The organism is Paraburkholderia flava (assembly GCF_004359985.1).
GTDB lineage: Bacteria > Pseudomonadota > Gammaproteobacteria > Burkholderiales > Burkholderiaceae > Paraburkholderia > Paraburkholderia flava.
In genome coordinates this window covers 457795-514315 of sequence record NZ_SMRO01000004.1, presented here as the reverse complement: position 1 = coordinate 514315, position 56521 = coordinate 457795, and the positions used below count along the sequence as shown (strand labels likewise).

The 56521-nt window shown below is 63.1% G+C and carries 58 protein-coding genes and 1 riboswitch (1 of these 59 cut by a window edge); of the genes, 26 read left to right on the top strand and 32 right to left on the bottom strand.

Going from position 1 to position 56521, the window contains the following annotated elements:
* Together E1748_RS30320 and E1748_RS30315 are read left to right on the top strand one after the other, a co-directional pair.
* Positions 1 to 355 carry the final stretch of a cyclic peptide export ABC transporter gene (locus E1748_RS30320; RefSeq protein ID WP_133650994.1) on the top strand. The gene continues 1334 nt to the left of window position 1, outside the view, so the window shows 355 of its 1689 coding nt (coding positions 1335-1689); its start codon lies off the left edge, out of view; its stop codon occupies positions 353 to 355.
* A gap of 11 nt (positions 356 to 366) precedes the next feature.
* Entirely contained in the window at positions 367 to 1203 is an 837-nt protein-coding gene (locus E1748_RS30315) for an ATP-binding cassette domain-containing protein (protein WP_133650993.1), read from the top strand.
* A gap of 53 nt (positions 1204 to 1256) precedes the next feature.
* Here E1748_RS30315 and E1748_RS30310 read toward each other — a convergent pair whose 3' ends face one another.
* Positions 1257 to 1688, bottom strand: coding sequence for an ACT domain-containing protein (locus E1748_RS30310; RefSeq protein ID WP_133650992.1), 432 nt, complete (start codon positions 1686 to 1688; stop codon positions 1257 to 1259).
* A gap of 204 nt (positions 1689 to 1892) precedes the next feature.
* Here E1748_RS30310 and E1748_RS30305 point away from each other — a divergent pair, with 204 nt between their 5' ends.
* Both E1748_RS30305 and E1748_RS30300 read left to right on the top strand, forming a co-directional pair.
* Positions 1893 to 2093, top strand: a complete 201-nt coding sequence (locus tag E1748_RS30305) for a hypothetical protein (RefSeq protein WP_133650991.1) — start codon at positions 1893 to 1895, stop codon at positions 2091 to 2093.
* A gap of 159 nt (positions 2094 to 2252) precedes the next feature.
* Entirely contained in the window at positions 2253 to 2912 is a 660-nt protein-coding gene (locus E1748_RS30300) for a glutathione S-transferase family protein (protein ID WP_133650990.1), read from the top strand.
* Positions 2913 to 3242: 330 nt separating this feature from the next.
* On the opposite strand, the gene E1748_RS30295 is transcribed toward E1748_RS30300, so the two are convergent.
* Both E1748_RS30295 and E1748_RS30290 read right to left on the bottom strand, forming a co-directional pair.
* Complete coding sequence (locus E1748_RS30295) at positions 3243 to 3779, bottom strand: methylated-DNA--[protein]-cysteine S-methyltransferase (RefSeq protein ID WP_133650989.1); 537 nt, start codon at positions 3777 to 3779, stop codon at positions 3243 to 3245.
* 153 nt (positions 3780 to 3932) lie between these two features.
* Positions 3933 to 4769: an alpha/beta hydrolase gene (locus tag E1748_RS30290; RefSeq protein WP_240766860.1), complete on the bottom strand. Its 837-nt coding sequence runs from the start codon at positions 4767 to 4769 to the stop codon at positions 3933 to 3935.
* A gap of 361 nt (positions 4770 to 5130) precedes the next feature.
* Here E1748_RS30290 and E1748_RS30285 point away from each other — a divergent pair, with 361 nt between their 5' ends.
* Positions 5131 to 5589 carry a GNAT family N-acetyltransferase gene (locus tag E1748_RS30285; protein ID WP_133650988.1) on the top strand — a complete coding sequence of 153 codons (459 nt, stop codon included), beginning with the start codon at positions 5131 to 5133 and terminating at the stop codon, positions 5587 to 5589.
* Between the two features lie 35 nt (positions 5590 to 5624).
* Here the strand turns inward: E1748_RS30285 and E1748_RS30280 are convergent, their stop codons facing one another.
* Entirely contained in the window at positions 5625 to 6224 is a 600-nt protein-coding gene (locus tag E1748_RS30280; protein ID WP_133650987.1) for a uracil-DNA glycosylase family protein, read from the bottom strand.
* Positions 6225 to 6413: 189 nt separating this feature from the next.
* Here E1748_RS30280 and E1748_RS30275 point away from each other — a divergent pair, with 189 nt between their 5' ends.
* From E1748_RS30275 to E1748_RS30255, 5 genes are all read left to right on the top strand, one after another.
* Positions 6414 to 6896, top strand: a complete 483-nt coding sequence (locus E1748_RS30275; protein WP_133650986.1) for a hypothetical protein — start codon at positions 6414 to 6416, stop codon at positions 6894 to 6896.
* A gap of 126 nt (positions 6897 to 7022) precedes the next feature.
* Positions 7023 to 7286, top strand: a complete 264-nt coding sequence (locus E1748_RS30270) for a hypothetical protein (RefSeq protein ID WP_133650985.1) — start codon at positions 7023 to 7025, stop codon at positions 7284 to 7286.
* 99 nt (positions 7287 to 7385) lie between these two features.
* Positions 7386 to 8000: a LysE family translocator gene (locus E1748_RS30265; protein WP_133650984.1), complete on the top strand. Its 615-nt coding sequence runs from the start codon at positions 7386 to 7388 to the stop codon at positions 7998 to 8000.
* Between the two features lie 207 nt (positions 8001 to 8207).
* On the top strand, positions 8208 to 9812 hold the full coding sequence (ilvA, locus tag E1748_RS30260) for a threonine ammonia-lyase, biosynthetic (protein ID WP_133650983.1): 1605 nt from the start codon (positions 8208 to 8210) through the stop codon (positions 9810 to 9812).
* 39 nt (positions 9813 to 9851) lie between these two features.
* Complete coding sequence (locus E1748_RS30255) at positions 9852 to 10442, top strand: short chain dehydrogenase (protein ID WP_133650982.1); 591 nt, start codon at positions 9852 to 9854, stop codon at positions 10440 to 10442.
* A gap of 14 nt (positions 10443 to 10456) precedes the next feature.
* Here the strand turns inward: E1748_RS30255 and E1748_RS30250 are convergent, their stop codons facing one another.
* Positions 10457 to 10822 carry a hypothetical protein gene (locus E1748_RS30250; protein WP_133650981.1) on the bottom strand — a complete coding sequence of 122 codons (366 nt, stop codon included), beginning with the start codon at positions 10820 to 10822 and terminating at the stop codon, positions 10457 to 10459.
* A gap of 318 nt (positions 10823 to 11140) precedes the next feature.
* Between E1748_RS30250 and E1748_RS30245 the strand changes: the two genes are divergently transcribed.
* The 5 genes from E1748_RS30245 (at position 11141) to E1748_RS30225 (ending at position 17549) form a co-directional block, all read left to right on the top strand.
* Positions 11141 to 12025, top strand: a complete 885-nt coding sequence (locus tag E1748_RS30245) for an extracellular solute-binding protein (RefSeq protein WP_133650980.1) — start codon at positions 11141 to 11143, stop codon at positions 12023 to 12025.
* On the top strand, positions 12022 to 13884 hold the full coding sequence (locus E1748_RS30240; RefSeq protein WP_133650979.1) for an ABC transporter ATP-binding protein/permease: 1863 nt from the start codon (positions 12022 to 12024) through the stop codon (positions 13882 to 13884). The genes E1748_RS30245 and E1748_RS30240 overlap by 4 nt, the downstream gene beginning before the upstream one ends.
* 170 nt (positions 13885 to 14054) lie before the next feature.
* Complete coding sequence (locus tag E1748_RS30235; RefSeq protein ID WP_133650978.1) at positions 14055 to 15482, top strand: MFS transporter; 1428 nt, start codon at positions 14055 to 14057, stop codon at positions 15480 to 15482.
* Positions 15483 to 15526: 44 nt separating this feature from the next.
* Positions 15527 to 16723, top strand: a complete 1197-nt coding sequence (locus tag E1748_RS30230; protein ID WP_133651017.1) for a CaiB/BaiF CoA transferase family protein — start codon at positions 15527 to 15529, stop codon at positions 16721 to 16723.
* A gap of 1 nt (position 16724) precedes the next feature.
* Entirely contained in the window at positions 16725 to 17549 is an 825-nt protein-coding gene (locus E1748_RS30225) for a citryl-CoA lyase (RefSeq protein ID WP_133650977.1), read from the top strand.
* Between the two features lie 9 nt (positions 17550 to 17558).
* On the opposite strand, the gene E1748_RS30220 is transcribed toward E1748_RS30225, so the two are convergent.
* The 13 genes from E1748_RS30220 to E1748_RS30160 all read right to left on the bottom strand — a co-directional run bounded on the left by E1748_RS30220 (position 17559) and on the right by E1748_RS30160 (position 31000).
* Entirely contained in the window at positions 17559 to 18305 is a 747-nt protein-coding gene (locus E1748_RS30220; protein ID WP_133650976.1) for an IclR family transcriptional regulator, read from the bottom strand.
* A 77-nt stretch (positions 18306 to 18382) separates the two neighbouring features.
* Complete coding sequence (locus E1748_RS30215; protein ID WP_133650975.1) at positions 18383 to 19153, bottom strand: YkgJ family cysteine cluster protein; 771 nt, start codon at positions 19151 to 19153, stop codon at positions 18383 to 18385.
* 124 nt (positions 19154 to 19277) lie between these two features.
* The gene (locus tag E1748_RS30210) at positions 19278 to 19793 is read right to left on the bottom strand and encodes a GlcG/HbpS family heme-binding protein (RefSeq protein WP_133650974.1); all 516 of its coding nucleotides are present in this window, start codon (positions 19791 to 19793) and stop codon (positions 19278 to 19280) included.
* Between the two features lie 150 nt (positions 19794 to 19943).
* Positions 19944 to 20936, bottom strand: coding sequence for an MBL fold metallo-hydrolase (locus tag E1748_RS30205; protein ID WP_133650973.1), 993 nt, complete (start codon positions 20934 to 20936; stop codon positions 19944 to 19946).
* Positions 20937 to 20940: 4 nt separating this feature from the next.
* Positions 20941 to 21543 (bottom strand): hypothetical protein, encoded by a 603-nt coding sequence (locus tag E1748_RS30200; RefSeq protein WP_133650972.1) that lies wholly within the window; start codon positions 21541 to 21543, stop codon positions 20941 to 20943.
* Between the two features lie 187 nt (positions 21544 to 21730).
* Positions 21731 to 23128, bottom strand: coding sequence for an ATP-binding protein (locus tag E1748_RS30195; RefSeq protein ID WP_133650971.1), 1398 nt, complete (start codon positions 23126 to 23128; stop codon positions 21731 to 21733).
* Positions 23125 to 23856: a response regulator gene (locus tag E1748_RS30190; protein ID WP_133650970.1), complete on the bottom strand. Its 732-nt coding sequence runs from the start codon at positions 23854 to 23856 to the stop codon at positions 23125 to 23127. Before E1748_RS30190 ends, E1748_RS30195 begins: the two co-directional genes overlap by 4 nt.
* Positions 23857 to 24072: 216 nt before the next feature.
* Positions 24073 to 24981, bottom strand: coding sequence for a DUF1571 domain-containing protein (locus E1748_RS30185; RefSeq protein ID WP_133650969.1), 909 nt, complete (start codon positions 24979 to 24981; stop codon positions 24073 to 24075).
* A gap of 75 nt (positions 24982 to 25056) precedes the next feature.
* Positions 25057 to 25578 carry a hypothetical protein gene (locus E1748_RS30180; RefSeq protein ID WP_133650968.1) on the bottom strand — a complete coding sequence of 174 codons (522 nt, stop codon included), beginning with the start codon at positions 25576 to 25578 and terminating at the stop codon, positions 25057 to 25059.
* A 285-nt stretch (positions 25579 to 25863) separates the two neighbouring features.
* On the bottom strand, positions 25864 to 27516 hold the full coding sequence (pilV, locus tag E1748_RS30175; RefSeq protein WP_133650967.1) for a shufflon system plasmid conjugative transfer pilus tip adhesin PilV: 1653 nt from the start codon (positions 27514 to 27516) through the stop codon (positions 25864 to 25866).
* Entirely contained in the window at positions 27495 to 27965 is a 471-nt protein-coding gene (pilM, locus tag E1748_RS30170; protein WP_133650966.1) for a type IV pilus biogenesis protein PilM, read from the bottom strand. Before pilM ends, pilV begins: the two co-directional genes overlap by 22 nt.
* Positions 27966 to 28369: 404 nt before the next feature.
* Complete coding sequence (locus E1748_RS30165; protein ID WP_133650965.1) at positions 28370 to 29662, bottom strand: lipase family protein; 1293 nt, start codon at positions 29660 to 29662, stop codon at positions 28370 to 28372.
* A 186-nt stretch (positions 29663 to 29848) separates the two neighbouring features.
* Positions 29849 to 31000, bottom strand: a complete 1152-nt coding sequence (locus E1748_RS30160) for an alpha-hydroxy acid oxidase (protein ID WP_133650964.1) — start codon at positions 30998 to 31000, stop codon at positions 29849 to 29851.
* Between the two features lie 109 nt (positions 31001 to 31109).
* On the opposite strand from E1748_RS30160, the gene E1748_RS30155 reads away from it, so the two are divergent.
* Positions 31110 to 31967 (top strand): IclR family transcriptional regulator, encoded by an 858-nt coding sequence (locus E1748_RS30155; RefSeq protein ID WP_133650963.1) that lies wholly within the window; start codon positions 31110 to 31112, stop codon positions 31965 to 31967.
* Between the two features lie 13 nt (positions 31968 to 31980).
* On the opposite strand, the gene dapA is transcribed toward E1748_RS30155, so the two are convergent.
* The 7 genes from dapA to E1748_RS30120 all read right to left on the bottom strand — a co-directional run bounded on the left by dapA (position 31981) and on the right by E1748_RS30120 (position 40501).
* Positions 31981 to 32886, bottom strand: a complete 906-nt coding sequence (gene dapA / locus E1748_RS30150; RefSeq protein WP_133650962.1) for a 4-hydroxy-tetrahydrodipicolinate synthase — start codon at positions 32884 to 32886, stop codon at positions 31981 to 31983.
* A 21-nt stretch (positions 32887 to 32907) separates the two neighbouring features.
* Positions 32908 to 34722, bottom strand: a complete 1815-nt coding sequence (locus tag E1748_RS30145) for an ABC transporter permease subunit (protein ID WP_133650961.1) — start codon at positions 34720 to 34722, stop codon at positions 32908 to 32910.
* A gap of 3 nt (positions 34723 to 34725) precedes the next feature.
* Positions 34726 to 35811 carry an ABC transporter ATP-binding protein gene (locus tag E1748_RS30140; RefSeq protein ID WP_133650960.1) on the bottom strand — a complete coding sequence of 362 codons (1086 nt, stop codon included), beginning with the start codon at positions 35809 to 35811 and terminating at the stop codon, positions 34726 to 34728.
* A 50-nt stretch (positions 35812 to 35861) separates the two neighbouring features.
* Positions 35862 to 36959: an ABC transporter substrate-binding protein gene (locus E1748_RS30135; protein WP_133650959.1), complete on the bottom strand. Its 1098-nt coding sequence runs from the start codon at positions 36957 to 36959 to the stop codon at positions 35862 to 35864.
* 32 nt (positions 36960 to 36991) lie between these two features.
* Positions 36992 to 38419, bottom strand: a complete 1428-nt coding sequence (locus E1748_RS30130) for an FAD-binding oxidoreductase (protein WP_133650958.1) — start codon at positions 38417 to 38419, stop codon at positions 36992 to 36994.
* A 404-nt stretch (positions 38420 to 38823) separates the two neighbouring features.
* A complete protein-coding gene (locus E1748_RS30125) occupies positions 38824 to 39840 on the bottom strand; it encodes a DMT family transporter (RefSeq protein ID WP_133650957.1) in 1017 nt (338 codons plus the stop codon).
* 31 nt (positions 39841 to 39871) lie between these two features.
* Entirely contained in the window at positions 39872 to 40501 is a 630-nt protein-coding gene (locus tag E1748_RS30120; protein WP_133650956.1) for a TetR/AcrR family transcriptional regulator, read from the bottom strand.
* Positions 40502 to 40739: 238 nt separating this feature from the next.
* Here E1748_RS30120 and E1748_RS30115 point away from each other — a divergent pair, with 238 nt between their 5' ends.
* The 3 genes from E1748_RS30115 (at position 40740) to E1748_RS30105 (ending at position 43047) form a co-directional block, all read left to right on the top strand.
* Positions 40740 to 41561, top strand: a complete 822-nt coding sequence (locus E1748_RS30115; protein ID WP_133650955.1) for an alpha/beta fold hydrolase — start codon at positions 40740 to 40742, stop codon at positions 41559 to 41561.
* Positions 41562 to 41942: 381 nt separating this feature from the next.
* Positions 41943 to 42347 (top strand): VOC family protein, encoded by a 405-nt coding sequence (locus E1748_RS30110; RefSeq protein WP_205965319.1) that lies wholly within the window; start codon positions 41943 to 41945, stop codon positions 42345 to 42347.
* Positions 42348 to 42381: 34 nt separating this feature from the next.
* A complete protein-coding gene (locus E1748_RS30105; RefSeq protein WP_133650954.1) occupies positions 42382 to 43047 on the top strand; it encodes an O-methyltransferase in 666 nt (221 codons plus the stop codon).
* Between the two features lie 104 nt (positions 43048 to 43151).
* Here E1748_RS30105 and E1748_RS30100 read toward each other — a convergent pair whose 3' ends face one another.
* The 3 genes from E1748_RS30100 to E1748_RS30090 form a co-directional block, all read right to left on the bottom strand.
* Complete coding sequence (locus E1748_RS30100; RefSeq protein ID WP_205965318.1) at positions 43152 to 44513, bottom strand: MATE family efflux transporter; 1362 nt, start codon at positions 44511 to 44513, stop codon at positions 43152 to 43154.
* Between the two features lie 102 nt (positions 44514 to 44615).
* Positions 44616 to 45245 carry a DUF2239 family protein gene (locus E1748_RS30095; protein ID WP_133650953.1) on the bottom strand — a complete coding sequence of 210 codons (630 nt, stop codon included), beginning with the start codon at positions 45243 to 45245 and terminating at the stop codon, positions 44616 to 44618.
* Between the two features lie 110 nt (positions 45246 to 45355).
* Positions 45356 to 46213, bottom strand: a complete 858-nt coding sequence (locus tag E1748_RS30090; protein ID WP_133650952.1) for a LysR family transcriptional regulator — start codon at positions 46211 to 46213, stop codon at positions 45356 to 45358.
* A gap of 108 nt (positions 46214 to 46321) precedes the next feature.
* Between E1748_RS30090 and E1748_RS30085 the strand changes: the two genes are divergently transcribed.
* Together E1748_RS30085 and E1748_RS30080 are read left to right on the top strand one after the other, a co-directional pair.
* Positions 46322 to 47026, top strand: coding sequence for a haloacid dehalogenase type II (locus E1748_RS30085; RefSeq protein WP_133650951.1), 705 nt, complete (start codon positions 46322 to 46324; stop codon positions 47024 to 47026).
* A gap of 18 nt (positions 47027 to 47044) precedes the next feature.
* Positions 47045 to 47833, top strand: a complete 789-nt coding sequence (locus E1748_RS30080) for an aldolase (RefSeq protein ID WP_133650950.1) — start codon at positions 47045 to 47047, stop codon at positions 47831 to 47833.
* Between the two features lie 15 nt (positions 47834 to 47848).
* Here E1748_RS30080 and E1748_RS30075 read toward each other — a convergent pair whose 3' ends face one another.
* Positions 47849 to 48304, bottom strand: coding sequence for a RidA family protein (locus E1748_RS30075; RefSeq protein WP_133650949.1), 456 nt, complete (start codon positions 48302 to 48304; stop codon positions 47849 to 47851).
* A 122-nt stretch (positions 48305 to 48426) separates the two neighbouring features.
* A riboswitch (SAM-I-IV-variant riboswitch) is annotated at positions 48427 to 48536 on the top strand.
* Between the two features lie 44 nt (positions 48537 to 48580).
* On the opposite strand from E1748_RS30075, the gene E1748_RS30070 reads away from it, so the two are divergent.
* Positions 48581 to 48940 (top strand): hypothetical protein, encoded by a 360-nt coding sequence (locus E1748_RS30070; RefSeq protein ID WP_133650948.1) that lies wholly within the window; start codon positions 48581 to 48583, stop codon positions 48938 to 48940.
* A gap of 51 nt (positions 48941 to 48991) precedes the next feature.
* Here the strand turns inward: E1748_RS30070 and E1748_RS30065 are convergent, their stop codons facing one another.
* Positions 48992 to 49492 (bottom strand): hypothetical protein, encoded by a 501-nt coding sequence (locus E1748_RS30065; protein WP_205965317.1) that lies wholly within the window; start codon positions 49490 to 49492, stop codon positions 48992 to 48994.
* A gap of 251 nt (positions 49493 to 49743) precedes the next feature.
* Between E1748_RS30065 and E1748_RS30060 the strand changes: the two genes are divergently transcribed.
* Both E1748_RS30060 and E1748_RS30055 read left to right on the top strand, forming a co-directional pair.
* Positions 49744 to 50823, top strand: coding sequence for an alpha/beta fold hydrolase (locus E1748_RS30060; RefSeq protein WP_133650947.1), 1080 nt, complete (start codon positions 49744 to 49746; stop codon positions 50821 to 50823).
* A gap of 34 nt (positions 50824 to 50857) precedes the next feature.
* Positions 50858 to 52138 (top strand): tetratricopeptide repeat protein, encoded by a 1281-nt coding sequence (locus tag E1748_RS30055; RefSeq protein ID WP_133650946.1) that lies wholly within the window; start codon positions 50858 to 50860, stop codon positions 52136 to 52138.
* A gap of 67 nt (positions 52139 to 52205) precedes the next feature.
* Here the strand turns inward: E1748_RS30055 and E1748_RS30050 are convergent, their stop codons facing one another.
* On the bottom strand, positions 52206 to 53174 hold the full coding sequence (locus E1748_RS30050; RefSeq protein ID WP_133650945.1) for a LysR family transcriptional regulator: 969 nt from the start codon (positions 53172 to 53174) through the stop codon (positions 52206 to 52208).
* 151 nt (positions 53175 to 53325) lie between these two features.
* Between E1748_RS30050 and E1748_RS30045 the strand changes: the two genes are divergently transcribed.
* Entirely contained in the window at positions 53326 to 54072 is a 747-nt protein-coding gene (locus E1748_RS30045; protein WP_133650944.1) for an SDR family oxidoreductase, read from the top strand.
* Between the two features lie 325 nt (positions 54073 to 54397).
* Positions 54398 to 54958: a hypothetical protein gene (locus E1748_RS30040; protein WP_133650943.1), complete on the top strand. Its 561-nt coding sequence runs from the start codon at positions 54398 to 54400 to the stop codon at positions 54956 to 54958.
* Between the two features lie 159 nt (positions 54959 to 55117).
* On the opposite strand, the gene E1748_RS30035 is transcribed toward E1748_RS30040, so the two are convergent.
* Positions 55118 to 56506: a phospholipase D-like domain-containing protein gene (locus E1748_RS30035; RefSeq protein WP_240766859.1), complete on the bottom strand. Its 1389-nt coding sequence runs from the start codon at positions 56504 to 56506 to the stop codon at positions 55118 to 55120.
* Between the last annotated feature and the right edge of the window lie 15 nt (positions 56507 to 56521).

Sequence of the window (56521 nt, the reverse complement as noted above, 5' to 3'; positions counted from 1 at the left end):
CGGCGCGTTCTCGACGATCGATCTGTCGCAAGGGCAGCGCAAGCGGCTCGCGCTGCTCGTCACGTATCTGGAGGACCGGCCGTTCTACGTGTTCGACGAATGGGCCGCCGACCAGGACCCGCTGTTCAAGGACGTGTTCTATAAACGCCTGCTGCCGGAGTTGCAGGCCAAGGGCAAGACCGTCCTCGTGATTACCCACGACGACCGCTATTTCCATCTCGCCGATCGCTACATCAAGCTCGATTTCGGCCAGGTGGCCGAACAGGGTCGCGGCGATGAACTGCAGGCTGGTTATCATGGCACGGCGCAGACGCGCGACGTGCAGCAGGGCCCGCTCGTCGCGTCCGCGACCTGAACGGATTCACCATGAACGCGAACCCTTCGCTGCTCGAAGCGGCCTCCACCGAAGTCAGCCACCACACGGCCGATGCGCCGATGTACGAACTCGACGAAGTATCGTTCGGCGTCGGTGGGCGCACGCTGCTGCATCCGCTGACCCTCACGCTGCCGACGCGGCGCGTGTGCGGTTTGATCGGCCACAACGGCTCGGGCAAATCCACGCTGCTCAAGCTGCTCGCGCGCCAGCAGGAACCGATGAGCGGCACCGTGCGCTTCGGCGGATGCTCGCTGCGCGACTGGGAGAGCCGTGCGTTCGCGCGCAAGGTTGCGTATCTGCCGCAGCAGCCGCCGGCTGCCGAAGGGATGACCGTGCGCGAGCTGGTCGCGCTCGGCCGCTATCCGTGGCACGGCGCGCTCGGTCGCTTCACGTCGCGTGATGGCGACAAGGTGCACGAAGCGATGCAGCTCACCGATCTGCTGCGCTTCGCGGACCGCACCGTCGACAGTCTTTCCGGCGGCGAACGGCAGCGTGCGTGGATCGCGATGCTGGTCGCGCAGGACAGCGAATGCCTGCTGCTCGACGAACCGATTTCGGCGCTCGATATCGCGCATCAGCTCGAAGTGCTCGACCTCGTGCGTAATTTGAGTCAGCAACGCGGGCTCGGCGTTGTCGTCGTGCTGCACGATATCAACATGGCGGGTCGCTTTTGCGACGACCTGATCGCGTTGAAGGGCGGCCGGCTGCTCGCGAACGGGCCGGCTGCGCAACTGATCGACGGTGAGACGCTCGGTGCGATCTACGGCGTGCCTATGGGTACGGTTCCGCATCCGCGTGGTGGGTTGCCGATCAGCTTTGCTTATTGAACGTGGTTTGATTCACAGGTGCTGCTGCGCCTTTCGCTTCATTTTCGTTTCAGTTAGCGCGATGTCTGGGCCGCCGAGTCGCGCTGCAACCGTTCAAGCGCGGCCATTGCCCGCTGCGCGTCGGCTAGCGGCACGAAGATGTGATCGTGATACGCAGCCGCGACCACATTACAGCTGATTCCCTCTGCACCGAGCGCATTCGCGAACGCCGCTGTTAGACCGACCGCTTCGAGATCCGAGTGGACGGTCAGCGTGATCCACGCGGCGCGAAACAGGATCGGCACGCCGCTTTTTAACGCCGCGTTCAGTTCGACGATCAACGTCAAACCTTCCCGCTCGCGAAACGTCGCCACGACGTCAGGGCCGAGCGGATCCCACGACACCTCCGCTTTTACATCGATCGATACGAATGCGACCTGACGGTCGTCGAGTACCGGTTGCATCGATGCGAGCAGTACGCGTAGATCGGAAATGGGTGAGGTCATCGGGGCGGCCCTGATTGGGGAAGTGTCCAGAGTATGACGTGCGGTGTGGCGAGGCAATGCGCGCTGCAGCGGGGGGACGCGACGCTCCGCACCATTTCAGATTGCCTGCGGTAGACTACTTCATACGAATGACCGGCAGAGTGAAGCACTGGCTCGCGCCGCTGCGGGTATCGCCCGGGCAATGCGGGGGCAACGATGGAACAGATGTTCATGCTTCGCGGTCGCGCAGTGGCGCGGCTTCTGGAAATACGCAACGACCTCACGTCGCGCGGCGCGGGTGCGGCCGCGCCGAATCCGACGCTCGCCGCCGTCGAGCACCTGCTGTTCGATCTGCGCGCGGGCCGGATCAACGACTTCGTGCTGCCCGTCGACAACCCCATCCATGTGTTCGTCACCGACGCCTAGCGTTTCGGTCGCGGTACAGCGGCACGCAGGCTGCCGCAAAAAATCTATCGGGCGGATGTCGATTTCCGTCTCGTTCCTTCGTCGTCAGGTGGAGTGCGGCCTGTTCGCTGCTGCAATGGCAATGGGGTCGCGTTTCTTTCACGACGCAAGGTGACGACGATGCCCCTGAAGCTCTATGCCCATCCTTTTTCCTCTTATTGCCAGAAGGCGCTGATCGCGCTGTACGAAAACGACACGCCGTTCGAATGGCGCGTGCTCGCGCACGACAATCCGCAACTGATGGCCGAATTCGCCGGTCTCTGGCCGATGAAGCGTTTTCCGCTGCTGGTCGATGGTGCGTGCGTGGTGACCGAGGCGTCGATCATCGTCGAGTATCTCGGGCTGCATTATCCGGGGCCTGTCGCGCTGTTGCCCGCTGATCCGCACGCCGCGCTCGAGGTCCGCGAGATGGACCGCTTCTTCGACAACTACGTGTCGACACCGCAGCAGGGGATCGTCTACGACGCGTTGCGTCCGGCGACGGAGCGCGACCCGCGCAGCGTCGCCGATGCGTGCGCGATGCTCGATACCGCATACGCATGGCTCGACCGGACGATGGCTGATCGCGAGTGGGCGGCAGGCGACCGTTTCAGTCTCGCCGATTGTGCGGCGGCGCCGTCGCTGTTTTACGCGGACTGGTCGCACCGGATCGATGCGTCGTTCGTGAACGTGATCGCGTACCGGAACCGGCTGCTCGCGCGGCCGTCGTTTGCGCGTGCGGTCGATGAGGCCCGGCCGTATAGGCCGCTGTTTCCGCTTGGGGCGCCTGATCGCGATTGAGTGTGAGCACGCGGTGGTTAGAAAAAAGCCTCGTCGACAAACGACGAGGCCGCTAAAGATCACACACGCGCTTTTGGGGAAGCGCATGACCTAAGCTACTGGGTTCGCGTGCTTCGAACAAGATGAAAGAACGTCGCTGTGGCCTCTCGGCAGCGCGCGGGTATTACCGTTTCAAACATAGGCCCGGGCGTGCGCGATGCGCGCGTACGGCGCCCGCTTCGGATTCGCGAACCGCGGAGCGGGGCGTTCGATGTGTACGCTACCGCACACGCGATGCGATGGCGTGACGTCTGAGCAACGCCGATCGGCATCGCGGCATGACGTCTTTGCTCAACGTGCAGCAAACAGATCGTTCACCGGAGCCAGCGCGCCTTCATGTTCGAGCAGCCAGCGCTTGCGATGCGGGCCGCCTGCATAACCCTTCAGTTCACCGTTGCTGCCGATCACGCGATGACACGGCACGATCACCTCGACCGGATTCGCGCCGACGGCCGCACCGATATCGATCGCTGCGCGCGGATCGGTGAAGCCGAGTGCGCGTGCGAGTTCGCCATAAGTTTTCGTGCGGCCTGGTGGGATCTCGAGCAGTGCAACCCATACGCGGCGTTCGAGATCGGAGCCTGCGGTATCGGTGACGAGCGAATCGAGCGCGTGCAGATCGCCGGCGAAGTAGCGGTCGATTGCCGTGACGTGTGTGGGCGACGGCGGCGCGTCGATCAGTTCGTAGGTGTCGTAGCGTGCGCGCAGCAGACGATGCAGCCGCGCGCGGTGATCGGCGAATTCGAATGCGTGAATATGCGCGGACTCGTCGGTGACGAGCAGCATGTCGTCGAGCGGCGTGGCGATCGTGGTCAGATGAAGCTTCATGACGGCTCCCGGAATCGAAATCAGTATCGGTGGTGGGGGGCGCGGCGACTGCGCTGCACCCATACCGCTACGTTAGTCCCGATACCACGTTCGTACACTCCGGGTCTTGCTCTTTAATTCGCTTCGATGCGTTTCAATGCGCGTCAGTTTGCTTCAGTTCGTCGATGCCTTTTCCGTCTCGCGCATCCAGCCCACGATGTCGTCGATGACCTTGTCCTCGATCCCATAGTAGCCGTGCGGCGACAGCGACCCGCAGGTGTTCGGCGTCGCGGCGTCGCCGCCCTGTTCGTGCAGCACGGTAACGTGCGTGTTGCGCATCGATTTCGCGATCTTGTCGGCCATCGTCGGCAGCGCGACCTTGCAGGCGTCGCTGGCATTCGCGACGACGAGCGCGGGCACGCGGACGTTTTCCGGCTGCGCATCGAATACCGTCTCACCCGAGCGGCCCAGGATCGACACGGATTCCGTCAGTACGACGCCCGCAAGCTGGCCCGGCTCCGCATGCGACGCGGCGCTCATCGCGGCGATCGATCCCTGGCTCGTGCCCATCGCCCAGACCGGCGCATCGGTGTGCCGGTGCGCGAACGCGACGATCTTCTTCAGCACCGGGACGTACGCGGACGTGCTGCGCTGACCGCGCATCGACTGACGATCGAGCGCATCGACGATGACCACCGCATAGCCCTTGCGTGCCCAGCGTTCGCGGGTCCGCACGAGAAAGTTGTTGCCTTCGCGGATCGTGCCGTTGCGTTCGATGCCGATGTCGTCGGCGCCGCCGGGAAACATCACGATCACGCCGCGCACCGTGGATTCGGGCCCGTAGTACAGCACGCGCTGGAAGTTGCCGTTATCGAGCGGGAGGTCTTCGACGGTCTGCGTGACGGCGATGCGTGGTGTGGACTCGTCCTGCGCGGCTTGCGCGGTGTGGGCCCAGCAGGCCGCGATGACGGCGACGGACGCGACGGTCGCAGCGATGCGATGAGAAAGCACTCGAATACTCCTTGCCGGATGGCGAACGAACGGTGGGGCGCCGTCATCGTAGTGCAACGCGATCCAGATGAAAAATACATTCGAAACGCAGTTGATATATGCGGCGGCTATACCATTCGAATGGTCGGTTATCGCTGTTTGAGGCGGGACGTCATTACAATGGAGCGCTTTCCTCGATGTGTGGCTGTGCAGGTTGCCCGATCGCCGATACGCTGAGCGACGCGCACGGACTTTCCGGTGAACGCGCGCCGCGACCGCTGCGACGAGCCTGCAAGTCCGCTGGCGGCGTTCAGGTTTTACCCACGGGGCTTCGGCTACCGTTTCCACGCAAGATAGTTGTTCAAGCTTCAGGAGTTCGCACTTGGAACAGATCGTTTTCCGCTCGGCCACGCTTGCCGATCTTCCCGCGATCGTCGCGCTGCTGGCAGACGATTCACTCGGCCACGAGCGCGAGAATCTCTCGACGCCGCTCGATGCCGTCTACGTCGCCGGCTTTCATGCGATCGAAGCGGATAAGAACCAGCGTCTGGTGGTGGCCGTCGATGGTGACGAAGTGATCGGGACGTTGCAGCTCTCGTTCGTTCCCGGCATCGCGCGGCACGGCATGTGGCGCGGCCAGATCGAAGCGGTGCGTGTTGCGGTGCCTCGCCGTGCTTCCGGTCTTGGGCAGCGGATGATCGAGTGGGCCGTCGATCAATGCCGTTCGCGCGGTTGTGGGCTTGTGCAGTTGACGACAGACAAACGCCGTATCGATGCGCAGCGGTTCTACGATCGGCTCGGGTTCGTCGCGAGTCATGAGGGCTACAAGCTTTCGCTGTAGATGCGGCGACACGCCCATCGCAACACCGCCGCCCCTCACTCCACCAAAACCTCCGCGACCCGCTCGCGCAACATCGGCACGATCTCGTCATCAAACCACGGATGACGCTTGAACCACGCGATATTGCGCGGCGACGGATGCGGCAGCGCGACCATCGACGGGCCATGCTCGCGCCACGCGGCGACCGTCTCGGTCAGTGACACATGGCGCTGAGCACCGAGCACATGCCGCTGCGCATACTGACCGATCAGCACCGTCAGTTCGATACGCGGCATCGCCGAGCGCAGCCGCTCGAACCACAGCGGCGCGCACTCGGGACGCGGTGGATTGTCGCCGCTGCGTCCTTTGCCCGGATAGCAGAAGCCCATCGGCACAAGTGCGATGCGGGTCTCGTCGTAGAAGGTTGCATCGTCGACGCCGAGCCATTGACGCAGCCGCTTGCCGCTCGCGTCGTCCCACGGAATGCCGCTCGCATGCACGCGCGCACCGGGCGCCTGGCCGACGATCAGCACGCGCGCATCCACCGATGCACGCACGATCGGCCGTGGCCCGAGCGGAAGATGCGCGGCGCAGACGGTGCACGCGCGGATGTCGCGTAGCAGGGTGGAGAGGGCGGTGCGAGGCGAGGTGCTCATCAGGACAAGGACTGAAACGATGGGGGTAAGGCTGACTCGCGCAGTGTAACGCGCGTCACCGGTTGTTGACGGCCATCGTCCAGCGGCATTACTTTCAGGCTTTCGTCGTGGTGGTCTTCGCGTTGCAGCGCCGCCGCGATGCCGCACCCCGTTCAACGCTGTCAAGTGAAAGGTAAAAGGTAAAACCCGATGACCGAAGCCGTCGATTCCACCGACGAAGACCACGTGGTCCTGCTCGATGACGTTCCCGTTCCCGCCGCCGATGCGTCGGACCCTTTCATGGTCGCCAACGAGCGGCGCGTGGCGATCGCATACCGGATCGGTGAGAGCGAGTACGACCGGCTCGGCCCGTTCGCCGAAGACGACGAGCCGTTCTGCGTCGTCGTGCTGAGCGACGCGGCGTTCCATCAGTTCGGGCCGCCGCACGATGGTGATCTCGCTGCGCATCCGCTCGCGTCGCGCGGGCTGCGTCCGTATGCGGCGCACGAAGTGCTGAACGCTTCGCTGGTGCGAGATTCGTGGGGGCCGCCGTCGGAGACGAACCGCCTGCGCCACTTCGTGTTCACGTTTCAGGACAGCACGTTCGAATGCGTCGCGACCGACTGCACTGCTGCGGGCGTGTACGGCAACGACGAGATTGCGCGTCGCGAGGCGTTTTCGCTTTGCGCATAGCGTGTGCCCATCCGCGCGCCGCGCGCACACAGTCGTTCAGGATCAAGCGGTTACGTGGGATTGCAGCCGCTTATCCACAGTGTTGCGAACAGAAGATGGGGATAAGTCGGTCGAGGGGAGAGAGACGTGGCTGAATCGCAGGTGCAAAAACTGATCGACCTGCTCGGCAGCGTCGCGATGTACAACGACAAGGGTTTCGAGTGGCGGCGCGATTCCGCCGAACAGATCGCGCAATTTCGGCGCGACGCGCAGGACGAGATCCTGCAACGGGTGGCCGATATCGGCGACGATCGATTTCCGGCGTCGTTGCTTGCCGCGCTGAAGGACGGCCGCGCCGCGCAGGATGGGTCGGGCTGTTTTCAGGATGAGATGAAGCGGCATTTCACGTGACCTCGCAGTGACGTGACTACGAAGCGCAGCAGTTGAAATGCCCGCCGCCCGATGAGACGATAGGCTCATCGTCACTGCCACCCTTCGCCGGAGCCTGTCATGTCCCTGTCCGTCTATCTCGCTTTTCTGCTGGCCTGCATCGTCATCGTGATCGTGCCGGGTCCGGCGGTGACGCTGGTCGTCGCGAACAGCATGCGTCATGGACGCCGTGCGGGGCTGCTGAACGTCGCGGGAATTCAGGTCGGGCTCGTCGTGATGGTGGGCGTCGTGCTGCTCGGGTTGTCGTCGCTGGTCGCGGCGATGGGCGAGTGGTTCACGTGGGTGCGTCTTGCCGGCGCGGCTTATCTGGTGTGGCTCGGCTGGAAACTGCTGACGGCTTCCGGCGATCTTGATGCAGGGTCCGCGCCCCGCAAACCGCGCGGCGGATTCTTTCTGCAGGGCTTCGTGGTGTCGCTCAGCAATCCGAAGACGCTGCTGTTCTTCGGCGCGTTCTTCCCGCAGTTCATCGATCCGGCTCGCGGCTTCACGGTGCAGGTGCTGATCATGGGCGCGACGTCGATGGTCGTCGCCGCGCTGTCCGACAGCTCGTACGCGCTGCTCGGTTCGCGCGCGGGGGCGTCGTTGTCGCGTCGGCGGGTGCGCTGGATGAGTCGCGCGAGCGGCGCGACGTTGATCGGCGGTGGGCTGTGGCTCGCGCTGTCGCGAACGAAATGATTGCAGCCCGGGATTGACAACCCATCCACCGATCGACGAAGATCGAACCCATGAACCGCCAGGCCCATCCGATCGCGCTGATTATTCGCTCCATTCTACGAATGGTGGGTTAGCGCGCGTCTTACGGTCTGCACAACAACCCGCCCCACGAGGCGGGTTTTTTGTTTCCGCCTCCTGGTGCTGAACCTTTCGAACCAGGAGTTTGCCTTGTCCTCACTTGCTGTCCTCGCGCCCGAGCGCACGGAAACCGTCGACACCGACACGGATACCGACGCCGTTCCCGCGCCCTACGACTACCTGAAAAAAATCCTCACCGCGAAGGTGTACGACGTTGCGCGCGAGACGGAGCTGGAACCGGCGCGTGCGCTGTCGGCACGACTGGGCAACACGGTCTATCTGAAGCGCGAGGACAACCAGCCGGTGTTCTCGTTCAAGCTGCGCGGCGCTTATAACCGAATGGCCCACATCGAGCCCGATGCGCTCGCACGTGGTGTGATTACCGCGTCGGCGGGCAATCATGCGCAGGGTGTCGCGCTATCGGCGGCACGCATGGGTGTGAAGGCGGTAATCGTGGTGCCCGTGACCACGCCGCAGTTGAAGGTCGACGCAGTACGCGCGCACGGCGGTCCGACCGTTGAGGTCGTGCAGATCGGCGAGTCGTACAGCGATGCGTATGCACACGCGCTGCAATTGCAGCAGGAGCGTGGCCTGACCTTCGTCCACCCGTTCGACGATCCGCACGTGATCGCCGGTCAGGGAACCGTCGCGATGGAAATCCTCAGCCAGCACCAGGGACCAATCCACGCGATCTTCGTACCGATCGGCGGGGGTGGGCTCGCCGCAGGGATCGCCGCGTACGTGAAAGCGGTGCGCCCCGAGATCAAGGTGATCGGCGTACAGACCGAAGACTCATGTGCGATGGCGCAGTCGCTGAAGGCAGGCGAGCGGGTCACGCTTGCTGAAGTCGGTCTGTTCTCCGATGGCACGGCTGTGAAGCTCGTCGGCGAGGAAACGTTCCGGCTGTGTCAGGCGTATCTGGACGACGTACTGGTGGTGGACACCGACGCGCTGTGCGCTGCGATCAAGGACGTGTTCCAGGACACGCGGAGTGTGCTTGAGCCGGCCGGTGCCTTATCGGTGGCGGGAGCCAAGCAGTACGCGGAGCGCGAAGGGATCGAAGGACAGACGCTGGTGGCCGTCACCTCCGGCGCGAACATGAACTTCGACCGGATGCGCTTCGTCGCGGAGCGTGCGGAAGTGGGTGAAGCGCGCGAGGCGGTGTTCGCGGTGACGATCCCCGAAGCACGCGGCAGCTTCCGGCGTTTCTGCGAACTGGTGGGCAGCACGCGCAGCGTCACGGAATTCAACTACCGGATCGCCGATGCGCAGGCCGCCCACATCTTCGTCGGCGTGCAGATCCGCAACCGCGAGGAGCCGGCGCAGATCGCGGCGAGCTTCGAGGCACACGGCTTCGCGACCGTCGACCTGACGGGCGATGAACTGTCGAAGCAGCACATCCGCTACATGGTGGGCGGACGCTCGCCGCTCGCACGCGACGAGCGGATGTTCCGCTTCGAGTTTCCGGAGCGTCCCGGCGCGCTGATGAAGTTCCTGTCGTCGATGGCGCCGGACTGGAACATCAGCCTGTTCCACTATCGGAACCAGGGCGCCGACTACAGTTCGATCCTGGTCGGCATCCAGGTACCCGACACCGATCACGCCGAATTCGTCCGCTTTCTCGCGACGCTCGGTTACCCGTACTGGGAAGAGAGCGACAATCCGGTGTACAAGCTGTTTCTCGGCTGCCGGTAGTCACGAAGGAAGCGCGGCATACGCCGCAAGGAGAGTCCGATGAAGATCCTGTTGATCGGCGCGGGTGGCACGATCGGAACGGCGGTCGCGGCGCGGCTGGAAGCGCGTCACGAGATCGTGCGTGCGTCGCGCAATGGCGCGTTGAAAATCGATCTCACCGACGCCCGTTCGATCGATGCGCTGTTCTCACAGATCGGCGCGATCGATGCGATCGTCTGCTGTGCGGCGAGCGCGCCGCTCTGTCCGCTCGACTATCTGACCGAAGACTTCATCCGCGAAGGGATGCAGGCCAAATTGCTCGGCCAGATCGCGCTGGTTCGTCACGGGCTGACGTCGTTGCGCGACGGCGGCTCGGTCACGCTGACGAGCGGCCGTTTCGACGGGCCGCTCAAAGGCAGCGCGCTCGGTCGTCTGGTCAATGAAGGGCTGGAGGGTTTCGTGAAGGGCGCGGCGCCGGATCTGCCGCGCGGTCTGCGCGTGAATGCGGTGAGCCCCGGCTGGGTCCGCGAGACGCTGCTGCAGTTGAAGCTCGACCCGACGCCGGGCTTACCCGCTCAGGTCGTCGCGCAGTCGTATGTCGATGCGGTGGAGTGCTCGATCAACGGGATGATTCTGTCGCCGGGGCGCTGACGATCGACTGGCGCTCAGTCATTCGGCCGCTTCTCCGCCAGCGCGCGTTCGCAGTCCGCCAGCACCTGGACAACCAGCCGCGCTTCAAAGTTCAGATCGTCGGTGTCGAGAATTTCCTCGACGGCGTCGCGTGCCCATGCCGCGTCGATGAACCACGCGTGCTGTCGCGCGATTTCGAGCGCAAGTGCAGACAGCCGCGCGACGCTCAGCCAGTCGGCTTCGCACCGGTGCCGGTCGAGCCACTTGTGCGCGGCCTGCACGTGAAACGACGCGTCCGGCCAGGACTCGTTCAGATAGAAGGCACCGAGGCTTCCGCAGGTCAGCCAGCACAGCAGCTCGGTGCGGTCGCGTGGGCTCAGATGGTGGCGCACATCACTCATGGCGACGCTCGCAGTGGTGAATCCCTTCGTGAATCCGGTTCGATTGCGTGAGACATTTAGCCGCATGCGAACCCCGTTCGACGCGCGGCCCTCTCCGCTCGATGTGCTTAAACGATAGCACGCGACGACGCACGCCGGGAAGGCGTGTAAGTCCCACTTTGCGGTGTTCCGCGCGGCGTTGCAAGGACCGCGAGCGTACCCGGCAACACGCGCCGAAGCGCCCTCCGATCCCTCTATACCGACACTATGTCCAACCCCATGCCGCGCGCGCTTCAGACGTCGTAATATATGGGCCTTTATAACGCTACGGGAAATCTCATGATGCGCAAATGGCTGATGTCCATCGCGATCGTCGCGGCTGCGGCGGCTGCTGCGTCGGCGGGCAACGTGTACGCGGCGGACGATACCGTCGACGTGCTGTACGCCGGCTCGCTGGTGAATCTGATGGAGCGCAGTGTCGGACCGGCGTTCGAGAAGGAAACGGGCCTGCATTTCCGTGGCTACGCGGCCGGTTCGAACAAGATCGCGAACGAGATCAAGGGCAAGCTGCGGCGCGGCGACGTGTTCATCAGTGCGAGCCCGAAGGTCAATACGAGCCTGATGGGCGCGGCGAACGGCGATCATGTGAGCTGGTACGTGAATTTCGCGGAGTCGCCGCTGATGATCGGCTACAACCCGAAGAGCCGCTTCGCGAAAGACTTCAAGACGACGCGCTGGGACAAGGTGCTGCAGGAGCCGGGCATCCGCATCGGCCGCACGGATCCGAAGCTCGATCCGAAGGGTGCGTTCACCGTCGAGATGATGACGAAGGCCGCGCAGCTGTATCAGCAGCCGGACCTCGTCGAGAAGACGCTCGGCGCGCCGGAAAATCCCGAGCAGGTGCTGCCTGAGGAAACGCTGGTCGGCCGTCTGCAATCGGGCCAGCTCGACGCGGGTTTCTTCTACTCGACCGAAACCTCCGACCTGAAAATCCCGTCGCTGCGTCCGGCGCCGGAACTGCAGGCGAAGGCAAGCTACACGCTGACGATCCTCGCCGACGCGCCGAATTCCGCCGGTGCAACGCGCTTCGTCAACTTCCTGCTGAGCGAGAAGGGCCGCGCGCTGTTGAAGGAACACGGCGTCGACGTGGTCAAGCCGACCGTGACGGGTAACGGCCAGGCGCTGCCGCCGTCGCTGCAAGCCGTCATCGACGCCGCGCAATGACGCAAGCCGCAGCAGTGCGGCCAGGCGCGGCGCGCCCGCTGCGCTGGCTCGCCGTACTGCTCGCGGTTTATCTGTGCGCGCCGTTCCTCGCGAGCATTCCGCAGATCGGTCACGCGGACTGGGCCGGCGTCGACTGGCGCGCGACGTGGTCGGCGGTCGGTGTGTCGGCGGCGAGTGCGAGCGTGTCGGCGCTGATCATTCTGGTTGGCGGCGTGCCGCTCGGGTACTGGCTCGCGCGTTCGTCGTCGCGTGCGATGGCCGCGCTCGGTTTTGTCGTGCAGTTGCCGCTCGCGTTGCCGCCTTTGACGAGCGGCGTGCTGCTGCTGTTTTTGCTTGGGCCGTATAGCTGGATCGGCCAGGCGTTCGGCGGCGTGCTCACCGATTCATTCGCCGGCATCGTGCTCGCGGAGACCTTCGTCGCCGCGCCGTTTCTGATCATCGCCGCGCGCTCTGCTTTTGCGTCGGTCGATCCCGTGTTCGAAGACGTCGCCGCGACGCTCGGTCATCACGCGGGCAGTCGCTTCTTTCGTGTCGCGCTGCCGGTCGCGTGGCCGGCGATTCGCGCGGGCCTCGCGCTCGCGTGGCTGCGCGCATTCGGCGAATTCGGCGCGACCGTGATGGTCGCGTATCACCCGTATTCGTTGCCGGTCTATACGTACGTCGTGTTCGGCGGCCAGGGGCTGCCGGCGATGATGCCGTTGCTGCTGCCGACGCTCGCGATCGCGATCGTCTGCGCGGCGCTGTCAATCTGGCAACGTCGCGTGCGTATCGATGACGTCACCGCGCGTCTCGTGAACGGCGACGAACCGCTGGTCGTGCCGGCAGACGAAGACCGCAGCGAAGATACCGCCGAGCCGCCACGCCTTGCGTTCGAACTGCGCCGCACGCTCGGCACGTTCGATCTCGACGTCGCGTGGTCGCCGTCTACTCGACGGCTCGCGATCATCGGCCCGTCGGGCTCGGGCAAGTCGCTGACGCTGCGGTTGATCGCCGGTCTCGAGCGCAACGACGCGGGCCGCGTCGCGCTCGGCACGCTGGACCTCGGCGCGTTGCCGACCGAGCGTCGGCAGATCGGCTACATGCCGCAGGACTACGGACTCTTTCCGCACATGACGGTCGCGCAGCAACTCGCGTTTCCAGTCGATGCGGATGCGGCGAGCGCGCGTTACTGGGTCGATCATCTGGGCCTCGCGACGCTGACGCAGCGGTTGCCGCATCAGCTGTCGTTCGGTCAGCGGCAGCGTGTCGCGCTGGCGCGTGCGCTGACGCGGCACAGTCAGTTGCTGCTGTTCGACGAGCCGTTCGCCGCGCTCGATACGCCGCGTCGTCGGCGGTTGCAGCAGTCGCTGCGCGCGTTGCAGCGCGAGATTTCGGCGGTGACGGTGATCGTCACGCACGATCCCGACGAAGCCGCGTTGCTCGCGGACGAAGTGCTCGTCGTCGATCAGGGTCGTGTGATCCAGGCCGGCGCGGTGACCGACGTGTTCGAACAACCGGCGACGATGCGTGTCGCCGAACTGCTCGGGTTGCACAACGTCGGCACGGGTGTCGCGAGCGCGCCGGGACGGGTTACCGCGAGCGAAGGCTTCGAACTCGACACGGTGGCGAACCACGCACTCGAACCCGGGCAACCGGTGATGTGGCGCATCGCGTCGCGCGCGATCGTCGCCGCGCAGGATGGTCCGCATACGGGCATCGTCGAGACGATCGGTTTGCGTCGCGGCGAACGCTACGTCGGCGTGCGGATCCACGGCACGTTGCTCGAATTCGCGAGCGACGATGCACGCATCCGCGAGCACGAACCGCAGCGTTTCACGATCGATCCGGCTGGTGTGTCGGTGTGGTCACAACGCGTGTAGCGGTCGCCGCAGGTCTCTTTTTCCAGTCACTTCCCAAGTAAAAACCCTGGTCCTCAACCGGACCAGCGGCGCGCTATCATGCGTTACATTAAATAGAACGTCGTTCTATCAGATAGAACGACGTGTCGATACCGCGTCAGGCTCGCCCGACGCGCAAAGGAGATCCTGTCATGGCCAGCTTCCCGCTCGACGCTGCGCACGCGTCGCCCAGTTCAAGACCCGGTGCTGTCGGCGCGGGTTCGCGCATCAACGCGCGGATCGATCGGTTGCCCGCTACGCGCACGGTGTGGATGCTGGTGTTCCTGCTGTCGATCGGCGGTTGGTTCGAGTTCTACGATCTGTTCTTCACCGCGTACGTCGGCCCCGGCCTCGTGAAGAGCGGGCTGTACTCGACGACGACCGCGTCGTTCTTCGGCTTCTCCGGACTCGGCGCGTTCGTCGCGGCATCGTTCGCGGGTCTCTTCATCGGCACGTTTTTTCTGACGCGCCTCGCGGACCGCTACGGACGCCGCGCCGTCTTCACGATGTCGCTGCTGCTGTACTCGTTCGCGACGCTGGTGATGGCGTTCCAGACCAGCTCGTCCGCGATCAATCTGTGGCGGTTGATCGCCGGCATCGGCGTCGGCGTCGAACTCGTGACGATCGACACCTACGTCAGCGAGCTGGTGCCGAAGCATCTGCGCGGGCGGGCGTTCGCGTTCGTGCATCTGGTGCAGTACACGGCGGTGCCGTCGGTGGCGCTGTGCGCGTGGTGGCTTGTGCCGCAGACGCCGTTCGGCATCGACGGCTGGCGCTGGGTGGTGATCATTGGTGCGCTGGGTGCGCTCGTCGTGTGGGCGATTCGTCGACGTGTGCCGGAGAGTCCGCGCTGGCTCGCGCAGCAGGGTCGTCATGACGAAGCCGAAGCGGTGATGCGCAAGCTCGAAGCGAAGGTCGAAGCCGAGTACGGCCGCGCGCTGCCGCCCGCCGATGCGCTCGATGAACCGACCCAACCGCGTGCCCGCTTCAGCGAAATCTGGCAGCCGCCGTATCGCCGCCGCGCGATCACGATGCTTGTCTTCAACCTGTTTCAGGCGATCGGCTTCTACGGTTTTGCGTCATGGGTGCCGACGCTGCTCGTATCGAAGGGCGTGACGATCACGCACAGCCTGATGTACTCGTTCGTGATCGCGATCTCGAATCCGTTCGGCCCGCTGCTCGGTCTCGCATTCGCCGATCGGATCGAGCGCAAGACGCTGATCGTGCTGTCTTCGCTGGGCATCGCGGTGTTCGGCAGCTTGTTCGCGATGCAGACGTCGCCTGCCGCGTTGATGGTGCTCGGCGTGTTGATCACGCTATGCGGCACGCTGCTTTCCGTCGGTTATCACGCGTACCAGACCGAACTGTTCCCGACGCGGATGCGTGCGACGGCCGTCGGTTTCGTCTATTCGATGTCGCGTCTGTCCGCGATGTTCTCCGGCTTCATGATCGCGTTCGCGTTGCGGCATGCAGGTGTGCCCGGCGTGTTCGGGCTGATCAGCGTGGCGATGGTTGCGGTGATGGCGGCGATCGGGATTTTCGGGCCGCGCACGAACGGCCGCACGCTCGACGAGATCTAGTGGTGAACAACACAGTGAACACGATTGAACAGACTGGAGCGACGATGTTGCCGTTGGCGGGTGTGAAGGTGCTGGATCTGTCGAACGTGCTGGCCGGGCCGTTCTGCGCGTATCAACTGGCGCTGCTCGGCGCCGACGTGACGAAGATCGAGCATCCCGACGGCGGCGATCTCGCGCGACGTCTCGGTGCCGACAAGGACGCGGCGGCGCGCAACATGGGCGCGTCGTTCGTCGCGGTGAATGCGGGCAAGCAGTCGGTCACGCTGAATCTGAAGGACCCGCGCGGCAAGGCGATCCTGCTCGATCTCGTGAAAACCGCCGACGTGCTCGTCGAGAATTTTCGTCCCGGCGTGATGGCGCGACTCGGCCTCGATTACGACACGCTCGCGGCCGTCCGTCCGCAACTGATCTATTGCGCGATCTCCGGTTTCGGCGCGGACGGCGAACTGTCGCGCCGGCCGGCGTACGATCAGATCATCCAGGGGATGTCCGGTGCGATGAGCGTGACCGGCGACGCGGACAGCGCGCCGTTACGCGTCGGCTATCCGGTGTCGGACACGGTCGGCGGCATCACGGCGGCGTTCGGTATCTGCGCGGCGCTCGTCGATGCGCGCACGACCGGCAAGGGCAGGATGCTCGACGTGTCGATGCTCGAAGCGACGCTCGCGACGATGGGCTGGGTCGTGTCGAACTATCTGAACGCGGGCGTCGAGCCGACGCCGATGGGCAACGAGAATTTCACGGCCGCGCCGTCCGGCACGTTTCGCACCGGCGACGGCCTGCTGAACATCGCGGCGAACGAGACGCGGCAGTTCGTGAGCCTGTGCGAACTGATCGGCCGTCCCGATCTGCCGACCGACGAACGCTTCGCCGCACGCGATGTGCGCAAGCAGAATCGCGCGGCATTGAAGGTCGAAATCGAAGCGGCGCTCGCACACGACAGCGCGACGAACTGGGACGCGAAGCTGCTCGAACGCGGCGTGCCGGGTGGTCGCGTGCTGTCGGTGCCGGAGATTCTTGCGCATCCGCATCTCGCGACGCGTGGTTTTATCCGCGAGCTGCCCGCACAACCTGGCGAAGCGCCGCAGCGCGTGACGCGTGCGGGCTTCCGCGTGAGCGGCGCGGATGCCGCGCCTGCGACGCCGGCGCCTGAACTTAGCGCTCATACGCGCGAGGCTCTCGGTCAGCTCGGCTATGACGACGCGCACATCGACCGGCTGCATGTTGAAGGAGTGATTTGATATGACCGAGAAACTCGACGCCGCTGCGCTGTGCGCGGACTACTGGAGCACGTCGATCATCGACATCCATCCGGGCTCGATCCGCATGCGCGGCTATCCGGTGCAGGAGCTGATCGGCAACGTGAGTTTTCCGCAGATGATCTGGCTGATGCTGCGCGGCGAACTGCCCGGCGACGCGCAGGCGAAGCTGTTCGAAGCGGCGCTCGTCGCATCGGTGGATCATGGGCCGCAGGCACCGTCGATCGCGATCTCCCGGATGGCGACGAGTTGCGGGCTGCCGCTGAACGGCGCGATGGCCTCGGCGATCAACGCACTCGACGACGTGCACGGCGGCGCCGGACAGCAGGCCGTCGAACTGTACGACGAGATCGCGCAACGCATCGATGCGGGCACGCCGTTCGATGCAGCGATCGAGCAGGGCGTCGATGCGTTCATCGAGACGCGCGGCAAATATCTGCCGGGCTTTGGGCATCGCTTTCATCCGGTCGATCCGCGTGCGCCGCGCTTGCTGGCGCTCGTCGATGAACAGGTGGAGGCGGGTGTCGTCGTCGGGCGTTATGCAGCGATTGCGCGTGGCATCGAAGCGTTGTTAAACGCGCGCAAGGGCAAGCCGGTGCCGATGAACATCGACGGCGTGAGCGCGGTGATTTACGCAGAGTTGGGGTTTGCGGCAGAGCTGGCGCGCGGCGTGTTCTGTCTGTCGCGTGCGGTCGGGATTCTCGCGCATGCGTGGGAGCAGCGCGGACGTCATGAGCGGAACAAGGGGCCTATGCCAAGGCAGGTTGCGTATCGTTATACCGGTGAGGCGGAACGGCACCTGGGGTGATGCGCGCGATTACTTCGATCGCTGTGCCCGCTGCGCATCACGCAACGCACGCGCGTCGCCACCGAGTGCTTCGGTCGCGCGCGCCGCGCAATCGAACAGCGCATTGAGATTGTTCGCGACGAACGCATCGTCGATGCGCGAACTCGGACCCGCGAGCGTGACGACGCCGCGCAGCGTCTGCTGGATGCCGAACACCGGCGTCGAGATGCCGGCGGTGTCGCGATCGCGCTCGCCGATCGACACGCAATAGAAATCCTGACGAATCCGCTCGAATGCCGCACCCGGTTCGCCGCCGAACGCGAGCAGCGTCTGACCACCCGACCCGCTTTCGAGCGGCAGCACATCGCCTTCATGCACATGAAACCGCACCGCGTGTTTCGAATCGACGCGATGCAGGCACACGCGCACGGCACCGTCGCGCACATAGAACGACACGCTCTCGCCGCTCGCTTCGGCGAGTTCGCGCATCAATGGCAACATGACGTCGCCGAGATTCAGGCTGCGCTGATACAGCGCACCGAGCAGAAAAGTGGCGGGTCCTAACTGATAGCGGCCGTCGTCGAGACGCACCAGCAGACGATGCTGGATCAGCGCGCCCGCGAGACGCAACAGCGTGCTCTTGTAGAGGCCGGTGCGCGCGGCGAGTTCGGCGAGCGTGAGCGCATTGTCGGTCGGCTTGAACGCGAACAGGATCGCGCATGCGCGGTCGATGACGGCGACGCCTTCCTGGTTGCGTGGTGAGGGATCCGCGGACATGCGTGCGAGGGTTGGCGAATGATGTGCCGATTTTACGTGATGTATCGCGGGCGCAGTGAGCGAATGCGTTGCTTCGATTACGTCGCTGCGAAGAATCCGAGGTAGCCGTATGCGTTTGTCGCGTCCGGTACGTTCGCCTGTGCGCCGACCGATTCGAGCGTGCCGATGGTTTCGCGGCGGTTCGATACGAACGTCCATTGATGTGACGTGTGCGTTTGGGCGTGCGCTTTCGCTGCATCGATTGCATCGGATAACGCATCGAGCAACGCGCGCGGTTCCGGTGTGTACGTAACGAAGCCCTCGTTCGCGAGCGCCGCGCGATCGATGCCGAGCGTCGCGCACAGATGCGCCTTCGCCGGCACGTCGCGCTCGCCGGCTGCGCGCGCGCTATCGATCACCGCCTGCACTTCGCTATCGACGAGCCTGCCTTCGCGCAGCATCGGTTCGCCGTGCCACGCATCGGTCGGGCAGCCCTTGTTCGCGGGATCGAGCGTGACGAACGGATTGATCTCCGCCGGATAGATGCGGCACACGTGCGGCCGCGTTTCGTAGATGCCGCAGCGCATGTCCGCGCCGAGATTCGGACAAGGACCGTCGAACGTACCGGTGAGCAGCACCGCGATGCGCACTGGCAACGTGCCGCTCGTGGCGGGGAATGAGCGCGCGCGACGGTAGTTCGCCTCGCGGTTGTCCGCGTCCGGTTCGACCGGCCACGGAATCGCCTCGCACATCAGCTCCACGCGATCGCCGCGCGCGAGCCACGCGCGCGCTTCGTCGACGGTCAATGCGAGACGCAGGCCGTGGCAGCATTTGCCGCACATCGTGCAGTTGAAGTCGAGATCGTTCATTGTGGTGTGGGCTGCGGGGATCAGGCATTCTACCGGCGCGCCGGGTTTTGCGCGGGGTGTGGCGCGCGGTGCCTAAGTGAATCTCGACACCGATCGCAAGCGCCTCCGAGGTGGCGGAAGAAGATCACGGGACCAGGCGATCCTTGATCTTGTCTAAACCCGCGTGAGCACAGGCGTCGTCGATCTTGTCTCCCGGCGCTCCAGCGGCGCCGATTGCGCCAATGGTCTCAGATCCAAGCTTGATGACGACGCCACCGCCGAACAGCAGAAGATGAGGCAATTTCGAGAAGGGTCCCCCGGGGGCGACCGTGTTCTGCACCTGCCCCTTGAGCGTCAAGGTGTCGATCTTCAAGCTGACGCTCGTGTACGCCTTGTCGCTCGCGCTTTCCTGCGTATGTACTCCCGCTCCGTCGCCGCGCAACGTAGCTTCGGGGACGCCATCGATGTCCACGAGGGTTGCGGATTCCGTGTAGCCCCTGACTGCACAGGTGGACACGACAGCGGCCACCGCTTCATTGGCCAGCGCGGCGGAAATGCGGTGATTCAGGACAAGGTCAACGGCGAATGCGGGCTTTGGAGTCGCCACTAACAGGAGCGAACTGCTCAACACGATTTGCTTCCAGCTGCGGCGGTAACCCATGCCGTGATCTCCCAGGCCGACGTTGAAATGGACCACTCCGTCATGCGAGCGTTTGCGGGAGCGAGCGCTCTCGAGTCAGCTGCGAAGCGGGCGATTCGCAACATCACTGCGCGCATGTCGGCACCCCCATCGAAACTTCCTGTGTGCGCTTTAAAGCGGGCCGTTCTTCTTGATCTCGGCATATATGGCGCCAATGAAGCGGTCAGCGCTGTTGCCAAGGCCTGCTGGCAGGGGATCGAGTCCCCCGCGGACGCGAGCATCGTAGGGAGCCGTCAACTTTGCGGCCAGGACCTGATCGAGCGAACGATCCGCGGCGATCATCGCCTGCACACGCGCGGCAACGGCCACGATCATTTCCCGGTACGGAACCAGGTCGTCCCGCGTAATGATGCCGCCGTGGCCAGGCACCAGCTTCGTTCCTGAGTCAGCAATCTTCTGCGTGAGATCGATCGCCGCGAGCATGCCCTTGAACGTGCCGCCATGAGCAGGATCGACAAACGGATAGCCATAATTCCGATAGATATCACCGATCATCATGACGTCCGCGTTCTCAAACCGCACGAGGGTGTCCCCGTTCGTGTGGCCGGGCGGCGCGGCGATGATATCGATCGTCTCGCCATCCATCCGGATCTTCAGCATCGAGTTCGGCCCATAGGTGATGGTCGGCAGCCGGGCCGGATCGGTATAAGACGCCGCGCGGCCGATCGCCGCGAGCAAAGCGGGTGGTGGCGGCTGGTTCAGGTCTTGCCATGCTTCTTCCCGCGCAATGATCAACGCGCCCTGTCTGGCAAAAAAGGGGTTGCCGCCGGTGTGGTCCGGGTGCGAATGGGTGTCGACCAGATAGCGGATCGGCCCCGGAGTGATCTTGCGGATCGCTGCGAGTGCCTTCGGTGCGAGCGGCGCATAGGACGCGTCAACCATCAACACACCATCGGGACCGGCGATAAAACCGATGCGTCCTCCAGCGGCCTCGGGATGTCCGGGGTCGGTACCTGGCGAGCCTGTCAGGGTATAGACATTCGGCGCGAGTTGTTGAGCCGTAAAAGCCGTCTTGTCGAAATCGATTCCCTGCGCGTGTGCGAAGGAGGCGACGGTTGATATGACAGTGATGCAGAAGGGCAGCAGCAGGGTCTTGCGAAGCATATTTTTACTTCCCGAGGTTGACTTGTTTGACAGAAGGGATTGAGTTCGAAGCCGTGCCGCCTGCCTGTTCGACGATCGCTTGGGCTTCGCTTTTTTTGCTGCCTGAAAATGGCGGCTTGACCGACAGGAACGGCTTCCAGATCGCGACGGGAAGATTGATGAGAAACAGCGTGAAGACTATTGCCCCGTAAAAGGACGCGTGGGACGCGCTCTGCACAAACTGTTGCGCCAGTTGATTGTGATCAACGCTCCAGTGAGCCCACTGCCTCGAAGCCTGCAACGCAGGTGCGACAAGCGCGGAGGCTACGACCAGGCCCACGACCGTCAGCCCTATTTTTATCCACACCCAGATCGGTGGTCGGCGCCCGTATCGCAGGAGGGTCATCGCTACGCCTGTCACGATAACCAGCCAGAACCCAGGGGCAGTGAGCGTTCGCGCGGTGACGCCGGTGAGATCGCGACCGAACGTGAGCATTTGCAGACTGGAATCTTCGGTCTGCTTCTCGATCACGAAGTCGACGAAGCGCGATCCGACTGACAGAGCAATACCGAGGAAATGAAATAAGAGAAGGGTACGAAAGGCGTTTCGCCTGATAGCTTTTTGCATGGCATGAGTCCTTGAGCGTCAACGTGACATTCCGGACCCCGGCGCAGCCGGCCGACATCACGGAAGCAAGCGCTCCTAATGTAGAGCGAGCACATGCTGCCGGATGTTTAGTGATATTTAGAGATGTTGCAGCGTGCTGCGGGACGTGCGCACGGGGAATCCGGCCGATGCCTCAAGCCGACGGCTGCTATGCCGAAACGTGTGTTGTCGACGGCGGCATCTTCAGTCTGCTAGCTGGCAAATCATCGCTGCCGCTCTGATGAAAATCTGCTCTGAGGGATAGGCGCACGCACAATCCACATGGCGACCTGTCGGACAAGGTGATCGTGCCGCCCTGGCGATCAACAATATCTTTCGCAATGGAAAGGCCCAGCCCGAACCCGCTCTTCGCCACCGAGCGTGCGCTGTCAACCTTGAAGAACGGTTCGAATACCTTCTCCCGCAGGTCTGCGGGAATGCCGGGGCCGTTGTCCCAGACTTCGATTCCGACTGCACCCGGACCTCGTTGTTCAAGGGAAACCCCGACCTGAGTTCCATGCTTTACGCCGTTATCGATGATGTTCATGACTGCGCGGGTCAGCCCCTCCGGGCGGCAGACAAAATTCAGGCGCGCCGGGCCGGAGTAAACGACATCCGATCCGATGTCGCTGTACGCATCGCATATCGTCTGTAACAGACTTGGAAGATCGACAAGTTGCAATGCCTCCGACGTTCCTCCATCACGCAAGTAAGTCAATGCGCCGCGGACCATGCCGTCTATGGCAGAGATATCGCTCAACATGGCGGCGCGTGTCCCGGCATCCGTCACGCGCTCGGAACGGAGCTTGAGACGCGTCAGCGGCGTGCGCAGGTCATGACTGATCGCGGCCAGCATGCCGGTTCGATCGTCGACGAGCTTGCGGATGCGTCGGCGCATGTCGTTGAGCGCTTCCGCAACCTGTGCAATTTCGGCGGGGCCGCTGGTGTCCAGCGGGTCGTCGTTGTGCGGGGATTGCCCAAATGCCCGGGTTGCCCGGGCGATCGTCGACAAGGGTCTTGTGACCCAACCGATCGCGTAGATCGAAAGTGCCAGAACGACGACGACAATCAAGCCGATACCGACGATCGCCTGGACGGTGATAAACGTCTGCAGCAATTGCCGTTCGGATTCCTGAAACAGGAGCGCTCGCCCGTCGCCAATATCGACGGCGATCGAATGCGTGGCCATCGCAATGGGATCGATATGCCAGCTCTGCCGCAAGCCGGCGGACACTCGCTTCACGTAGCTGCTCGCCTCGCCCGAGGCGTCAGGCAGTTCCCGTTTTGACACCAGCCGGACAGAGCCCGTGCTTGATTGCGCACCGGCGATCACATTCGCCAATTGCTCGGGCGAGCGGGCGTTCGCCGCCTCTTTGACGATGGTCGCGATGCGGGCCGCTTCCGACGCGGCCTTTGCTTCCGGATCCATTCGCATCCCCGAACGCGTGACGACGATGCTCAATGTGGCTGTCGTCAGCAACACCCCCAGCAGAACGGACACGAGAACGACAGTGGTCAGTTGGGCCGCGATGCTCTTCGGCAAATATCGTTTGAGGCTGTCGATCACGACGCGTCCACCGGTGGAGTGAACAGATAGCCTCCAAGCCGCACGGTCTTGATTAGCGTCGGCTCTCGGGGATCGGCCTCGATTTTCTGACGGATGCGGCTGACATGAACATCGACGGTTCGCTCGGTAGGGCCGGCCGCGCCACCATAAGTCAGGTCGAGCAGTTGCTCCCGTGAAATGACCTGGCCCGGGTTAAGGCAGAAGGCGACAAGAAGATCGAATTCGGCACTCGTTGCCGTTATGCGCGCGCCATCCGGGTTATAGAGCTGACGTTCGACGGTATGGACGCACCAGCCGGCGAATCGAAAGGTCCGAGGGCGCACAGCGTCGGCGCCTCGTCCGAGCTGGCTCCGCCGCATGACGGTCCGAAGGCGCGCGACCAGTTCGCGCGAGTTGAAGGGCTTGGTGATGTAGTCATCAGCGCCAAGCTCGAGCGCGTTGATGCGATCGCCGTCATCATCGGACGCTGTCAGCATGATGATCGGCAGGCTCGACACGGTTCGCAAGCGACGGCAAATTTCAAGTCCGTCTTCGCCGGGAAGCATGTTGTCGAGAAGAATCAGATCGATGTCGCCATCGCGCAATTGAAGATCCATCTCCGTTGCCGAGGCGGCGAACCGTGGCGAAAACCCGTTCTCGGCAATGGTCTGGCCGATGAGGCGCGCCATGTCGACATCGTCTTCGACGAGCAGAATGCGCAGGGGCCGCGCGGGCAGCGACGGCGTCATCGATGGGAGCCGACTGGAAGAAACACCCGCTGCCGTTCCAGGCTTTCGTTCACTGGTGGTCACTACTCGCTACCTCCGTCGGGGTCCGCGGCCAGGCGCTGGCGACTCCCCGTCCCTGTAGAAGTCGAGATTGTTCGTCGTGGTGTGGGCTGCGGGGATCAGGGCATTCTACCGGCGCGCCGGATTTTGCGCGGGAAGCGCGGTGTTGCGCGCGGCCTAGAAGCGGTATGCGGGGTTCTTCGGATCGAACGTCGAGTCGTCGAAGGTTTGCGGCGTGACTGTTTCGAACACGATCTTTTCGAAGAGGCGGCCTTCGTTGTCGTAGGACTCGGCGGTCTGAAACCACGGATGCCGCAGATCGAGTCCAAGCGTTTCCTTCTTCGCGTAGAACTCGGGCTGGCCCGTGGGCGTTTCGTACGTGAATGCGACGACGCGTACACCGTCGATCGTCTGCACGTCGATCCGCTCCGGACGCATGACGCCGGACTCCGAGAACTTTTTGCCTTCGGCGAGAAACTGGCTCGCGATGAACTCGGTGCCGAGGTCGCGCACCTGATGATTCGACTGCGCATGCGCGAGCGCGCCGTTCATCGAGGCCCACATTGGCATCACGTTCAGCAGGCCGCCCAGGTGGCCGTAGATTTCGTTGCTGCGCCGGGATTCGTCATAGATGATTTCCTGGCCCGCATGCGCGCCGTCGGGCAGCCATTTTGCGTAGATCCGCAGGGGCTCTCGTGTGAGTCGCACCAGCATGTGATCGGCGCGCTTCGGCCAGATGCCGCGAATGCGCTCGCGACGCATCATCGTGAACTCGTACGACGGATAGCCGTTTGGTCCCGCTTCGATATAGCGCGGTACGGTCAGCGGATCGAGCGACTGGAACAGCGCGAGCAGCTGGGTGTCGTCGAGTTTTTCAAGCGCGCCGGTTTGTGCGGCGTGACGTAGCCAGCGGACTTGCTGATCGACTGGCAGCTTGCCGACCTGCGTCGGTGGAACGCCGGGGCTTCGTTCCGCTGTGGCCGCTGATGCGCCCGCTTCCGTTTCCGTTTCTGCGGCGCGAGCGTCGCATGCGATCCACAGCGACAGGGCGCTCGCGATCGTCAGCCACACAACCGCCGACCACATCGCGTCTCTGACGGAGGTGTGGAGGTTCCATCGGCGGTTGCATCGACGGTTGCGTGAGGCTTCTCGCTGCATGAACTATCGACGTCCGCCGCCGCCGTGAAATCCACCGCCGCCAGGGAAGCTGTTGCCTCCGTGGAATCCAGCGCCATGAAAGCTGTGGCCTCCGTGAAAGCCGTTATGAAAGCCGCCGTGTCCGCCATAGTGACCATGATCCCCATGATGGAAATGGTGAAAATGATTCACGAAGATGATCGATCCGCCGAAGCCGAAGGCGAGCGGCCCGTAGAACCACGGGTCGTAATACGGGTAGTACGGATAGTCGTCCGCATAGTCCGCATCGTTCGCGTATGGCGGCAGCACGTCGACGCCTGCGTCCGGCTGCTGGATCCGCCAGGTGCCGTCGGGCTGTTTGCATGCGAGGCCGGTCAGGTTCTGCGGGCTGCCGTCGACATTCGCGGTGGCGTTGACCGGCCGGCACGTGGGCGACACGGCTGCTGCGGTCGGTGAATATGACTGCGTGGCGGGTTGCGGCACGACCGCCGTCGTGCATGCGACGCAGCTGCACACCACGATGCCGAGTCCAATGAAATTGCGCATGAATTCGTCCTGCTCGACGGTCCGGTATCGCGACGCGGGGCGCCGCGCCGACACCGTGTAGACCCCATCGGTTCGCCTGGCAGGACGCATAGCCGGAGCACATGAAGGCTCGACGAAATGCGCCTGCTGTAGTCAGAACGTGTCGCGGGGTGGTGCTATTCCGTCGATTTGACGCAAGAGTTTGTTACCTGGTGTTTCAGTGACGCGTCGCGGGAGAGAAAGTGATCGGCGCGACGGCGATACGTGCTGCGACGTACCGCCACGGTCGCGCCGCCTTTACCCTTCTCAATACACGGTACTCACGTTCCACCCCATCTCTAGCGGCGTATTGATGACGGTTCCACCCCCCGCCGGACAGTAGCTGGAAAACCACGTTGCTCCGTTCGTACCCGGCCCCGTGAATGCCCCCCAGTTCGTCTTGATACTGATCACGTAATTGCCAGGCGGTAACGGCTGATTCAGCGACATGCTCACGCCTCCGGAAGCATCGGAGATATTAGGTGTCTGCATTTCCGTGTGCGCGTACGACGTCGTTTTCGACGAGTCCATGATGTCCAGATACTGCGCCAGTTGCCCCAGCCATCCCGACTTGCCGCATTGCGCATAGTTCATATGTGCGTAGCTCGTTACGGTGATCAGCGCATTGCGTTTGAGCGACACGTTTCGGTAGACGTAATTGTTCATCGTGCCGGAGACTGAATCCCATGAATTCGCGTTGTTCGGCGCGAGGCAGTTGGGGTAGTCATACGGCGGCCCGCTGGCCGGGTAGATGATCTGGCAGTTGGCGTCCATCGTGCCGAGCACAATAGTTGCCGTGCTTGCCCATAGACCGCTTTGACAGGACAGCACCTCGCCGTTCGAATTCACACCGATCTGCAATGCGGCTGGGTCTGTTTGGGCTTTGCCGTCGAGTCCTAGTCCGCATTGGTTACCCGCAGCAACGACTTTCGGGAAATTCAGCGCGCCATTGTCGTCGATCGCAACCGGCACCCACGTAGTCCCGTTCCACGTATAAGGCAGCTTGCTGTCGAGTGTGACACGCGTCTCGGCCGGCACCTGGCCTGCCAGCGTCTGCAACGCGGCAACATTGGCGACCGGCTCGCGCCACGACGTCGGCGTCCAGAATCCCCCGATGCACGTCAGCAAGTGATTGCTCGTATCGGCCGCGAAGGGCGCGGACGTGGCGGTGAAATTGGCACAGCCGGTGCCGGCCGTGACCATGCTTAACCCGATCGGCACATTCATCGCATTCAGATCCGGCCGGTTCGGCACCGCATTGCGATACAGAAAATCGTCGGCCGGTGAATTGCCCGGACCGTTCGTGAATACCTGGCTGACGAGATGGCCCGGCGTGCCCGCGCACGTCTGCGAGTTCCAGGTCGAGACCGGCGTGCTCCAGCCGCCATAGGCGCCAATCGCGGTAACTGGATTGCCCGCCTTGATCAAGCCACCGCCAACACCCGAGTTCGCCGCGATATAACCGATATCGGCGTCGGGAATTGGGGTGCCGTTGGTGCTGACGAGCAGCGCGTCGATCTGTCCGACGACCGGCTGCTGCAACAGCAGACAATAAGATTGCCCGAACGCGTTTTGGGCATTCGCGTAGCTGGCTGGGATCAGCTTTTGCGTCACCATGTCGGCAGTGGACCAGGTGGTGATCTGCCCGGCCGGAACGTTGTCGAGAACCGTCGCGTAATTCAGATTAATCGCCTGATTCACCGCATTCGCAAGCTGCTTTTGATACTCGGCAACCTGCTGATCGCGACTGTCCTTCAACGAACTGTTGATCATCGTCGCGATGCCTGCGATCACCATTGCGCCGATCAGCAGCGCGGCGAGCGTTTCGAGCAACGTGATGCCGCGTTGTCGTCGAGCGGGTCGAGCGTATCGAGCCGGTCGCGCAGCAGCGCGGCGCATCAGGAAACTTGTGCGATCCATACGGGCGTTCCGTCGGTGAGTGGGGGCATGCCGGCCGGCAGTGTGACGTTGCCGCCGTTGTTCAGTGGATTGACGATCTCTCCGCTCTGCGACGAGCCGGCTTCGACCGAGTAGCCGGCCTGCCTGAGCATCGCGCCGAGGAATCCGGGCGGCAACGGTACGCCGCCCGTGGCGGGGTACACGACGAGGACTTTGTTGTTGACGTAGTTCTGCCAGCGCGACGACGTGTAGTTCCAGTTGGCCGGCTGCACGAACTGCGTCTGCGGCACCGCACCCACCGTCGTCGGATTCTGCAGTACGTAGTTCTCGAGCTGGCTGCGGTAGGTCGCCATGTCGCCTGCCAGCGCGGCGGGCATGTCGGGTGGCGGGCCGGCCAGATTGGCATCCGGCAACAACGCATAAAAAGAAGCGAGCGCCGCGCCGGCAATCATGATCCAGATTGCCCACATATTGGACGTTCCTCGTCTGTGATCTCGCGACAGCTAGCGTGGCCATCGCGATGAGTGGGGTGACAGCTAAGGGCTCCTGCTGAAACGCGCCCGGCGCATAGCCTGGCAGTGCATTGCGTTAATTTCAAGACGAAAATGCGCTGACCGGCAAATGATGTCGATCGGATAGGGTGTCGCGAAACGCGTGTGTCGAAAGGCCGTGGCTGAACAGACCGTTCGGTGCGGTTTTTTCGATGACGCTGCGTTCGGTCTTACCGATCGATGCGATTCGATGGGTAAGGTTGACGGGGTCGCGCGCACACTGGCTTTATAGCGCGGCCCGCGAAACGATTTGCTCGGGTATGCGAAGTTAAATGCGAAACCGCGAATCGTTTGCCGGCCGGCTTGATGAAGAGAGGGGGGCGCTAGTTTCCGCCGGCAGCGGACGCGCTGTCCTGCGACGCATTCACCGGCCACGCCGGCAGCGACGCGCAGTTGCCGCCGATGCGCTCGCCCGCGAATGCCCGCGCGACGAACTGCGTCGAGTCGGGCAGCGAACCGTTGACGGTCGCCGAGTGATCGAGCGCCGGATAGAGATGCCATTCGATCCGGTCACCCGCTTCGCACGCATGCTTGACGAGCGCGACCTGGCCCGGCACGAACACGTCGCGGTCTTTGCCACCGGTGCCGACGAAGATCGGGATGCCGGACTTCAGCGTCGGGTATGCGGCTTGTTCGCTGATCTTGTGCAACATCGGTTTCGGCGAGCGCTTGAAGCTGCTGTCGAACGTCAGCTTGTCCGCGACGATGCGCTGTTCGATCGCGTGCAGGCAATCGCGCTGACTGAGTTCGAACGCGGGCATCGCGCGCTCGTTCAGGTAGTCGGCGGGAACGAACGACGGGTCGAGCATCGACGCGGTGCTCAGGCGCAGCATGTCGTACGCGAAAGTCGGCACGACGGAGCGGTGCGCGTTCGCAACCTCTGCATCGTCCGCGCGTTCGTGTGGAGCCGCGTACGGCGTGCCCGTCGCGACCACGCCTACGACGTCCAGCTCCGGCGCGTAGTCCTTTGCATAGACGGCCGTCGCGAACGCCGCGCGTCCGCCTTGCGACTGTCCGAACACGACGACCCGCTTCGACACGTCGAAGCTGCCACCCTCGACCGCGCGAATGCTGTCGAGCACACCGTACGCGAGCGGACGCGTGAGCCCGTACGGATGCAGGCCCGGCGTGCCGAGTCCCTGATAGTCGGTCGCGACGACTGCGTAGCCGTGCGCGAGCCAGTAGTTCAGGTAACGCGAGTCGCGCGGGCTGCGATGCTTGAACGACGGCGCGCACACGTCGGCGCTGCCGACGGTGCCGTGCGCCCACGCCATCAACGGCCAGCCGCCTTGTGGCGGTGTGCCCTTCGGCACGAACAGCGCACCGGACACGACGATCGGCGTGTGGTTGTCGATACCGTCGGTCGACGTGTACAGGATGCGGATGTTTTGCGCGGCGTCCGCGAGACTTTGTTCGGACGTCAGCGGTTCGGTGCGCAGCATGTGGCCGGGCGTCGATGGGATCGCATCGGTCCACATGTAGAACGCGGGGACGCCGCCGTCTTCGGTGACGGGTTGGGATTCGGCGGAGAGCGCGGTGGTCGACAGCGCAGTGAATGTGATGGCGGTTGCGGCGAAGACCAGTGCCGGGAGTGAGCTGAAGAGTGCGCGTGGCATCGGGTAGCGTTCCTTGAGTGGCGATGTGGTGCCGGCCTGTGCCCGGCGTCGACTTCGAAGCGGAGTCCGAATCGTCGCTTGAACCTGCATCGCGGTCAATCGGCAGTGCGGTAGGCAACCGCAAGCAGTTGTTCCGACGCTACCAGCCTGGCAGATAGAGAGCAATTCACGCCGAACACAACCGTATCACTCGCGGCGAACCGAGCCACGCCCCACAAATTCCACCCCCAACCTCGCAATCTCATTGCACCCAAGCAGCCGCATCGTGATCCGCATCTCGTCCATCATCAAAGCGAGCACGTGTTCGACACCGGCGCCGCCGCGTGCGGCAAGACCATACAGCGGCGCACGCCCCAGCAACACACCGCGCGCACCCAACGCAACCGCTTTCAACGCATCGCTGCCGCGCCGCACGCCGCCGTCGATGAAAATCGCGAGCCGGTCGCCGAGTTCATCCGCGATATCGGGCAACAGCTCGAGCGGCGCGAACGTGCTGCCGAGTTGCCGTCCGCCGTGATTCGACAGCACGATCCCATCCGCGCCGTGCGTTGCCGCGAGCCGCGCATCGTCGCGGCTCTGCACGCCTTTGACGATCAGCTTGCCGCTCCAGTGCCGCCGTACCCAGTCGAGGTCGCTCCACGCGAGCGTCAGATCCATCTGTCGACTGAGCATCGCTGCGTGGCGAGACAGGTCGTCGCGTTCGCCGACACTGCGCGCAATGTTCTTCAGTTGCGGCGAACCTTGCCGCGCGATCTGCCAGCACCAGTGCGGATGCGCGATGCAGTCGGCGAGAAGTTTCGGCGACACGCGCAGCGGCAGTTTGAAACCGTTGCGTGTGTCGTGGTCGCGCTTGCCGTGTACCGGCACGTCGACGGTCAGCACCAGCGTCGAAAAACCGGCGACGCTTGCGCGCCGCATCAGGTCCTCGGCGATGCGGCGATCGTCGGACACGTACAGCTGCATCCACAGGTCGCCGTCCGGTGCGGCGGCGCGTACGTCTTCGAGCAGCGACGTCGACGCGGTCGACAGCACGAACGGCAGTCCCGCATCGCTCGCGGCACGTGCGAGCAGTTCGTCCGCGCGTGGCCAGAAGAGACCATTGAGTCCGGTCGGGCCGACGATCAGCGGCGCCGCCGTATCGCGTTCGAAGAACCGCGTCGCGATCGAACCGTGCGACACGTCGGTCAGCACGCGCGGCTTGAAGAGCCACTGCCGATAAGCGTCGACGTTGCGTCGCAACGCATCGCCGTCTTCCGCACCGCCGTCGAGATAATCGAACGCGAGGCGCGGCAGACGTTTGCGCGCGGCGATCCGGTAATCGGCCACACATGAAAGCATGAAGGCTCCGCGCGTATCGAATCGGCACCCGCCAGACGATTCAATCGCATTACAATTGACGTAACTGCTATCCAATAATTCAGATAAACGCCCCGACACCGGTTCCGCCATGCCAGAACGTTCTCAACGTGCCCCACGTGCTACCCACGCGCCCCGCAAAACCAAAGCGGCCAGCGAGCCGACACCCGCGCCCCGTTCTTCGCTCTTCGTCGGCTCGACCGAAAAAGCCTTCCAGGTGCTGCACGCATTCGACGGTCCGAGCCGCCACATGACGCTCGTCGACATTGCACGCGCATCCGGCCTCGACCGCAGCGCGACGCAGCGTCTCGTGCACACGCTCGAAGTGCTCGGCTATCTGTACCGCGTGCCCGACACGCGCAACTACGGTCTCACCACCAAGCTGCTGCAGTTCTCGTACAACTACGTCCGCGCGAACGAACTGATCGACAAGGCGTCGCCGTACCTGCTCGACATCAGTCGACGGCTCGGCGAGACGACCAATCTGCTCGAACTCGACGGCGCCGACATCGTGTTCGTCGCGCGCTTTCCGGGCCAGCATCTGGTGAACATCGACATCGTGGTCGGCGCGCGTCTGCCCGCGATGTTCACGGCGGCGGGCATCGCGATCCTGTCGCGCCTGTCCGACGACCGCGTGCGCGACGTACTCGCGCAAACGCGCCTCGATCCGCTCACGCACTACACCGAAACCAATCCCGACAAGCTGCTCGAACGCGTGCGCAAGGTCGCGCGACGCGGCTACGCGGTGATCGAAAACGAAACCGTGCTCGGCGATATTTCCGTTGCGGCGCCGGTGACGGACCACGGCGGCATGGGCGTCGCCGCGATCAACATCTCGGTGCCGACGTCGCGCTGGTCGCGCGAACGCGTCGAAGCGGAACTCGCGCAGCACGTGCAGGTGGCCGCGACGTCGATTTCGAAATCGCGGCTGTCGGGTTATCCGCGCTGAACGTCTGTGAGTTTCACTGCGGCCACTCGAAGCGATCGAGTTGCCGCTCGACTTCGACGCGCAGCTTCGCCGACAGATCGGTCGCGGGCTGCACCAGCGGCGCGAGCATCGCAGGCGCGTGAACGCCGATCAGGTCCATCACGGACTTCATCGGACCCGGATTGGTCTCCGCGAACGCGAGGTTGATCAACGGGATCAGCGAGCGATGCAGCGCGAGCGCGTCCTGGGTGCGGCCTTCGCTCGCGAACCGGTGGATCGTCCGCCATGCGGTCGGCAGCATCGTCGCCGTGACGACGATGCCGCCGCGCGCGCCGGCCGCGACGTGCAGCGGAAACAGCGTGTCTTCGCCGCTCAGTATCGAGAACGACTCGCTGACGCCGGCGACCGTCCGCAGAAAATGCCACATGTCCGTGTTGCACGCCTTCATGCCGATGATCCGTTCGTGCTTCGACAGTTCGTGCAGCACCTCGGGCGCGATCGCGATGCGCGTGCGATACGGGATCTCGTAGATCAGGATCGGCAGCGGCGATTCGTCGGCGTAACGCATGAAGTAATCGCGGATGCCTTGCTGCGTCGGATTCGTGTAGTACGGCGTCAGCACCAGCAGACCGTCGGCGCCTGCCGCCGCGAATTCCTTGCCGGCCTGCAGCGCATCGTGATACCCCGGATCGAGCACGCCCGGAATCACGGGCACCGCGCCCGCCACTTCATCGACGACGAGTTCCGCCATCCGGATGCGCTCCGCGCGCGCGAGCGCACCGTACTCGCCGGTGCCGCCGAGCGGCACGACGCCGTCGATGCCCTGTTTCAGCAGATAGCGCATCAGCGTGCGTGTGGCGTCGACGTCGATCGTGTCGTCGGCATGGACGGGAGTGGGAATCGCCGGCAGGACGCCGCTCAGGTGTTGGGCTGAAAGCATGAAGTGTCTCTGTGTTGTTAGTCAGGAAGCGAGGCTGCGACGCCGCAGGCGATCGGCCACCCAGATCAGCACGGCGATGAACGCGAACAGGCAGGTCGACACGGCGGCGATGACCGGCGAAATCTGCATCGTGATTTCGTCCCAGAACTGCTTGGGCAACGTCGTGCTTATGCCGCCCGACGTGAAGAGCGCGATGGTCAGTTCGTCGAACGAGGTGGCGAACGCGAACAGGAACGACGACATCAGACCGGCGCCGAGAATCGGGAACGTCACGCGGCGCAGCGTCGCCCACGGCCGCGCGCCCATGCTGTGCGCCGCCTGATCGAGCCGCGTGTCGTAGTTGCGCAGCACGGCCATCATCGTGATGACGACGTACGGCACCGCCACGGTGGTGTGTGCGAGTACCAGTCCCAGAGACGAACCGACTAGCCCGATCTTCGCGAAGAAATAGAACACGCCGACCGCGATGATCATCCGCGGTACGACGATCGGTGCGAGCACGAACGCAAGCATTGCTGCCTTGCCGCCCATGCCGCCACGCACCAGCAGAAACGCGGCGGGCGTGCCGATCAGCATCGACAGGATGCCGGTGCCGATGCCGACCAGCATCGAGCGCGTGATCGCCTGCATCCACAACGGCGAATCGACGATCTGCTGATACCACTGCAGCGAGAAACCATGCGGCGGCCAGGAAAGGCCTGAGCCGGCATCGAACGACAGCGGGATCATCAGGAACGCGGGCGCACTGAGGAACACGAGCAGCAGGATCACGACGATGCGTAGTGTCAGGCTTTCGTTGTGTCCAGAAGTGCGTGCGGATCGGCGTCGGCGTGGGAACACGCTGATCAAAGCGTCCGTCACGTTGCCGAGCAACGTCAGCACCGCGTCGCCGAGCTTGCGGTTCCACTGGCCCGCGCGTCCCGGTTTGCGCGTGCTTGTGCCGCCGGCCATCGTCGACAGACCCACCATCCGGTCGTAGACGAGAAACACGATCAGCACCACCGCCAGCAGCAGCACCGAGATCGCGCCGGCGAAGCCCCAGTTCAACGCCTGCATCACCTGATCGATGATCAGCTGGGTGATCATCGTTTGATGGCGTCCGCCGAGCAGCGTCGGCGTGATGAAGAAGCCGATCGCCGTGACGAACACCATCAGCGCACCGGCTGCGACGCCGGGCAGCGACAGCGGGAAGTAGACCTTCCAGAACACCGTGCCGGGACGCGCACCGAGGGTTGCCGCTGCGCTAGGCAGACGTCGGTCGATGTTCTCCATCACCGACAGCATCGTCAGTACCGCGAGCGGCATCAGCGCATGCACCATCCCGACGATCACGCTTGAGAAGTGATACAGCAGGCTCAACGGCTGATCGATGATGCCGAGCGCGAGCAGCAGCTTGTTGATCACGCCGTTGCGGCCGAGCAGCACGACCCACGCGAACGTGCGCACAAGAAAGCTCGTCCAGAACGACAGCAACACCCAGAACAGCAGCCGGTTCTTGCGCTCGCGCGTGAGCGACGAGATCAGGTAGGCGATCGGGTAGCCGGTCAGCACGGAGAAGAAGGTCGTCCACAGCGAGATCTTCAGCGTGATCCACAGCACGTCGACATACACCGATGATGCGAAGAGGCGCCGGTATTCGATCAACGTGAAGCCAGTGCCGTTGTGCACGCTGAGCAGCAGCAACTGGCCGACCGGATAGACGAGCATCGCGAGCAGCAGCACGACGATCGGCGCGCCTTTCGCGCCGGGGTTCAGCCACGTGCGCCAGCGCGGGGGCCTCGGTGCGGACGACGATGTCGCGCGTGGTGCTTGTGCGGTAAGAGCGGAGCGGGTCATCGGTCAGCCCGCGATCGCGACGGCGTCGGCGGCGAGCCACGACAGGCCGAGCGTCTGCCCAACCTCGTAATCACTGCCGAGCCGATTGGTGGGGAATGCGGCGACGAGCGGCGCGGTATCGACCTCGCGCGGCTGCAGATAGAGTCGCGTCATGCTGCCGGTCACCATGATGTCGGTGAGCTTCGCGGACAGCATGCTGCTTTCGTCGGCGCCGTCATGCACCTTCAGGTTCTGCGGACGCAGCATCAGCTTGACCGTCTTGCCGTCGGCGATGGCCGGGTCATAGACCATCGCGCGGCCCTGCGGCGTGCCGCGTACGCTGATCTGCACCTGGTTGCCGGCGCGGCCGGTCACGGTCGCATCGAGCAGGTTCGACTCGCCCAGAAAATCCGCGACGAACACGTTCTTCGGTCGGAAGTACAGATCGGCCGGCGTACCCAGCTGCGCGATCGATCCGGCGTTCATCAGGCAGATGCGATCGGACATCGTCATCGCTTCTTCCTGATCGTGCGTGACGTAGACGATCGTCGTGCCGAGGTCACGGTGAATGCGCTTGATTTCGAGCTGCATGTGATCGCGCAGCTTCTTGTCGAGCGCGCCGAGCGGTTCATCCATCAGGATGATCGACGGCCGGTAGACCATGCAGCGCGCGAGCGCGATCCGCTGCTGCTGGCCGCCGGACAGCTCGCGCGGATAGCGGTCCGCGACGTGCGGAAGATGCACCATCTCCAGCGCCTGCATCACTTTGTCGCGCGCGGTCTTCGCATCGGTCTTGCGCATCTGCAGCGGAAACGCGATGTTCTGCGCGACCGTCATGTGTGGAAAGAGCGCGTAGTTCTGGAACACCATGCCGATGTCGCGCTCGTACGGTGCGCCCCACGTCACGTCGACACCATCGATATGAATCTGCCCCGAGTCGGGTTGCGCGAGCCCGGCGATCAGACTCAGCAGCGTCGTCTTGCCCGAGCCGCTTGGTCCGAGCAGCGTCAGGAATTCGCCTTTGGCGACGTCGAGATCGGTCGGCGCGAGCGCGACGAAATCGCCGTAGCGTTTGCCGAGGCCGGTGATTTGAAGGTTCGAGGCGGACATGGAGACGGCATCCTTGAAGTGACGGCGTGTCGGGTGTTTGACTCCGACGCTCAGGTCAACACCCAGCGGTTGAAGCGTTCGAGTGCGGCGCTTTGCTGTTCCTGCCAGTACTTCGCGTCGATATGCAGACCCGTCTTGATGTTCGCTTCGAACGTCGGGCAGTTCTTCGCGATCTCGGGCTTGATGAAGCTGAACGCTTCGGGTTGCGTGACGCCGGCCGGGAAGTATTCGACGAGCGACGCCTGGCGCTTCGGATCGGACGCGAACTTGATGAACTCGCGACACGCATTCGCATTCGGCGTGCCCTTCAGGATCGACCAGTTGTCGCAGCCCCAGATGTTCTGGTTCCACACGATCGCAACCGGCGCGCCGTTCGCGATCGCCGACTGCGCACGCGATACCCACGTGCTGATCATGTCGACCTCGCCCGAACCGAGCATCTGCTCGACCTGCGCGCCCGTCGTCCACCACACGTCGACGTGCTTCGAGATCTTGTCGAGACTCGCGAAGCTGCGATCGAAGCTGCACGGATAGACCTGAGAGGTCGGTACGCCGTCGGCCATCAATGCTTCTTCCATCGTATCGAACGGATACTTGCGCAACCCGCGACGACCCGGAAAGTCCTTCACGTTCCACATGTCGGCCCACGAGCCGGGCGCCTTGCGGCCCTTGAACGCGTCGGTGCGATACGCGAGCACGGTCGTGTAGACGTTGGTGCCCACGCCGAACGGCGACATGTACTGCTTCGGAATCTTCGCGATGACCGGATCGGCTTCGAGCCCGTGTTTCTCGAGGTATTCCTTGCCGCCGCCGGTGAGCAGCAGGATCGCGGGCTGGCTGATCTTCGCCATGTCCCACGTGTAGCTGCCGGTCTCGACCATGCTCTTGATCTGCGCGGTCGGCTCCGCGTTGGCCTGCACGCCGATTACCTCGATGCCGGTCTTTTCGGTGAACGGCTTGTAGAACACCGCACCGTAGGCCTTCGTGTAGATGCCGCCGTCGTCGCGGATGACGATCCGCTTGTTCGCCGCGCGCGACGGCGTCCAGACGAACGGAAACGCGACACTGGCCGCGCCGGCAAGAGCAGTCCTGATGACCGTGCGACGGCCGGGCTGTTGGATCTGATCGCATGCGGGTGGCTGTTTCATGTCGGCTCCAGGAGAAGGGATGTATCGAGTGATCAGGGCAGCAGACGGCCCGGATTGAACAGGTCGTTAGGATCGAGCGCGCGCTTCACGCTGCGCATCAGCGCAAGTTCGACGTCGGACTTGTAGTGCGCCATCTCGCTCAAGCCCGTCTGCCCGACGCCGTGTTCCGCGCTGAACGTGCCGCGCAGTTCGTGCGCGACGTCGTTGACGCAGCGGCGCAGTGCGGCGGCCGTCGCTGCGGGATCGGGCAGCTTGTGCCACGCGTCGAAGTCGAAGAACGGAATGAAGTGCGCGTTGCCGTCGCCGAGATGCGCGACGACGAGGATGTCCAGTCCGTCGACGATGTCATGCACGGCGCGCGTCGCCCGTTCGATGAACGCGGGCACGGCGGACACAGGCACGGCGCAATCGGTGGTCAGACCCACGCCGCCTTTCTTGTTCGCTTCCGACACGCTGTGGCGAATCTCCCAGAGCGTCGCGCGCTGCGTGTCGTTGCTCGCGACTACCGCGTCCGCGACGAGGCCCGCTTCGCTAGCCTGCTCGAGAGTTCGTTGTAACAGCTCGGTCATTTCGTCGCCGCCTTGCGTGTCCGCGAGCTCAACGAGCACGTCCCATTCGTACGGCGTGTCGAACGGATTGCGCCGCCCGTGGACGTGTTCGATCACGAGTTCCAGCTGACGCCGGTTGATCATCTCGAACGCGTTCAATCGTGAACCGGCAGCTGCCTGGAACAAGCCGAATACCTGCAGCGCGGCGGCGGGGTCGCGCGGCGCGAACCACGCGAGCGCGTGATGCGTCGGCAGCGGATGCAGCTTCAACGTCGCAGCGGTGATGATGCCGAGCGTGCCTTCCGTGCCGATGAAAAGATGTTTCAGATCGAGACCGGTGTTGTCCTTGCGCAGCGCACGCAGACCGTTCCAGACGGTGCCGTCGGCGAGCACGACTTCGAGACCGAGCACGTTGTCGCGCGTATTGCCGTAGCGCAGCACACCCGTGCCGCCCGCGTTCGTCGACAGCGTGCCGCCGATCTGGCACGACCCTTCGGCGCCGAGGCTCACCGCATACAGGCGTTGCACGGCAGCGGCTGCGTCCTGCACCGTTTTCAGCACGCAGCCGGCTTCGACTTCCATCGAACCGTTGGCTTCGTCGATGTGCCGGATGCGCCGCATCCGCGCGAGATTGACGATCACCGGCGGCACGCCTTCATTGGGCGGCACGGCGCCGCCGCACAGGCTGGTGTTGCCGCCCTGCGGCAATACGGGGACGCCGTGTTCTGCGCACAGGCGTACGACTGCGGCCACCTGTGCCGTATTCGACGGTAACGCGACGCACGTCGCGGGGCCCTTATAGCGGCCGCGCCAGTCTTCGGTGAAGCCTTCGAGATCGGCAGCGGCGGTCAGCACCGCATCGTCTCCGAGCGCGGTTTTCAGTGCGGCCAGCAAGGATGCGACGTCGTTCATTCCCGGTTCCCGATGCGGCGGTGTGTGAGAAAAGCATAGGGATAAAAAAATTGCATTGAAATGCAATTAATCGGAATGCGATTGATGTAAGCGTATTCACTGAAACCAACGAGCCCGGATCAGGCCCTGTCTGCGACCACTCAAATGGGAAACGGAGGGGCAGCCTGGCTATGCTGGGCGACACGGATATCGTGCTCATGTCACGGGCAGTGAGCCGCAACGCGTTCGACGCGCATGTGATGGCGGTTTCGTGTTTGCTGCGAGGTTCGATGACCGTTCCGGCGAACGTTGCGGTGATGCAGTCGCGCAGGCGGACGTGCCGTGGTGAACGGTGCTTTGCGGACCTGAGAATTTCTACGACGGCGGTGATTACTTCGCGGCGGCGGGTTGAGTGAGGCGTTGGGTCAGTTTTTTGCCCGAACCTTCAATGCGCGGCGCCGCAGATAGATATTGTTGAAGATCAGTGCCGCGCCGGTCATGCATGCACCGACGATCTGAACCTTCCCCGGAATGACGCCTGTGAGCGACGACACGATGAAGGTCGTCACAGGCAATACGTCCATGAACAGCACACCGTTGAGCGGCGTCAGGATCCGGTTGCCCATGTTCCAGAACAGGATTGCGACGAAGCCCGCCACCGGTCCCATGTAAAGCAGATGCGGCACGATCGCGCGCAACGCCGATGGCGTCGGCACCGGGACGACGTGCAACGCGAACAGCAGCACGTTGAGGCTGATAATCGTCGTGAGCCCGAGCCACGTCGTCACCGTCGTGTATTTGAGCGCAGACCAGTTTTTGAAATGCGACGCGCCGAACGTGTAGATCACCCAGCATAACGCCCCGACAACAATGAGCAGGTTGGCCGAGTAATGCTGCGGCTCGTTCAGCGCGGCGGCGATGTTCCCCTTCGTGACGACCAGCGACACGCCTGCAAACGACATCAGGATGAACAGCAGCGAGAACACAGGCGGCTTGCTGCGACGGACGATTGAGTTGACGATCAGGCCCATCATCGGCTGTGTGGCCATCATGATCGAGGCGGTTAGCGCACCTTCTGCGCCGGCAAGCTGCTGCCCGAGAAATACAAACGAACCGAACCCGCAGAAGCCGACCGACCCCAGCAACCATGCAAGCGACATCGATTCCCCGTTCGCGCGCAAGGCGCCGGGCCCCTCCTTGATCGACAGCAGCACGAGAAACGCAGTGCCCGCAATCAGGTAGCGCAGCGATGTGAACGTGAACGGATCGATGTGCGTCAGCGCATTCGTCATCACCGGAAACATGACGCCCATCAGTACCGTCGCGATCACGCAGAACAATACGCCTCGACCGTATTCGCTGCGTGGTGTTGCAACGCCCGCCGCAACAGGCGATGCCTGCACGCCGGCTGCGACAGCGGGCAATTCGATCCGCTTATTCATGAATGATCGTTCCAGAAACAAACAAAAATTTTTAGACCAGCACCCGCATCGTCATGTCGACGACATCGACGAGATCCTGCTGACGGAAATTCGCTTTGCCGAGCACCCGCAGACCCTGGATGACGCATAGCAGATAAGTGCTGACGGCCTGCTCGTCGAGCGTCGCATCGAATTCGCCGGCCTGCTGGCCGCGCGCGACTGCGGTGGCGAGATGAGCCGCGATCCGGCGCAATGCCGTTTCGATATGCGGGCGCAGCGTTTCGTCCGCAGGAAGCAACTCGATGGCGGTGTTCGTGATGAAGCATCCGTGCCGCCCGGATAGCTTTGCGGCGATCTCGGTGTAGTGCATCAACGCCTGTCGCAATACTTCGCGACGCGGCCCAGGCACTTCGAGCTTTTGTTTCAGGCGGGCGATTGCTCCTTCCGCGTAGTGATCGAATGCGGCAACGAGCAAACCGCGTTTGTCGCCGAACGTGCTGTAGAGGCTGGCGCGAAAGAGGCCTGTGGACTGGCACAACGTCTCGATCGACGTTGCGTGATAGCCCTGTTCCCAGAAGACCCGGCCCGCCGCCTCCGTTACCTCGGCGAGGTCGAATTCTCGAGGCCGTCCGCGATCGGGCGAAGACGGGGAAGCAGCGGCGGCGCGTGGGGATCGTCTCATGATGTGCGGATATTAGGACTGATCGTTCTGGAAAGCAAGCGAGTCGATGCGGAAGATGGTGCGTTGAAAATCTTCGCATACCATCGCCGAAGAAATGCGGTCACCGCCCCGTCGCAATCGCAGCGCAAGCTGACTCGCGACAGACTCACGCGTTGAGCATGTTCACTTCGCTGCGTGCGCCGATAGCGAAGGGCATGATGTCGAATTCGTTCAACCTCGTCGCACAGGAGCACATTCGATGAGCACGGTTAAAGCAAAAGACGGCACCGGGATCTACTACAAGGACTGGGGCACAGGACAGCCCGTGGTCTTCTCGCATGGCTGGCCGCTCGACGCGGATGCCTGGGATGCGCAGATGCTGTTCCTCGTGCAGAAGGGCTTCCGCGTGATCGCACACGATCGCCGCGGACATGGTCGCTCGGGGCAGTCGTCGGAAGGCAACGACATGGACACGTACGCGGACGATCTCGCCGCAGTCATCGATGCGCTCGATCTGAAGGGCGCGACACTCGTTGGACATTCGACGGGTGGTGGCGAAGTCGCGCACTACATTGGACGTCACGGAACGGCACGCGTCGCGAAGGCTGTGCTGATCAGCGCCGTGCCGCCGCTGATGCTGAAAACCGCAGCGAATCCCGGCGGTTTGCCGATGGACGTGTTCGACGGCATCCGCGCGGGCGTCGTCGCGAATCGCTCGCAGTTCTACAAGGATCTCGCGCTTCCGTTCTTCGGCTTCAACCGGCCGGACGCGAAGGTGTCGCAAGGGACGATCGACGAGTTCTGGCGGCAGGGCATGCTCGGATCGATCAAAGCCCAGTACGAGTGCATCAAGCAGTTCTCGGAGGTCGACTACACGGAAGATCTGAAGAAGTTCGACGTACCGACGCTGATCCTGCACGGCGACGACGACCAGATCGTACCGATCGACGATTCGGCGCGACTGTCGGCAAAGATCGTCAAGAATGCGACGCTGAAGGTCTATGCGGGTGCGTCGCACGGGATGTGCGTCGTGAATGCGGATCAGGTCAATGCTGATCTGCTGGCGTTTCTGACCAGCTGACCTGCGGGGCCGGCGCGGCCCATGATTCATCGGGCCGGCGAGACATGCCGTAAATGCTTCGCCGGTTCGATTCTCCAATCGACAACCGCACGGCGCCCGCCGTTGCGATACCGACCTGACCCAGTCTGGAGTCTCAAGGTCACTGCAGTTCTGCATACCGGTCTATCCGACGAAATCCCTCGAATGTGAGCAACCCGGGTCCGGGCAAGGTTCACCTATGTCCGCAACCAGCGGCCTCATGGGGGTTTCAAGGCCGGTCTATGTGCACTTCCAATGCGAGTTGTTGAATGTGAGCATTTGCTTATATTCTGGCGTCGTTGGGCGGAAACGGCATGGGGCCGCCGCCAGAGTACGAAAGAACGAGAGAACGAGAGAACGACGATGACCGACACGACTGTCAGCATGAAACTGAATCACCTGAGCTTCCCCTCAGCCGACACACCTGCGACCGCAAAATTCTTCGAGCAGTATCTGGGCTTCACGATCGCGGGCACGTGGGACGAATCCTTCATCCTCAAGCGCCCTGGCTTCGATGTGGTGATAGAACACATCGGCGACGGTGTTCCCGCGTGGCCGAAGAATTTTCATGTGGGCTTCGAACTGCCGACGCTCGACGATGTGCACGCGCTGTATGAGCGCCTGAGCGCGGAGGGCGTCGAGATCGAAACGGGGATCTTCAACAACGGACGCGGTTCGCGCTTCTTTTGCCGCGCGCCGGGCGGCGTGATGTTCGAACTGAACACGCGCAGCGATGCGTCGGCGGAATTTCGCGGCACGTTCGAATGATCGAACGGACACGCTAACCCGAATGGAGATTTGCATGACCACACTCACTACCCATCCGCTTGCACCGCTACTGGACCGTTTGTTCGAAGAGGCCGACGCGTTGTCGCCGGCGTCGATCCCCGCCGTCGCGGCGATGTCGAGCGAAGAGCGTACGCAGTTGATGCAGAGCAAGACCGCGTACCGCGACCTGTATGCACGCTTGAAGGACGTTCCGCTTCCCGTCTCGCGCGAGACGGGGATGCTGCTTTACATGCTCGCGAGAAACGGCGGAGCGCGGACGATCGTCGAGTTCGGAACGTCGTTCGGCATCTCGACGCTGCATCTCGCGGCCGCGTTGCGCGACAACGGCGGCGGTCGCTTGATCACCAGCGAGTTCGAGCCGTCGAAGGTCGCGCGGGCACGCGGCAATCTGACGGCAGGCGGTCTGATCGATCTCGTGGAGATTCGCGAAGGCGATGCGCTGCAGACGTTGAGCGTCGATCTGCCGGACTCGATCGATCTGCTGTTGCTCGATGGGGCGAAGGCGCTGTATCCGGAGATTCTGGCGCTGGTGGAAAGCCGCCTCCGGCCGGGTGCGTTCGTTGTTGCCGATAACGCGGACTACAGCCCCGAGTATCTCGCGTATGTTCGGTCGCCGGTGAAGGGGTATCTGTCGACGCCGTTTGGTGATGATGTCGAGTTGTCGATGCGGGTGGGTTAGGGCGCGATGTTGTCGCTGGGGCGACATGAATCATTCGAAAAGACGAGGACTAGGCGCGACGAAACGCGCCTACCCTCGATCACGGTGTTCCACCGTATGTAACGTCAACCCCACCGCCTCCACCACCACACCCTGCAATACCCCGCCTGCAACCCCAACATCGCCACAAACGTCAGCGCATACGCCCACCATATCCCCTGCATACCGACGCGCGCATTCAGCCAGTACGCCACCGGCAACTCGATACAAACGATCGCGAACATCGCGAGCGCTGTAGGCGCGAACACCGCACCGCTCGCGCGCATCGTGCCGACGAGCACGTTCGCGAGCCCCAGCACGACGACGCTCCACGCGACGATATGCAGCAACCGCAACGCGAGCGCGATCACCGTGCCGTCCGCGAGAAAGAAGCCGAGGATCGTCGGCGCGAGCGCGTAAGCGGCGGCAACGAACAGACCCGTGACCACAACGTTCACGACAAGCCCTGTCTGCACGATGCGTCCGAGCCGCTCCACACGACCCGCACCGATCGCATGCGACGCGAGAATCGATGCGGTAATGCCCAGCGACATCGCCGGCAATTGCATCCAGCTCATCACCTGATTGACCGCGCCGTAAGCGGCCGTCGCATGCGAGCCGTGACGGTTCACGAGTCCGAGCAGCACGATCTCGGCGATCGCCATCGTCAGCATCTGCAACGACGCGGGCACGCCAATCCGCAGAATTTTTCGCGCGATGCCGCGATCAATACGGATCGTGCGCCACAGTGCCGCATCGGGCGCGAGCGGATGCGTGGTGCGACGCCAGCGCAGCGCCGTCCACAGCATCGCGAGCGCGAATGCGATCAGCGTCGACACGGCCGGGCTCGCGACGCCGAGTCGCGGCAGACCGAACCATCCGCGAATCAATGTCGGCGTGCAGACGAGCGCGATCGCCGTCGCGAGCGCGAGCGTCCATAGCGGCGTCATCGCATCGCCGACACCACGACTCATCGACGTCGTCAGCCACAGCAGAAAGACGACCGGCATGCCGACCAGCATCAGCCGCGCGTAGCGCGTTGCATCGTCGACGACGTTCGTCGGTGTGCCGAGCGCATGCATCAACGGACCCGCGAAAATGCCACCGATTACAGCGATGACGAGACCCGCGCACATCATCATCGCGAGCGCGGTACCCGCAATCGCGCGGACTCTCGCTCGATCGCCCGCGCCCCACGCATGCCCGATCAGCACGGTCGCGCCGGTACTCAACCCGATGATGATCGCGAGCAGAAAGAAGAACACCGGAAAGAACGCGGACACGGCCGCAATCGCATCGACGCCGATCATCTGGCCGAGGTAGATGCCGTCGATGGTGCCGGCCGCGGATTGCAGCACGTTGGTGAGCATCATCGGCAGCAGCAGCGCGAAATAGGTCTTCCACAAAGGCTTCGATGCGGTGGGCGCAAGCGTGACGGTGTCGGACATGATGAATTTCCTGGGCAAAGGAAGTCCCTTCCGGCACGACGTGCGGCCGGAACGGGGCGATTGAAAATGAACGATGCGACGCGAGAAAACGGACGCGTCGCTTCAGCCTTGCAGATCGTCCGTCGATGCGAGCTTGATCGCGTGATCGCGGATGTCTTCGGGCCACGTGGCGATGCGTGCGTAGAACTGCGTCGTCTCGCCGGCGAACAGCGCGCGCGTCGCTTCCTCGAAGCCGGGCAGGTTGCCGGCCATCGCGGACATGAAGTGGTACGCGCGTTCCTGTGCCTGCCGTTCGCGATCGCGGTCGCCGCGTGCACGACGCGCTTCGTCGACGAGCTTGCGCAGCGCAACCGATGCGCCGCCTGGTTGCGTGGCGAGCCACTCCCAGTGTCTCGGCAGCAGCGTGACTTCGCGGGGCACAACGCCGAGCTTTGGTCTGCCACGACCTCGCGACGGCGCTGCCGTTTCAACTTCCGCTTCTTCAACAGGCGCGGTGTTGCCGTCGCCAGCCGACGTCGATGCAGCGAGACGCGCGAGCATGTCGTCGTCGGAACCGCGCATGTCGATGTCGATCGAGCGGCCGGTGCGATCGTCGAAGATCAGCACCGGGCCATTCGCGCCGCGCTCGACTGCATGTTTGACCGCGACGGCGACCGTCGACAGCGGTCCGGCCGCGAGGCGTCGTGCGCCGTCGAAGCTGGTGTAGGAGGGGGATTGCAGGTGTTCGGCCACGAGAGGCTCCGCCGTGATGATGTCGGCGAATAATACCCGGGTATAAATTGAAGTGCAATATTATCCGGGTAAATTTATCGAGGCCATGCGCTGGGCGGTGGAAAGCCTTGTCAGTCAGGCGTCGCCAGCTCCGTTTCCAGAAAATCGACCAGCGCTTTCTGGGTCCGGTTGAGCGCTTTCTCTCCGGCGACGAGCGCCAGTTCGGTCGGTGGCAGATCGGGCAGGCCGGTGCAGACGCGATGTCCGGTGAGGACTGCGGTCGTCGGCAGCACGGAGAGTCCGAGTCCGGACGCGACCGCCGCCTGGATCCCGGTCAGGCTGTGGCTACCGAACGCGATGCGCCACGGTCGATGGATGCGGTCGAGTGCGCGGATTGCGCGCTGCCGATAGACGCAGCCCTGCGGAAACAGCGCGAGCGGAAGCGGTTCGTTTGTCGTGGCTTCGGGCGCGCGAGCGGTTTTGCCGCGCACCCACACCAGCGTTTCCGGCCAGCTCGCGATGCATTCGCCGCTGCCCGGCTCGCGCTTCACGAGCGCGATCTCGATGTCGCCGGCCGCCAGCTTGCGGCTCAGGTCGGTGCTCATGCCGGCGACGGTCTCCAGCCGCACGCCGGGCTGGCTGCGCACGAAGCCGGCGAGGATCGACGACATGCGGCGCGCGTCGAAATCCTCCGGCACACCGACGCGCACCGGCGCGATCTCGACGTCGCTCGCGAGCGCATCCTGCGCCTCCGACGACAATGCCAGCAAACGCCGCGCGTATTGCGACAGCAGTTCGCCGTGCTCGGTCGGGCTCACGTGGCTGCCCGCGCGATCGCGCAGCAGCAGCGTGTGGCCGACCAGCTCTTCGAGCCGGCGGATCTGCTGGCTGACCGTCGATTGCGTGCGATGCACGCGTTCGCCCGCGCGGGTAAAGCTGCCCTCGTCGATCACGCAGACGAAGGTGTTCAACAGATCGAGATCGAGCATGGGAGCAGAAGGGCGCTTATTCAGGATTCAACTGATGTCGAGATGATAATTTAATTTCCCGATATCGGACGACATCGCTAACCTGAACGCTTGATCAGGAGAACACGCATGTCGCTTCCAGGAACTCCGCGCCCGCAGTGGCTCACATTCGATTGCTACGGCACGCTTATTCAATGGGACGAAGGGCTGCTCGCTGCAGTGGGCGAGATTCTGCGTCGCAAGGGGCGCGACGATATCGACGCCGCACAACTGCTCACGGCCTATGACCGGTACGAGCACGAGCTGGAGCGTCTGTGGCCGCAGCGCGCGTTCCGGCAACTCGCCGGTGAGGGCCTGCGTCTCGCGCTCGACGAATTCGGCGTGCGCAGCGACGCTATCGACGCCGCACTGTTGACCGGTAGCATATCGGCGATGCCGCCGTTTCCCGAAGTGGTCGACAGTCTGCGGCGCTTGAAGGAAAGCGGTTATCGTTTGTGTATCGTGTCGAATACCGACGACGACATCATCGCGGGCAACGTCGCACAGCTGGGCGGCACCATCGATCGCGTGGTGACGGCGCAGCAGGGCGGCGCGTACAAGCCGGATCGGCGGCTGTTCGATTACGCGCACGGGCAACTGGGTGTATCGAAGGACGACGTCGTGCATATCTGCGCGAGTCCGCATCTGGATCACGCGGCCGCGCGCGACATCGGGTTCCGCTGCGTATGGATCGATCGCGGCACAGGTCGCACGTTATTGCCCGACTACACGCCCGACGCGACGCTGCCGGCACTCGATCATGTGCCGCCGTTGTTCGCATCGGCAGGCTGGTGAATTTCAGGAGCGGAGAACATGGCTCACACGCTTTCGATCGACAGCACAGCAGCGCCGTCGCTGCATCTTCATCTGGACAGCGACGCGATTGCGCAGGCGCGCATCGAGCTTGCCGCGTGCTTCCAGCTTGCCTCGCAGCATGGGTTCGAAGAGGGCGTGTGCAATCACTTCTCGGCGGTTGTGCCGGGTCATGACGATCTGTTCCTCGTCAATCCGTATGGCTACGCGTTTTCGGAAATCACCGCGTCGCGGCTGCTGGTGTGCGATTTCGATGGACGTGTCGTCGCGGGCGAGGGCCGACCTGAGGCAACCGCGTTCTACATTCACGCACGGGTGCACCGGCAGATGCCGCGTGTAAAAGCGGCTTTCCACACGCACATGCCGAACGCCACCGCGCTGTGTCTGCTGGAAGGGACGCCGCTGCTGTGGCTCGGACAGACCGCGTTGAAGTTCTACGGACGCACCGCCGTTGACGAGCACTACAACGGTCTCGCGCTCGACGCATCGGAGGGCGATCGCATCGCCGCCGCGATGGGCGATGCGGACGTGCTGTTCCTGAAGAATCACGGCGTGATGATCGCGGGGCCGACGATCGCCGAAGCGTGGGACGATCTGTATTACCTCGAGCGAGCAGCCGAGGTGCAGTTGAAGGCGATGAGCGCGAACCGTCCGTTGAAACCGGTGCCGCACGACATCGCGCAACGCGCGTACGAACAGATGCGCATCGGCGATCCGGAGAGTGCGCGTGCGCATCTCGACAGCGGGATGCGCGAATTACGCCGACGCGGAATCGCGTTCGATCGATAACGCCAAGCGCGTCAGTCAACGCTTCAATTCGAAGACGCTGTCGATCTCGACCGGAATACCCATCGGCAGCGTGTACACACCGAGCGCGCTGCGCGCCGGCAATGCGTCGTCGCCGAACAGTGCGAGCAGCAGATCGCTCGCACCGTCCGCAACACGCGGATGCTGCGTGAACGATTGCGCCGCGCGCACGTAGACGGTGAGTCTGCTGCAACGCTCGACGTTATCCATCCCATACGCGCGATCCACACACGCGAAGATCATCAGCATCGTCAGACGCGCTGCTTCCTGCGCACGTTCGAGCGACAGATCGTCGCCGACGATGCCCACCATCGGCTTGCCGTTCTCGAACGGGCCGAGTCCCGACACGAACAATTGATTGCCGGACACCGACACCGTTCGATAGGACCCGAGCGGCGAGATCGGCGCGGGCAGGGTCAGGCCGAGCTGCGCCAGACGGTCGGAAAATTTCATCCTGTAAGTTCCATGCGAAAGCGTTCGACTGAGACGTTCAATGGCAGATAACGTCCCAGCTTCGGCTTTATTCCGTTCGGTTCGCGGGCCAACGCACGCTGCGAATCAATCTGCTAGACTTACGCCTGCATCCAGAGTTGGTACCTCACGGTACGAACGCCAACCTGCCTCCCCGGGCAAGGTGGCTGCCTCAAGGCGATGCGGCCGATGGTCGGCAACGAAGCGGGAGCAGCATAGCTGGCACCGGTTCGAATTTAATGTTTATCCGGAGTCGCTATGCATCAAGATACGTCACCGTCCCCCGCACTGAAATCCGAAGACAGCTGGTCGCAGTGTCTGCCGGGCTTTCGATTGACCCACACCATCCATCTCGTCTCCGATATCAATCTGGATGTCGTCGCTCGCGCTGCCGCGCATCTGAAGAACGGGCAGGCGTCGGTCACGCACTGGACGATGGTCCCTCGCGGCAACCTCCTCGAGCAGAAAATCGTTCTGGACGATATCGACGAACAACAGGCGCGGGCACTGCGCGAGCAGCTGTCGAAGCTCGAGGACGTGCTGCGCGTTCGTCTGGAGCACCGGTTTGTTCGAGGTAATGCCGGTTCGGAGTCGCCGTCGGGCGGTTTGCCGTCTTGAGTCTGCGGCGAGTACGAGAGACCGGTTTAGCCTCTACGTAGCCGCTGGAATTCACGCGGTGGTCGACAGAAACGCCTGCGCTCGCGTACTCAGCGGGCAGCCTTTGCTCGCGAGCATGTTCAATGCGTTGCGCGCGTTGTCCCGGTTCGCCGTGTTTCCCGCGAAGCTTTTGATCGAGTCGCGAAACTCGAGCACGACGTTGACCGTGCCGATTGCCGTCCGCACATCGACGTTCGAAATATCCGTGTAGGCCCGGCGTTTTAGCCGGACGATGCGGTACTCGATATCCGTCTCGTGCAGCACGAGCAGCGGAGCGATATTGGACTGGGTGGTGGTGATCCACGGAATCCCTTTCCAGCCGCCGAAGGCCGCGATCAGTGGGACTGCGACGCCGCCGTCGGCACGCACGGTTAGCGGCGTGGCGCGGGCGTTCAATTTGCGGCGCAAGAAAAAGAGAGCCGTCAGCGCGATCAGCCCGACGACCAGCACAACGAGCATGCCCAGTGGCACGGCGCCCAGCCACGCTGTGCCGTTCTGCGTATCCGATTGCATACCTGAACCCCTCCTGACGATCTCGACGGCTCAATGGAAGCCCGCTGTCATGCTGCGTCATACTAAATGTATTCCGATCCGGATGGCCGATCCGGATGGCCGATCTGCATGCGGCAACTGCATGCTGCTAGAGTGAGCCTGCTTGAGATCGTGCATAGCCTTATGTGTCGTGGGCTATCGTGCTTGCGTCTGCGCGACCCTGCGTGACTAACGCATCCCGACCATCGGGATTTCCTGAGAGCTTCCAGCCTATGTCGACGAATCGAGTGTTGTCGGTGTTATGGGTTTTAGTCGTGTCCATCGCGTCCTGGTGCGGCACTGCCCACGCAGCAGATAGCACGAAGAAAGCCGGACCAAACGCGCCCGTTGCGCGGGTAGCGGATCAACGCGTCACCGTCACGACACCGGAAGGCACGGGACAATTGCCGGTATACGCGGATCGTCCGATCGACGCACCGGCATCCGACGTACAACGCGTGCTGCTGATCGTGCACGGAACGCTGCGCAACGCGGACGTTTACTTCGAGTCGGGACGTGAAGTAGTGCAGGGCGCAGGCGCAGCCGGGCAAAACACGATGATCGTCGCGCCGCAGTTTCTGACGTCCTTCGACGTCACGCAGTTCAAGTTGCCGCCCGACACACTCGCATGGACTCAGGAAGGCTGGAAAGGCGGCAGCGCCGCGCGCAGTCCGGCGCCGATCAGTTCTTTCTCCGCACTCGACGCACTGCTCGAACATTTCGCCGACCGCCGTCTCTACCCGGCGCTGAAAACGGTCGTCGTCGCGGGTCATTCGGCGGGTGCGCAGGTCGTTCAACGTTACGCGGTGATGGGCCATGGCGAGACGATGCTGCGTGAGCGCGGCATCGACGTTCGATATGTGGTCGCGAATGCATCGAGCTATCTGTACTTCGACAACCAGCGGCCCACGCAAGGGACTTTTCAGCCGGCCGATGTCGCTGCATGCCCGAAGGTCGATCAATGGAAGTATGGAATGAACGATGCGCCCGCGTACGTCACATCGCAGCCTCTGGATGAAGTCGAAGCGCGGTACGCGCAGCGCAACGTCGTGTACCTGCTCGGTATGGTCGATACGAATCCGTACACGCATTTCATCGATCGATCGTGTGCGGGGATGGCTCAAGGTCCATATCGCCTCGCGCGCGGGCTGTCGTATTTCGATTATCTGAAGCATCGTCATGCGGCGCTTGCACAACATGTAGTCGAAGTGCCGGGTGTGGGGCACGACAATCGCGGCATGTTCACGTCGGCGTGCGGGCTGGCGGTGCTGTTCGGCGAGACGGTGCCGTCCACGTGTCCGCAGGTACAGTAAGCTCGCCCTTCACCGCGACGATTAAACTCGCCCCATGCAACCGAAGATTCTCATCCAGCCGCCCAACGCCGGACACGCGCTCGTCGAGGCCGCGCTGGCCGCGCATGAACGCGGCGATCCGATGCAGGCCGAAGCCCTCTACCGGGGGCTGCTCGCAACCGACAGCCGCCACGGCATCGCGCACAACAACCTCGCGAACCTCTTGCGGCAGTCCGGCCGCAACAGCGAAGCGCAACAGCACTACGAACATGCACTCGAACTGATACGCGACTCGGCGGAGATCCGGCAAAACCTCGCGGGCGCTCTCGACGCGCTGGGCGAATACGATCGCGCGGAAACCGAATATCGTCGTGTGCTCGAACTGCGGCCCGATTTCGACGAGGCGCGTTTCGACTTCGGATTGTTCCTGCTGGCCGCCGGGCGTTATGCGGAAGGCTGGCCGCTTTACGAAGCGCGTCTGCAGGTTTTTCGGGAGCACGGCACGTTGCCGTTTCCGCGCTGGAACGGCGAGGATCTGAACGGCAAGACGTTGTTGCTGCTGCCGGAGCAGGGCTATGGCGACACGATCCAGTTCGCGCGTTATGCGTCGCTGCTGAAGGCGCGAGGAGTGCGGACGCTGACGATGGTCTGCAAGCCTGAACTCGCGGCGCTATTGCGAACGGTGCAGGGCATCGACGCTGTCGTCACGGATCCTCAGGCGCTGCATGCTCACGACTACTGGGACTCCGTGATGAGCGTGCCTTACCACGTCGGCACGACGCTCGAATCGATTCCTGCGGAGATCCCGTACGTCGGCGTGTTCACGAACCGGCTCGATGCATGGCGCGAACGTCTGCCGCGTGATGGCGTGCGTGTCGGACTCGTGTGGAAAGGCAACCCCGAACACGACAACGATAGAGAACGATCGCTGCGGCATTTCTCCGATCTGCTGCCGCTGTGGTCTGTAGAAGGCGTTCGCTTCGTCAGCTTGCAGGTGGGCGATGCGGAGCGTGAGGTAGCGGGCTGCGAAACACAGCAGCCGATTCTGTGCGTCGGGAACGAGATCCGCGATTTCGCCGACACGGCGGCGATCGTGGCTCAGTTGAATCTCGTCATCTGCGTCGATACGGCGGTGGCTCATGTCGCCGGTGCGCTCGGCGTTGCATGCTGGCTGATGTTGCCGCGCACCGGCACGGACTGGCGGTGGCAGCGCAGCGGCAATCAGTCCGTGTGGTATCCGAAGGACATGTACCTCTTTCGGCACGGAGCCAATGGATCGGCTACTGCGGTCGACAAGGTGACGGCGGCGCTTGCGGATGTGATGGCAGGGCGGTGAGCCTGCTGTCGAGATTTGTTTCTCTACTCCGCAGCAGGATCTAGCGCACCAAACGCAAACGCAGCCATCACCGCCGCCGCTTTCTGCGCCCCTTCGCCTCCGCCGCAGCCAGTTCGCGCGCATCCAGCACGTACGCGGACGAATCGCCGAGCCGCTCCACCGCCAGATCGATAAACGCTCGAACCCGCGAAGGCTGCGCCGTGCGGCTGCCGTAATAGACGTGAACGCCCATGTGGTCGGTGACGTGATCCACGAGCAGCGGCACGAGTTGCCCCGAGCGAATCAACGGTGCTGCCGACAGACCCGACAGCAACCCGATCACATGACCCGACAGCACCGCTTCGGTCTCGAGCTGCGCATCGTTCGTCGACAGCGCAGGGGACAGGTGATGAGAGATCACCTCGCCGTCGACCTTGAGCAGCCAGGGCAGCACGCGGCCCGTATCGGGTTGCCGGAAGACGCTGCATCGATGCGAGGCAAGCTGCGCGATCGAGTCCGGTGCACCGTATGCCGCGATGTAGGCCGGTGCCGCGCAGACAATCAACTGCATCGCGAACAGACGTCGAGCGGCGACGCCATCCTCCGGTGCCGTGCCGATGCGAAAGCCGACGTCGGTTCGGTCTTGCACCCAGTTGCCGATGCGATCGTCGAGTTTCACATCCGGTTGAATCTCGGGATGGCGCCGGCAAAACTCGTCGATCAAAGGCCACAGCAACGGCAGGAATGAATACCTCGGCGCAACGATGCGCAGCGGCCCGGCAATCTCGTCCTTCGCGATACGCACGCATTCGATCGCGCGTTCCAGTGCCGCCACCGCAGGTTGAGTGGTGTCGAGGAAGCGGTGTCCCTCGAACGTGAGCGCGATGCTGCGCGTCGTGCGATGAAGCAGGCGTACGCCCAGGCGTGCCTCGAGCGCGGCGAGCGCCTGGCTTGCCGCCTGCGGGCTAATGCCTTGCGCCGCGGCAGCGCGCCGGATGCTGCCGAGTTCGACGGCCTTCGTGAAAATTTCGATCGCGCGGAAATCGCTGATCGGCATGGCGCTCTCCTGGAATGCGTGAATGATGCGTGAGTTAATGCGCAAGCTCGCAGTATCAACTTGATCTTGCGTATGGATCAAGCCGTAGGCTACTAGTGGCTTGATAATCCACTGCCTACAATCGAGCTCGACATCATCAATGGAGAGTCTCGTGAGCGACAACATCAAAGGCAAGGTCATCGTTATCACCGGCGCGAGCAGCGGGCTCGGTCTAGCGGCTGCGCGTCTTCTGAGCGAGCGCGGCGCGCGTGTCGTGCTCGCCGCGCGACGCATCGACCGGCTGCAGCAACTGGCCAACGAACTAAATCGCGATGAGCAGCGCGCGCTCGCCGTCGCAACCGACGTGACCGTGCGCGACGACCTCGTGCGTCTCGTCGACACGGCGGTGCAGACCTTCGGACGCATCGACGTGATGATCAACAACGCGGGACTCATGCCGCTTGCTCCGCTCGATCGATTGAAGGTCGACGAATGGGATCGCATGATCGACGTGAATGTGAAGGGCGTGCTGTACGGCATCGCGGCAGCGCTGCCGCACATGCAGCGGCAGATGTCCGGACAGGTGATCAACGTGTCGTCGGTGGCAGGGCATAAGGTGATGGTCAATGGAACCGTCTATAGCGCGACCAAGTACGCGGTGCGGGCCATTTCGGAAGGGCTACGGCAGGAGAGCAAGCAGTGGAATATCCGCACGACGATCGTGTCGCCGGGTGCCGTCGATAGCGAACTGAAGGACAGCATCGTCGAGCCCGATATCGCAGAGGGCACGCGGGGTTTCTACGAGGCCACTGCGATTTCGGCGGAGTCGTTTGCGCGCGCGGTTGCGTTCGCGATCGATCAACCCGAGGACATGGACGTGAACGAGATTCTGTTTCGGCCTACGCGTCAGGTGCCTTGAGGGGGCGGTCGGTCGAAGAAGTGGCACACACGATCGCGCGCCGCCGATCATTGCAGTGCGTTGACGTAAAGCGTCACGGTTATCGCGACGGCGCGCGTAAAAGATCAGGTGCTTACTTGTGGTCGCGGCGCGAGTGCCTGGATCAGTACTTCAGAGTTCTTGAAACTGGCCAGCGTTCGAGCCTGAGTTGTAGCAGCTTTTCGTGTGCGATCGTCCGTAGTCGACCCATAGCGGTCAATGAGCGATCCCGACAACAGACATTCAGTCTAAATCGCTGTGTCTCACGCCTGATAACATCGACCGTCACCCCAAAACAACGCTCCATATGGGTAACTCCTATCGATTCATCGCTGATCCGGCGGATAGTGCCGCCGTACTAGCATGGTTTCGGCAATTGAAGGAACCACCGCGGGAAGTGGCAACGGCAACCCACGTCGTTCTGTACTTTGCTGATCTTGGAGTGCTGCAATATGCGGCGGACGGTTCCGTCGATGCTGAGAAATCACCAATCGTCACAGTCGCCGCTCCGCGTAGGACCCGCGAAATGCTATGGACGGTCGGTGAGGTGCATTTTCGTACCAGCGCCGTTCGAAGGCTCTATCCCGCTCTATATCGCATCAGTCAGGAATTTGCTACTTGGCTCAACGGATTTCAGTGCGTCTACTCATCCAATGACCAGACCAACAGGTATAGCTACTATTTCGAAGGAACAGTGAGAAACCAAATTTCTCCTATATTTGCACTCCCGTCCGGCCTGGACGCGCTCGGCAATGAGCGTTATTTCGTAGGTGCTAGCGATAACGACGCCGTGTTGGACAAGGTATGTAAAGCACTTCGACTACGTGGCGTCAATTTCGATGTGGACGGACCAACAAAATCTGCGTAACGGGACAGCGAAATCACAGTGGCTGGACGAGCACCATTGTCTGATTGTTGACGATGCACGAAGCGCCGTCGAGCGTCGCTTCTTGGCCGACGCCCGCACGACACAACTCGGGCGATGCCCCGAACGGACCACGTAGTTCAGCGACAGCGCACACCGCCCTCACAGAAAGCCCCTGATCAACCCCGTCACCCACCGCCACGCCCCGCCGCAACCGACGGCACGGCAGCGCGCATCGGGATCCGCAAGAAGGTGACCATTGGCATCGCTCATCGAACTCGAGTTGCGCAGGAAGTACGCCACGCTGTCTTGCAAGGGATCGAGCCCGTCCTTAGGGATATCTATCCAAAGGCCGTTCTCGGTATTCAGGCGAGCCGACAGCGAATCGAAATTGAAACTGCCGAGATAGTATCGATGGCCGTCGATGAGAATCAGCTTCGCGTGCATCATGCGATTCTCTCGATCGGCATATTCACGCACCTCGATCCCGGCATTCACCAGGCCGGGCAGATCGTCGGCATAGGCACGCGCGACTGCGGGAAATTCCTGCGTGAGGCTCGCCAGCGAGGCGCTCACGATGATCACGTGAACACCTTCGCGCTGCTTGCGTTCAAGCACCTCGCGCAGTTCCGGCACCAGGATCAGGTAGGGGTTGATGATCAGGATCTCGTGCTGCGCCGTATCGAACGCTTGTAGCATGTCCTGCAACGTGCCCGGCGAGCGCTTGTCGGGCCAGTCGTGGACATAGCGCAGGCGATCGCAGGCGATCGGCGTCCAGGCGGGATCATCGGGCGTATCGGACGCAGGCGGTGTATCGGTAGCGGCCAGGTTCGTCGCCGGGGCTGCAGCGTCGAGCGGGGCCAGCAGCCATTCGCGCCAATAATGGATGCGCGCCGGGTCCAGCGTCGCGCCACGTTGCGAGATGCGATAAGGACTCGCGACCTTGAGGAATTTTTCCGGCTCGGGGCGAACCACTTCGGGGCTATTCCAGAACAACGCGAAATGCTGGTACATGGCGTGCAAGGAGGAAGCATCCTGACCGGCGTCGCCCGACACCATCAGATCACGCTCGCTGAGCCAGTTGCGGAAGCTCTCGTCCCAGATCGAGGTACTGCCGATCACAGCCGTGTTGCCCACCAGGAACAGCTTGTCGTGCATGCGATGCGCAATCTCGACGAGATCGGATCGTGGATGGAATATTCGGAGTTCGAGGCGGGGAGCCACCTCGTGCAGAGCGACGATGAGTTCGTCCTCGATCGGAAAGTGTGGCTCGGGGCCGATGCCGTCGATCAGCAGCTTGACCGGTACGCCCCGGCGCGCAGCGTCGACCAGATGACGCAACAGCAGGCCACCGGTCTGATCGATCTGGAAAATGTAGGCGAGGATGCGGATCTGCTCGGCGGGCGTCGCTCGGTCGATCAGCGCAATCCGCGACTGCATCAACTGACCATCGTCAAGACTGGCCACGAGGTCGACACATTGCGCGTGGCCGTGCTGGGAAAAGGCAAACACGCTTGCCAGAATGAGCGCCAGGTTTCTTGTTGTGGTCATGATGTGGCGAACGGG

Coding starts and splice junctions, on each gene's coding strand:
- E1748_RS30315 (WP_133650993.1), top strand. CDS start 367: ATGAACGCGAACCCTTCGCTGCTCGAAGCGGCCTCCACCGAAGTCAGC.
- E1748_RS30310 (WP_133650992.1), bottom strand. CDS start 1,688: ATGACCTCACCCATTTCCGATCTACGCGTACTGCTCGCATCGATGCAA.
- E1748_RS30305 (WP_133650991.1), top strand. CDS start 1,893: ATGTTCATGCTTCGCGGTCGCGCAGTGGCGCGGCTTCTGGAAATACGC.
- E1748_RS30300 (WP_133650990.1), top strand. CDS start 2,253: ATGCCCCTGAAGCTCTATGCCCATCCTTTTTCCTCTTATTGCCAGAAG.
- E1748_RS30295 (WP_133650989.1), bottom strand. CDS start 3,779: ATGAAGCTTCATCTGACCACGATCGCCACGCCGCTCGACGACATGCTG.
- E1748_RS30280 (WP_133650987.1), bottom strand. CDS start 6,224: ATGAGCACCTCGCCTCGCACCGCCCTCTCCACCCTGCTACGCGACATC.
- E1748_RS30275 (WP_133650986.1), top strand. CDS start 6,414: ATGACCGAAGCCGTCGATTCCACCGACGAAGACCACGTGGTCCTGCTC.
- E1748_RS30265 (WP_133650984.1), top strand. CDS start 7,386: ATGTCCCTGTCCGTCTATCTCGCTTTTCTGCTGGCCTGCATCGTCATC.
- E1748_RS30255 (WP_133650982.1), top strand. CDS start 9,852: ATGAAGATCCTGTTGATCGGCGCGGGTGGCACGATCGGAACGGCGGTC.
- E1748_RS30250 (WP_133650981.1), bottom strand. CDS start 10,822: ATGAGTGATGTGCGCCACCATCTGAGCCCACGCGACCGCACCGAGCTG.
- E1748_RS30245 (WP_133650980.1), top strand. CDS start 11,141: ATGATGCGCAAATGGCTGATGTCCATCGCGATCGTCGCGGCTGCGGCG.
- E1748_RS30240 (WP_133650979.1), top strand. CDS start 12,022: ATGACGCAAGCCGCAGCAGTGCGGCCAGGCGCGGCGCGCCCGCTGCGC.
- E1748_RS30235 (WP_133650978.1), top strand. CDS start 14,055: ATGGCCAGCTTCCCGCTCGACGCTGCGCACGCGTCGCCCAGTTCAAGA.
- E1748_RS30230 (WP_133651017.1), top strand. CDS start 15,527: ATGTTGCCGTTGGCGGGTGTGAAGGTGCTGGATCTGTCGAACGTGCTG.
- E1748_RS30225 (WP_133650977.1), top strand. CDS start 16,725: ATGACCGAGAAACTCGACGCCGCTGCGCTGTGCGCGGACTACTGGAGC.
- E1748_RS30220 (WP_133650976.1), bottom strand. CDS start 18,305: ATGTCCGCGGATCCCTCACCACGCAACCAGGAAGGCGTCGCCGTCATC.
- E1748_RS30215 (WP_133650975.1), bottom strand. CDS start 19,153: ATGAACGATCTCGACTTCAACTGCACGATGTGCGGCAAATGCTGCCAC.
- E1748_RS30210 (WP_133650974.1), bottom strand. CDS start 19,793: ATGGGTTACCGCCGCAGCTGGAAGCAAATCGTGTTGAGCAGTTCGCTC.
- E1748_RS30205 (WP_133650973.1), bottom strand. CDS start 20,936: ATGCTTCGCAAGACCCTGCTGCTGCCCTTCTGCATCACTGTCATATCA.
- E1748_RS30200 (WP_133650972.1), bottom strand. CDS start 21,543: ATGCAAAAAGCTATCAGGCGAAACGCCTTTCGTACCCTTCTCTTATTT.
- E1748_RS30190 (WP_133650970.1), bottom strand. CDS start 23,856: ATGACGCCGTCGCTGCCCGCGCGGCCCCTGCGCATTCTGCTCGTCGAA.
- E1748_RS30185 (WP_133650969.1), bottom strand. CDS start 24,981: ATGTGGTCGGCGGTTGTGTGGCTGACGATCGCGAGCGCCCTGTCGCTG.
- E1748_RS30180 (WP_133650968.1), bottom strand. CDS start 25,578: ATGCGCAATTTCATTGGACTCGGCATCGTGGTGTGCAGCTGCGTCGCA.
- pilV (WP_133650967.1), bottom strand. CDS start 27,516: ATGGATCGCACAAGTTTCCTGATGCGCCGCGCTGCTGCGCGACCGGCT.
- pilM (WP_133650966.1), bottom strand. CDS start 27,965: ATGTGGGCAATCTGGATCATGATTGCCGGCGCGGCGCTCGCTTCTTTT.
- E1748_RS30165 (WP_133650965.1), bottom strand. CDS start 29,662: ATGCCACGCGCACTCTTCAGCTCACTCCCGGCACTGGTCTTCGCCGCA.
- E1748_RS30160 (WP_133650964.1), bottom strand. CDS start 31,000: ATGCTTTCATGTGTGGCCGATTACCGGATCGCCGCGCGCAAACGTCTG.
- E1748_RS30155 (WP_133650963.1), top strand. CDS start 31,110: ATGCCAGAACGTTCTCAACGTGCCCCACGTGCTACCCACGCGCCCCGC.
- dapA (WP_133650962.1), bottom strand. CDS start 32,886: ATGCTTTCAGCCCAACACCTGAGCGGCGTCCTGCCGGCGATTCCCACT.
- E1748_RS30145 (WP_133650961.1), bottom strand. CDS start 34,722: ATGACCCGCTCCGCTCTTACCGCACAAGCACCACGCGCGACATCGTCG.
- E1748_RS30140 (WP_133650960.1), bottom strand. CDS start 35,811: ATGTCCGCCTCGAACCTTCAAATCACCGGCCTCGGCAAACGCTACGGC.
- E1748_RS30135 (WP_133650959.1), bottom strand. CDS start 36,959: ATGAAACAGCCACCCGCATGCGATCAGATCCAACAGCCCGGCCGTCGC.
- E1748_RS30130 (WP_133650958.1), bottom strand. CDS start 38,419: ATGAACGACGTCGCATCCTTGCTGGCCGCACTGAAAACCGCGCTCGGA.
- E1748_RS30125 (WP_133650957.1), bottom strand. CDS start 39,840: ATGAATAAGCGGATCGAATTGCCCGCTGTCGCAGCCGGCGTGCAGGCA.
- E1748_RS30120 (WP_133650956.1), bottom strand. CDS start 40,501: ATGAGACGATCCCCACGCGCCGCCGCTGCTTCCCCGTCTTCGCCCGAT.
- E1748_RS30115 (WP_133650955.1), top strand. CDS start 40,740: ATGAGCACGGTTAAAGCAAAAGACGGCACCGGGATCTACTACAAGGAC.
- E1748_RS30110 (WP_205965319.1), top strand. CDS start 41,943: ATGACCGACACGACTGTCAGCATGAAACTGAATCACCTGAGCTTCCCC.
- E1748_RS30105 (WP_133650954.1), top strand. CDS start 42,382: ATGACCACACTCACTACCCATCCGCTTGCACCGCTACTGGACCGTTTG.
- E1748_RS30100 (WP_205965318.1), bottom strand. CDS start 44,513: ATGTCCGACACCGTCACGCTTGCGCCCACCGCATCGAAGCCTTTGTGG.
- E1748_RS30090 (WP_133650952.1), bottom strand. CDS start 46,213: ATGCTCGATCTCGATCTGTTGAACACCTTCGTCTGCGTGATCGACGAG.
- E1748_RS30085 (WP_133650951.1), top strand. CDS start 46,322: ATGTCGCTTCCAGGAACTCCGCGCCCGCAGTGGCTCACATTCGATTGC.
- E1748_RS30080 (WP_133650950.1), top strand. CDS start 47,045: ATGGCTCACACGCTTTCGATCGACAGCACAGCAGCGCCGTCGCTGCAT.
- E1748_RS30075 (WP_133650949.1), bottom strand. CDS start 48,304: ATGAAATTTTCCGACCGTCTGGCGCAGCTCGGCCTGACCCTGCCCGCG.
- E1748_RS30070 (WP_133650948.1), top strand. CDS start 48,581: ATGCATCAAGATACGTCACCGTCCCCCGCACTGAAATCCGAAGACAGC.
- E1748_RS30065 (WP_205965317.1), bottom strand. CDS start 49,492: ATGCAATCGGATACGCAGAACGGCACAGCGTGGCTGGGCGCCGTGCCA.
- E1748_RS30060 (WP_133650947.1), top strand. CDS start 49,744: ATGTCGACGAATCGAGTGTTGTCGGTGTTATGGGTTTTAGTCGTGTCC.
- E1748_RS30055 (WP_133650946.1), top strand. CDS start 50,858: ATGCAACCGAAGATTCTCATCCAGCCGCCCAACGCCGGACACGCGCTC.
- E1748_RS30050 (WP_133650945.1), bottom strand. CDS start 53,174: ATGCCGATCAGCGATTTCCGCGCGATCGAAATTTTCACGAAGGCCGTC.
- E1748_RS30040 (WP_133650943.1), top strand. CDS start 54,398: ATGGGTAACTCCTATCGATTCATCGCTGATCCGGCGGATAGTGCCGCC.
- E1748_RS30035 (WP_240766859.1), bottom strand. CDS start 56,506: ATGACCACAACAAGAAACCTGGCGCTCATTCTGGCAAGCGTGTTTGCC.